Below are 41,544 nucleotides of genomic sequence, written 5' to 3'. Positions count from 1 at the left end.
GATCAACAAGGATGGCTTGATCTTATAACCAACATAGAATACTATAATTAAAATAAAAAACAAATAATATGGCTACATTAAAAGGTGGAGAATTCCTGATCAAAGAAATTCCTGCAAACGAAATTTTCAGTCTTGAAGAACTTTCAGAAGAACAAAAAATGCTTCGTGATTCTGCGAAAGAATTTATCGATAGAGAGGTGATCCCGCATCATGATCGTTTTGAGAAAAAAGATTATGCATTGACAGAAGAAACAATGCGTAAATTAGGTGAAATGGGACTTTTAGGAATTACTGTTCCTGAAGAATACGGAGGTCTGGGAATGGGATTTGTGAGCACAATGTTGGCTTGTGATTATGTTTCTGGTGGAAATGGCTCATTAGCAACAGCTTATGGAGCACACACCGGAATTGGAACTTTGCCAACTCTTCTTTACGGAAGTGAAGAATTGAAAAAGAAATATCTTCCGGATCTAGCTACAGGAACAAAATTCGGAGCGTACTGTTTGACTGAACCGGATGCAGGTTCTGATGCAAATTCAGGAAAAACAAGAGCAAAATTGTCTGAAGACGGAAAGCATTATATCATCAACGGACAAAAAATGTGGATTTCTAATGCAGGTTTTGCAGATACTTTCACTTTATTCGCTAAAATTGATGATGATAAGAACATCACTGGTTTTGTGATCAACCGTTCAGAATTAGAGAACACAGAAAGCTTAACTTTCGGTGAAGAAGAGCATAAACTAGGTATTCGTTCGTCTTCAACTCGTCAGGTTTTCTTTAATGATATGAAAGTTCCTGTTGAGAATATGTTGGGTGAAAGAAACAACGGTTTCAAGATTGCTTTGAATGCATTGAATGTTGGTAGAATTAAATTAGCTGCTGCAAACCTTGACGGGCAAAGACGAATCTTAAATCACTCTATTCAATATTCAAACGAAAGAAAACAATTTGGTGTTTCTATCTCGACTTTCGGAGCGATCAGAAAGAAGATCGCTGAAATGTCAACAGGAGTTTTCGTAAGTGAAGCGGGATCTTACCGTTTAGCGAAAAATGTTGAAGATAAAATTGAAGAATTGGTTGCTGGCGGAATGGATCATCAACAAGCAGAACTAAAAGGAGTTGAAGAATTCGCTGTAGAGGCTTCAATTCTTAAAGTTTTCGTTTCAGATCTTACTCAAAATACAGCTGACGAAGGTATTCAGATCTATGGTGGAATGGGGTTCTCTGAAGATACTCCGATGGAGTCTGCTTGGAGAGACGCCAGAATTGGTAGAATTTATGAAGGAACGAACGAGATCAACAGACTTCTTGCGGTTGGAATGTTGATCAAAAGAGCAATGAAAGGTGAGTTAGATCTACTTTCTCCTGCAATGGCAATCAGCAAAGAATTAATGGGAATTCCGTCATTTGAAGTTCCTGATTATTCTGCATTGATGAGCGAAGAAAAAGCAATTATTGCTAATCTTAAGAAAGTTTTCTTAATGGTCTCTGGTGCGGCTCTTCAAAAATACATGATGGATATTGAAAAACAGCAACATTTATTATTAAATGCTTCTGAAATTCTTAACCAGATCTATATGGCAGAATCTGCAGTTTTAAGAGCTGAAAAACACTTCTCTGCTGATTCTGTGGAAGCTGCAATGGCTCAGTTAAATCTTTACAAAGCGATTGATAAGATCATTGCTGCAGCTAAAGAAGGAATTGCTTCTTTTGCAGAAGGTGATGAACAGAGAATGATGCTTTCAGGATTAAGAAGATTTACAAAATATACAAACAGTCCGAATGTAGTGGCATTAACTGAAAAAGTAGCTGCTCATTTTATTGAAAAAGGACATTATTAATAACTTCCTTTATTTATATTCAAAAAAATCCCGAAAATTATTTTCGGGATTTTTTATTAAATTTCTTTTTGTCCTATTTCGTTAATCTCGTTAAAGTTTTCTTTTGGGTTTACACCATATTGATTGGCTCCAGGAGTTCCTTCTGTTGCACAAAGTACAATTAGCCAAATTGCTCCAACGATTGGTATGAAAGCAATAAAAAACCACCATCCGCTTTTATCAATATCGTGCATTCTTCGAACAAATACGGCTAAACCAGGGATAAAAACCGCTAATGAATAAATTAAATAAATAAATCCATATGGACTTTCCGAATTAAATTTTAATCCCAAAATATTGTCCAAAATTGTTGCTATAAGTAAGAAAATCATATTGAATAAAAGATACATCCAATATTCTTTTCTTCTTGCTCTTCCGCTAAAATCAGCGTACTGGTTTAATACTTTTAAGTACCATTTCATAGTTCTAGTTTTTTATTGTTAAACTCAAAAATAGAATATTTTTTTGATTTAACTAAAAATTATTTTCCAAAAAGAAGTAATAAATAAACGTTTTCAATTGTCTTATACTAATACTTGTAGCTTTAAACCAATTTAAATTATTTAATTTAATCTGATCAAAATTTAAAACAATGAAAAAATTATTAATAATTCCGATATTAAGTTCTGTCTCATTTTCAGCACAGGTTTCTTCCAGAATACCCTTGAAAATTGATTCTATAAAATTTCCAAAAATTGAAAAATCACTCATTGTAACACCTTCAGAGATTACAAAATTTGATAGCTCTATCGCTAAATTATACAAAATGCCTGTTGCAAAGCCGAAAAATCATGAAATGTATTCCAGTTTAAAAGCGTCCAAAAAAGATACAACATTACATAAGATGCCCAATCTGCTGGATGTAGCCAAACCACCCAAATTAAGCGCTAAATAAATTTGGTGTCGATTAAAATTGTTGAAAAGATTTCTTAAATTTTAATCAAAAATTATCGAGTTTTTCTAAGCTGTTTTATATTTTTGTATTCTATTTTTTCAAAAGAATGACAAAAGAAGAACTTTTAAATAAAGCTATAAAAATTGCCGACAAGGCACATAAAGGACAAAAAGATAAATATCATGCGCCTTACATTGCTCATGTAATGCGTGTGATGGAATATGGTAAAACAATGGACGAGAAAATCGTTGGCGTTTTACACGATGTGGTAGAAGATCATCCCGAGGAATTCAGTTTCGAATATTTACGATCTGAAGGCTTTCCTGAATATATACTTTTCGCAATAAGCTGTCTTACAAAATTTGATCCTGAAGAAAATTATGACGAATTTGTAAGAAGAACTGAAAGATCTCCTCTTGCGGTCGCTGTAAAACTGAATGACCTTCGAGATAATATGGATCTAAAAAGAGTGAATAGAGAATTAACTCATAAAGATATTCACCGTTTTAATAAATATTTGAAAGCTTATAGATATTTATCCGAAAAATATTAGATTAATCTGCTCCCGGGAAATGGTAGGTTTTGTTGTTATTGCCCGTATCATCAATATTGATATTTAAAGCTAAGTAAACAAAATGTACGTTTTTATTTCCCTTTGCTTCAAATTCTCTCTGCCATAAATAACCGCCAAGGATTCCGAAATTTTCATCGATTTGGTATCCTAAACCACCATATACTCTATTTCTTGCAAATGAAGGTTTCATTGGAGTAACCACAAAAATTTCATCATAAGCGTTTGCAAAAAGGGTTCCCGGTCCAATTTTTTTAGCATTTAGAGGTACAGAGACATTCAAACGATAACGATATCGCATTCTTTCAGAATTTTTATCGGTTTGCGGCTCGTAAAACCATGATTTTTCTGCACGAAATCTGTTTTCAAATTTTACAACTCCACTTTTGAAATCTATCACATCCTGCAACCAAACACGGAATTCTTCTTTGTTAATTGCATGATCTTTGTAAGTCGCATATCGTCCTAAACCAATGAAAGGTTTGTGATTTTTGGTAAGATTGTATCCTAAACCTCCTTTTATTTCGTAATAATCAGGATAAGTGTAGTCTTCAATGCCTCTCAACTGTCCTTCAGCATAAAGGAAAAATTTTGGATGGAACTTATAGGTTACTGTCAAAGCATTGAAAGAAGAAATGTGTTCCTGTGCTTTAAAAATACTTAAACTAAAAAGTAGGCTTATGCTTAAAATAAGTTTCATCCAAAAAATTTTTGCAAAATTATATCATTTAACTATTCGGTAATATTAAGTTTACTTAATATTAATATTGTAAGAAAAACCAATGTGAAACCACCTTTTAGGCATAGGTACACCAAACGTTTCGGTGTATTCCGAATCAGTTACGTTGTTGATCAATGCATACACCGAGAAGTCTTTTTTATTAAAGCTTAATTTTTCATCCAACAAATGATAGCTTCCTAAATTCATTCTGTCGTTGTATCTGTAAACCAATTCGTTGGTGAAGTATTTCAAAAACTTTGTTTGAAGCTTTGCGACAAATTGATGCTTCAGATTATCTAATGCATAACGGGAGTTTAAGTCATTTAAATCTTTCAGCTTATTATCAATATAAGTGTAACCTAAAGTATATTTCATCCAATCGAAAACTTTATGGTCAATTTCTACTTCAATCCCTTTTATTTCTTTATTTCCTATATTTCGTGAATACCAAACTGGGTCTTGCAGAGAATTTTTAATCCAGTCAATAGCATCATTAGAATCTCTGTAGAAACCACTGAATTTCGCTAAAATACTTTGGTTCTGATATTGATATCCAATTTCTGCATACACAGCATTTTCAGGTAAAAGATTTGGGTTTCCCTGCTCTGTTTTGCTTGTGTAAAACAAGTCGGTAAAGGTAGGAACTCGGTGAACTTTTGAGATATTTCCAAATACTTTATTGTTCTGATAGAAGGTATAACCAATGTCTAAACCAGGATAAAAGAAGTTGCCGTCTGTAGAATAATTTGCCCAAGAAGCTCCCGGACTAATGTTTAGTTTCTTATCAAAAAAAGAAAAATGATGCTCAAAGAAAACTTGTGTTACAAAACGTTCTCTGTCACCTAGATTATTGCTTGCTAAGAATTCTTTTCTTAATTCTACACCCAAACCTGTAGTTCCTAAGCTTGATTGGTAGCTTGAATTAACTTCTCCGCCTACGTTATTTCCGATGTGCATATTTCTGTAGATTTCGGGTTTTTCTCTGTTAAACAGATACATATCCTGTCCTCTTCTCCAATAAACATTAGAATTAAGTTTTAATTTTCCGAAAGTTTGCTGATGGGCAACACTTAAAATAGAAGCCTGAAGTTCTTCGTATTGTTCAGTTGCTTGTGGCGAAGAATAAAATCCGTTGGCACCAAATTTCTTTTCAGAAAAACCAGCTTGTAATCTGATGTCCCCATTTTTTATTTTTAACTGATTTTGATAAAAAACATTTCTGATTTCAAAATCGGTATTATGCCTGTAACCTTGTGATGAATTGGAATTTGCCTGTAATGAATTTGAAAATTTTTCATTCCCAATATTAGCATTAAATCCGAAACCGTATGTTTCATAATCTCCTGCATTGGCGCTGATTTTTACACTTTTACCAATGTGACTTTTGGTAATAATATTGATGGCTCCGGCATAAGCGTTTTGTCCGAATCTTCTGGCTGAAGGACCTTTAATAATTTCTATCCTTTCAACATTATCCAAATCAACAGGAACGTTTAAAGAATTGTGACCGGTTTGCGAGTCGTTCATCCTGATTCCATTGATTAGAATTAAAATCTGCTCAAACGAACTTCCCCTAAAACCGACATCACTCTGTACACCGTTTGCTCCTCTCCTTCTGATGTCCATGCCGGGAATCTGCTGAAGAATTTCATCAATACTTGCAGCCGGAGAATTGAGAATTTCATCTCTTGTAATTATAGAAATATTCTGATTGGCATTTTTATAGGTAGTTGCAATAAATTTTCCCTGAATTTCAACAGAATCAATATCTGAAGTTTTCACCTGTGCGTTTAGTGCGCAAAATGTGGCAAGAAAAAATACAGTTCCGAACTTCTTATTCATAATATTTCTTTGTTTATATTGAAGTTTCCAAAAATAGGAGTCTTTAACAAGACCAAAAAATGATAGATATCATAAAAAAAGATGCATAAATTATGCATCTTTTTAGGTCTGGGAACCCTGTTTTCTATCTTTTTTTCATTAAATGCGTAATAAAATGTCTAAAAAGCTGTCTCATGTTTATTACTATTTTGTGGTGCAATTTTACATGAAAAATATTTACAAAACAAGATCTATCGTTAAAAAAAAGAAATGTTTTTATGTTAATTTATTATAAAAAATATTACGTATTGATTTATAGTAATTTAAATTATTCTTATTCAAATCAATAAAATAGTAAAATATAATTCTTTTGAAAAAATCCATTGAAAATTCGTATTTTTGTTAGTCTTAATTTTACTATGGCTTCAACAACAGAAATAGATATAAAAAAACAGGTTTTCGTTAAGAATGCACATCTTAACAACCTGAAACACATTGATGTTTTAATCCCAAAGAATAAACTCATTGTCATAACAGGAGTTTCAGGAAGCGGAAAATCTTCCTTGGCTTTTGATACAATTTATGCTGAAGGACAGAGGAGATATGTAGAAAGTCTGAGTTCTTATGCACGTCAGTTTCTAGGTAAATTAGAGAAACCAAAAGTTGATGACATCAAAGGTTTGGCTCCTTCAATCGCTATTCAGCAAAAAGTAATTTCTTCAAATCCACGATCTACGGTAGGAACTTCTACTGAGATCTATGATTACATGAAGCTTCTTTTTGCAAGAATCGGAAAAACATATTCTCCGGTTTCAGGTGAAGAAGTGAAAAAAGATTCGGTGACCGATGTTATAGACTACATCAAGAATTCTGAAAATAATGTTCCGTTTTTATTGACTGCACCATTGAATTTTGATATTGAAAGCTTTACAGATACTTTAAATGTTTTAAAACTGGCTGGTTTCACAAGATTAGAAGTTAGCGGGAATCTTGCCGGAATAGAAGATTTGGAAAGTTTTGGTTTCACTCCTGAAAAGGGCATGGAAATCAATTTGGTGATCGACCGTTTTTCATATGAAGAAGATGAAAGTTTTCTTCAGCGTTTGGCTGATTCTATTCAGATGGCGTTTTATGAAGGTCACGGTTATTGTGCTTTAAAAAATACAGAAACCGGAGCTGTAAAAAACTTTTCAAATAAATTTGAGCTCGACGGAATAGAATTTCTTGAGCCCAATGTTCATTTTTTCAGTTTTAATAATCCTTTTGGAGCTTGCCCAACGTGTGAAGGTTACGGAAAAGTGATCGGAATTGATGAAGATTTGGTTATTCCAAACAAAGCTTTATCGATTTTTGAAGATGCTGTTGCTTCCTGGAAAGGTGAAACAATGAGCGAGTGGAAAAAAGATTTCATTAAAAAAGCGAAAGACTTCCCTATTCATAAGCCTTATCATCAATTAACCAAAGAGCAGAAAAACTATCTTTGGAAAGGTGATGGTAAAAGTACCTTCCCCTCTTTGAATAATTTCTTCAAAATGCTTGAAGAAAATTTATATAAAATTCAGTATCGTGTCATGTTATCTCGTTATCGTGGTAAAACGCTTTGCCCGACTTGTGAAGGTTTGCGTTTACGTGAAGAGACAAGCTGGGTAAAAATCGACGGAAACAATATTCAGGCGATGATAGAGCTTCCTTTGGATGAGCTTTTACCTTTGATACAAGCTTTAAAACTTTCAGAACATGATAAAGAAGTTGCAAAAAGATTGTTGTACGAAATCACAACCCGTTTAGAGTTTTTACTCAAAGTAGGTTTAGGTTATTTAACCATTAACCGTACTTCAAATACGCTTTCCGGTGGTGAAAGTCAGAGAATTAATCTGGCGACAAGTTTGGGAAGTTCTTTGGTAGGATCTATTTATATTCTAGATGAGCCATCGATCGGATTGCATTCTAGGGATACAGAAAATTTAATTGGGGTTTTAAAAAACCTTCGTGACATTGGAAACACGGTAATCGTTGTGGAGCATGATGAAGATGTGATGAAAGCCGCGGATTATATTATTGATATTGGTCCTGAAGCTGGATATTTAGGTGGTGAATTGGTTTTTGCAGGCGATTATGCAGCGCTTAAAGATGCTGATACGTTGACTTCAAAATACCTTACCGGAAGATTAGAAATAAAAGTTCCTGAAAAGCGCAGAAAAGCAAAAGAATTCATTCATATAAAAGGAGCAAGATCCAATAATCTGAAAAATATTGATGTAGATATTCCTTTGGAAAGTTTAGTTGTTATTTCAGGAGTTTCGGGAAGTGGAAAATCTACTTTAATGAAAGAGATCCTTACAAACGACATTCAGATCCAGTTAGGAATGGGCGGAAAAAAAGGAGATTATGATTCTGTAGAGTTTCCAAAGAAATTGATCAAGCATATTGAATTGATCGACCAAAACCCTATTGGAAAATCATCCCGTTCAAATCCTGTGACGTATCTGAAAGCTTACGATGATATTCGTGATCTCTTCTCTAAGCAGAAAAGTGCCAAAATGATGGGGTACAAGCCTAAACATTTTTCTTTCAACGTTGATGGCGGAAGATGTGACGAATGTAAAGGCGAAGGTATTATCAGCGTTTCGATGCAGTTTATGGCAGACATCGAGCTTGAATGCGAAACGTGTAAAGGAACCCGTTTTAAAAATGAAGTTCTGGAAGTAAAATTCGACGAAAAAAACATTTCAGATATCCTTCACATGACAGTAGATGAAGCATTAGAATTTTTCAGAGAAAATAAAGAAGATAAGATTGTTACAAAACTGACCCCCCTTCAAGATGTCGGTTTGGGATATTTACAACTCGGACAAAGTTCTTCTACCCTTTCAGGAGGTGAAGCGCAGCGTGTGAAATTGGCTTCGTTCCTAGTAAAAGGTGTTACAACCGATAAAACATTATTTGTTTTTGATGAACCTTCTACCGGATTGCATTTCCATGATATTCAGAAATTATTAAAATCTTTGCAAGCTTTGATCGATCTTGGGCATTCTGTGATCGTTATTGAGCATCAACCCGATATTATGAAATGCGCCGATCACATCATCGACATCGGTCCTGAAGCTGGAAAATACGGCGGAGAAGTCGTTTTTGCAGGTACTCCGGAAGATCTGGCAAAGAATAAGAAATCGCATACAGCGAAGTATATTGCTGAGAAATTGTAATAAAAATTTTCGATACAAATAAGAAAGGAAGCAAATTATGCTTCCTTTTCGTTTACTTAATAGTCATTTTAAAAACTTTGAACTGTTCTTCTTTTTTCAAATAAGCCCTGAAGCATATGATTTTCTGCTAAAAATTTTCTTTCATAAAAATTTTTATGAAGTTTTTCTGCGATTAATCTACCGTTCAGATCTATAATTTTGATGAAAGTTTTATGTTTTCCGAGAATATCATTTGAGGTAAAAATTCCTGTTACAATTTAAATTGATCTTTCACTAATTTTTTCTTATCCCTAGACATTGGAATTTCATCTTTATTTGTTAGCAAAAGTATATTTCCTTCAGATTTTTTAATACTTTTAATAAAGTTCTTATTAACTAAATGAGATTGATGACAGCGGATGAAACCATATTTTTCCAAAAGACTTTGATATTCAAACAAAGAAGTTGTTGAAACGATTTGTTCCCGATTTTCTAGAATAATAGTGGTATAACTATTAGAACTTTCACATCGAATAATTTCATTGACTGCAACAAAATGTATTTCCTTCAACGAAGAGATTGCTATTTTATGGCTAGATTTATCGTTTTCGTACTTTAAGTAGTCTACAAGATTTTCCAAAGATTTATTTACTTTTTTCTCTGAAATTCTTTTTTTTGCTTTTTGAATTGATAAATTCAGCTCATTAAAATCAATTGGTTTTAATACATAATCTAAAGCAGAAAATTTCACTGCATCTATTCCATACTGCGAAAATGCGGTCACAAAAACAACTTCAAAATCATAGTTATTTAGTATTTTTAAAAGTTCAAAACCATTTTTTGTGGGCATTTCAATATCAAGAAAAATAAGTTCGGGAAAAAATTTTAGAAATAAATCGTAAGCTTGATCTACACCATTGGCAGTAGCAACTATATCAATCTCATTTGGAAATTTCTTCTCCAGGATAAGCTTTAAGTTTTCCACTGCATTTTTTTCATCATCTACAATGATTGCTTTAATCATTCTCTAATAAATTTTTATAAATTATTAATGTCTTAGTTCCATCATTATTGCACTCTACAAGATACTCAATTTTCACTTTATCTGATGATGAATTAAACAATGCAATCCGATCTTTTGTAAGATTGATTCCTTTTCCTGAAATTTTTTTATCGGTCTCAAAACCTTTTCCATTATCTTTTATTTCGAAAATTAAATTTTGATTATTTCTCAGGACTTTAAATGAAAGCTTTCCGTCTTCGTTTAAAATAGAAATACCATGTCTTATTGAGTTTTCTAAAATAGGTTGTACAAGCATGGGTAAAACTTCAGTTGTAGTTTCGGGAATTCCTGCTTCAATGAAAAAGTCAAAACTAAAAGAAAACCGAAGCTGTTCTAAAGAAATATAATGTTTTAATGCTTTAATTTCTAAAGAAAGAGGAATCAAGTCTTTATCACTAAAATCCAAAACGGATCGCATCAGTTTTGAAAAATCAGTAAGATAAGTATTAGATTTATCTATATTTCCAGAGTTTATAAGACCTTGTATAGAATTTAAAGCGTTAAATAAAAAATGAGGATTAAGCTGAGCAGACATAAATTGAAGTTTTGCTTTCTGCTCTTTTTGTAACCTGCTCATTTTTTTGCTTTTCAGAAGTAAGAAAATAAGACCCAATAAAGCGGTAATAAAAATGATAACGGCAACTTTTAGCCAAATATTTTGAAACCATTTGGGTTCAGAAAAAAACTCTTTTGTAATAAACTGTTTTTCATCTCGATATTTTACTTGAAGAATATATTTTTTTCCTGGCTTGAAATCATGTAGAATGATAAAGTCATCCGCTTTTTTCCATTTTTCAGAAGTGGGTACACTATTTTCTAAAAGTCTATATTCAAGCATATCTTTGGTGCTGACAGACCTTTTTGGACGGTAGAAAATAGCAATTTTCGTTTTCTCATTCACTCTCACAATTGGTTCTTGATATTTTGCAAAATACGAACTTGGCCAATCTTCGTAAAAACTATACCTTAGTTGTTTCTTCTGAACAAGTGCATTTCCTACAAAAGTCTCTAAAGATATATCATTGTCGTCGTGAATGTTTGAACAGACAAATGGAACTTTATCATCGCTGATCTTGTTTAAGATACAATTTAAGAATGGTTGCCCTCCTTTTGTTCTGAATGAGATTTTTACAATATCATTTTCATCAAGAATTTGATCTAAAATTTTATAAGCTTTTAAATTTTTGCCATTATGCAACCTTGTTGTTTTGTCATCAAGTGTAAAACCGGATTCGACATTTCTCCATGAATGTAAAATCTTATTATTTTTGAAAATCTGAAATTCCAAATTTTCAAAATTATACTGCGAAAGTTTTGTAGAATCTGCTATCCACTCAGTAAAAGCTATATTTTGTGGTATATAATTATAAATATTAATGGATAACTGATTACCATAAACATTTAATATCTGATCTTTCCAGGGGACTTTTATAAGTTGTACGCTTTTGTCAGAGCTTGGTTTTTTGGGCAAAATAAAATTATTAGAAAGAACAATTTGTGTCTCTCCAAGGCCAATTTGATAATTATTTTTTTCTTGAGAAAATACAAACGTACTTTCTAAGAATAAAAATGTTAATAAAAATAGTTTTTTCATTACTGCAAATTTAAAATGATGAGCAAACTTATCAATCATTTTAAAGCTATTTCTTCACTTTTTGAATTGGGTTACTTTTGTTCTATAATCTGTCTCTAAATCATAATATTGATCTAATCATTATACATTTAGTATGCTTCAATTCTTTAGCTGAGATTTCATTTCTCAATTTTATCCACAATAAAATGTGGATAACTTGTGAATTTTAACATTAAATTCATATTTTGTATTAAAAATATTCCTACATTTACTATGTAATAAAAATGACATGAATCTTTTTCTTGCCTTTTTCGACTTCGAAATCGCAATTAAATTTGAAATAAAAATTTAAGCACAGCATCGTCGGCTGTGCTTTTTTGTTGTTGTCTAATTAAAAAAATGAGATGTATTTATCTACTGAATCCGCTTCTAAAGAGCGGGTTCTTTTAGTCTTTAGACTTTACAAAGGCTTTCTCCTTAGAAATCCAGATTCCATTGATGACGTTTTGATCACGATAAATCCACACATTGATGTATTTCAGATCTTTAGATTTTTCAAAATCAGCATCGAAAACAATTAATTCTATTGGATCACTATTTTTCGTGTAATCTTTTATATAAGCTGAATTAAACTTGATGGAATTGATTTTTCCTGATTGATTGACTTCCTCGCACTTCTTCTCATAATCACCAAAAAGTTTTCGCTCTAACCTTTTGTCTAAAATAAAATTTGTGAACTGAGAATAATCTTTGTTCTCACATTTTTTGTAATATTCTTTGATGAAATTTTCACTCACATTTATTCTTTCAGTACTTATTTTAGAACTGTTTATTTTTGTGTAATTTTTTTGTGATAATGCAAACAACGAACTTGTTATCGCAAGTAGAATTATAATTTTTTTCATGGCTATGTGTTTAATGATGTTCAAATTTAAAAATTTAAATCAGTAAATCCAAAATGTTTAAAAAATAAAAAACCGACAAGCAAGGCTTATCGGTTCTTGAAAAATGAAAAATTAATATGGATATGAACTGTGTAATGTTTTTAGAATCGTTTTAATTCTGAAGCAAATTTATATTTATTTAGACTAAATATAAATAATATTCAACTGACTTTTGTCAGTTTCTCACATTTAGTTCATCTTTCTCTCTTGTTAGTTGATCTAATTTTTTCAATAATGTAGGGATTCTATACGCTCCATACATATTTTCGACCTTGATTTTAGTATCATCTGTATCAATTCCTACAGCAGTAAGGAATAAAGGTGTTTTACTTTCACCTCGAAAAATAGTTTTCCTTAAATTGTCTTCACTTGCAAATCCATTTTTGGCAATACCGATTACAGGATATTTCTTGTTTAAAGATTCATAAAGATAGCCACCCAACCCTATTTTTCCACTGTTATCTAGAGTAACATAACCATCGACAATAATGAGATCACCCTCTTTTAAATCAATTTTCTTTAACAAACTCAAAATGCACGGTAATTCTCTTTTGTAAAAAGCACCGCTTTCATAATCAGCACTGATTTCGGTATTTTCGGAATAGATAAAGCTTTCAGTTTCAGAATTCCAGTCTTCAAATGCAATACAAACTGTTTTTGCAAAATCTTCGTAATAAAAAGTGTCGAATGCGTAAATCATCTTTTAAGAAGTAAAAAATTCACCAAAATGCCACAAAACTCCGGCTGGATCAAGAAGAAAACATTCTTTTCCCCAAACCTCGGTCTTTGTAGGAACTAATCGAATTGAATCATATTTTTCTTTTAAATTTAACGATACAAGTTCTTCCCAATAAAGATCTACATTTTCTATTTCGAGGAAGATCATGGTATTTTCAATCCATTCTTTTGCATAATAATCTTGTAAATAAAAGGCAAAATCTCCTTTTTTAAACACTGAAAATTTAGGATCAATTTCCATTTCTTCAAATCCTAAATCTCTGTAAAATGCTCTGCTTTCGGCAAAATCTTTTGAGCCGATAAAAGGTCTTATTGATTTTATTTTTTGATTCATATCGTTTTATTATTAATCCAATTTTCGAAAGTCATTTCAAATTTAATTTCATTTTTACTGTGCATTCCTATTTCCTTCCAGTTAGATTTTCGGTAAAAAAGTTCTGCCCGTGTATTTGGAGAGGTTCCAAGCCAAACTTTTTCTTTGGTTTGGGTAAAATACCAATCCAACATAATGTCGTGTAATTTTTTGCCAATTCCTTTCTTTTCAAAATCGGGATCAACAAACAATGCCCAAATGTTATGGTCTTTTAAGTCTACAATCGAAAAACCTGTAATTTTCCCATCAATTTCGCAAACCCAGCCTTTTCCTCTTTCTGTAATAAACTTTTCACAATCTTTATCGGTGACAAGGTCAGGATTCGATAACGTATTTTCATTAACAGAGTTTCTTACCATCTGAATTTGTGGAATATCTTCTACTCTAGCTTCACGAATAATCATATGGAAATTTAAAAATTGAAATATTATTTTTTATCTACAACAATTCTTGCTTCACGATTGGCCAGTTCCCAAGCCGTAGCAAAAACAAGTTGCGTTCTTTTCTGTAGCAATGGAAAATCGATTTTCTCAACATCATCTGTCGATTTGTGATAATCTTCATGAATTCCATCAAAGAAAAATGCTACAGGAATACCATGTTTAGCAAAATTATAATGATCAGAACGGTAATATAATCTGTCCGGATCTTTTGGATCATCATATTTATAATTCAATTCTAGGTTATTGGTCTTTTTGTTGGCTGCTTCATTAATTATTTTCAGTTCTGAACTCAACATTTCAGAACCAATCACGTACACATAATTTTTACCTCTGTTTGCAATATCATCTCTTCCGATCATGTCAATATTTAAATCAGCAACGGTATTTGCCAAAGGAAAAACAGGATTGTCAGAGTAATAAGAAGATCCGAAAAGACCGTGTTCTTCACCCGTTACATGTAAAAATAGGATTGATCTTTTGGGACCGTTTCCTTTCTTTTTAACATTTTGAAAAGCTTTGGCAATCTGCATCACTGCGACAGTTCCGCTTCCATCGTCATCTGCACCGTTATAAACCTCTCCGTTTTTTGTTCCTACATGATCGTAATGAGCAGAAATTACAATAATTTCTTCAGGTTTTTCGCTCCCTTCAATAAAGGCAAGGATATTTTCGGAATCCGGTAAATTTCCACCACCTCTTTTATTCATATAAGAAGACGGAACTTTCTGATAATATGAACCTAAATTTTTAGGAAACGAAATCCCTAAGTCTTTGTAAAATTTAATAATATACTCTCCAGCTTTCTTCTGACCCGGACTTCCTGTGTCTCTTCCCTCCATTTCGTCAGATGCAATTACGTATAGATTTTTCTTTAAGTCTTTGAGCTTAATTTGTTGATATGCTTTGTTAAAAGCTTTTTCATTGTTTGAATTACTTGAACTTATATTTTGATTTTGATTCTGTCGATCACCAGAAATATTTGCTGTTCCGCAACTGATAAGAAGAGTTGCCGAAAATATAGGGAGAAGTAATTTCTTCATAATTTAAAATATTTGTTTAAAAATAACAAAAATATTCCAACTGTTTGTCGCTTGCATTTTTTTTATATATTTGATAAACACTATGGAAAAAAATTACGGATTTAATGATTATAAATTTTTCACAGACATGTCGGAGCTTTCTTCCAGGCATAAAAGTTATGATTTGTCATTAGGTCTCCCCGATTTTGAAATTGATCCTCGCCTTCGGTATTTTCTTAAAGAATCTGCCGATATGATCAGTCACAGCTACGAATCGCTGGCGGGAAATTCTTTATTGATTGAAAAAATTATTCAATTTAATTTAAACAGAAAAAACAGCATACAATTAAAATATGAAGAAGTGAATATTGTTCCTTGTTCTACATTTGGCTTGTACACTTCCTTAAAATCGATATTAAATAGCGGTGATGAAGTGATTGTTATTCAGCCTTCTTATTATACGTACGCTCCCTCAATAGTTATGAATGGCGGTGTTCCTGTTTACTACGATTTGGAGAATGATTTTAAAATTGATTGGGAAAAGCTAAAGCAATGTATTTCTGTAAAAACAAAAGCAATCATTGTCAATTCTCCCCAAAATCCCACCGGAAAAACTTGGGGTAAAGAAGATTGGAATCAGTTGTATGAGCTTATAAAACATCAGGAAATTTATCTTATTTCAGAAGAAGTTTATGATATTTACCATTATGATAATGCGGAACATTACAGTTCGTTTTTGCATCCTGAGTTAAGGAAAAAGACATTCTGTATTTTTTCTTTTGGTAAAATGTTTCACGCAACAGGCTGGAAAGTAAGTTATATTTTAGCTTCAGAAGGTCTACTTGAAAATTTCAGAAATTATCAGCAATATATTTCGTACAGTTCCAATTCACCCTGTCAATATGCCATTGCAAGGTACCTTGATGTTTTTGACCCTTCTGAAAATCAAAAAATCATGGAGAATAAGCGTAATATTTTTAATGAATTGATACAATCTACCCCTTTAGTTGTTGAAGAAATATCTCAAGGTGGATTTTTTCAGATTGTAAATTTTAGAAATGTTTCTAAAACGATGACCGATATTGAATTTTCTAAATGGTTAACTGTAGAAAAAAAAGTTTCTTGTTTACCGCTTTCAGCATTTTATAATTCTAAAACAGATTCAGATTATATCAGATTCAGTTTTGCTAAAAAAGATGAAGTGATTATTCAGGCGTTAGAGCATTTGAAGAAAGAATTGTAACTATTAGCAGAAATTCTTAATCCATAAAATTTACATTTTTCAATTTCCTTTATCATTTAGTTTTAAATGATAAAGGAAACTTCCATAGAAAATAAAACTTAATAAAAATAACTTCAATGAAGATCTCAAAAAAAATCTTGATGTATTTATGTATCATCATCTTATTTTATTCGTGTACCAAAAAAGATCCTTTGGTTGGAACATGGAAATTTACTTATAGTAATGCAAGTAATGAAGCAGATAGGTATAAAGAAGATGATTATTCATCATACACATCATATATAACTCTTTCTGGTGATAATTCTTTTTTGTTCGTAGATCACGGAGAATTAAGCCCTATAACTTTACCGAGTATTCCTAAAGATTCGCTGAGTGAAAATGATAATAACACCGAAGTTTATTTCGGAACGTGGTCAGTAAAAGACTCAATAATTTATTTTGAAACTCAAAATCATAAGAACAGTCCAGAATTCACATCTAAAATAATTTCTAAAAACGACAGAAATATGAAACTGATTTTTCCTGAACAAAAGCAAGTTAAGGGAATGGAATTTAAATATAAAAAAGATGATTATAATGATGTAAGCCTCTCGAAATATAACTTTACGGCTAATGAATTAAATAAATGGCGGATAAAAAATAAGAGTAAACAAACAAAAGAAAAAATAAGATCTAGAATAGAAAATGCTTTGCAGTTTTCTATTGCTTTTTTGGAATATCACGAATCTGAAAAGAAAGTTGCGATGACTCTTTATTTAGAACCTTTACCTTTTAAATTTTATGGAAATGGAATTGCATTAAAAAATCATTACAAAAACGAAAAGTGGAATGATTTGTTTTATGATGAAGAAGATGCTTCTATTGCGTATGATATGCTTAAGAAAAGTTTCAACAGTGTAGCAAGTATTCCTGACGAAATATCGACAAATCCTATAAAAATTAATATTTTCATTCTGAAAGAAACATTAAAAAACTTGAAATAATATAATTTTAAACTTTGAATATTTATTTCTAACAAATAAAAAAGCACTGCGTTTTGCAGTGCTTCTGTTTATTAATTTTAATTAAAGGGAAAGAACCCTTAGATCAATTCTTCTGTTTTTTGCGCGACATTCATCGGTGTCATTAGCTTCACACACAGGATACATTGAGCCATAGCCTTCTGTTTCTATACGATGTCCTGCAATTCCCAATTCCAATAGTTTCAGTTTTGTGGTCTGCGCTCTTAAATTTGAAAGCTTCACATTGGTTTCCTGATTTCCGGTGTTATCCGTGTATCCGGCGAGCTTTATTCTCATATTCGGATAAGTATTCATGATTTCAACCAAATTCAACAATTGGGCTTCCGCCTTTTCCTTAATTTCACTTGAACCGCTTTCAAAATAAAAGTTTTCTAGTGTGTACCAATTATTTGGATCTAAAACAGTTTTATCATTACTTTTTATAGCGTTATACATCTGAAGCAACTGACTGCCTTCACCGATGGTCAATTTTTTTCCGTCTTCCAGTTCTACTTCCTGAATTTTTCCGGTATCATAAACAAAATCTCCTTCTTCATTCAGATATCCTTTAATGACTTTCGGAGCCAAAATAACTGTATTGTGTACAGAATTTACAACAACAGGAGTTATTCCCGAAACCCTGGTTAAAGCTTCAATTTTTGCTTTTCTGTTGGCTTCAATTTTATCTTTATGTAACACAGCTAAAGTAGGTGCAATGACTAAAGAAACAATCGACATTAATTTAATTAAGATATTCATCGAAGGTCCAGAAGTATCTTTAAACGGATCTCCCACTGTATCTCCTGTTATAGACGCTTTATGTGGTTCTGAACCTTTGTAATACGTTTGCCCGTTGATTTCAACACCTTTTTCAAAAGATTTTTTAGCATTATCCCAAGCTCCACCTGCATTATTTTGGAAAATTCCCATTAAAACTCCACAAACCGTTGCTCCAGCAAGAAAACCTCCCAAAACTTCAGGCCCGAAAATAAAACCTACCAATAAAGGTGATATAATTGCAATTGCACCAGGAAGCATCATTTTACGGATGGAAGCATCGGTAGAAATCGCTACGCATTTTTGATATTCAGGTTCGGCTGTTCCTTCAAGGATCCCAGGAATTTCTCTAAACTGTCTTCTCACTTCTTCTACCATCGCCATTGCAGCCTGTCCAACTGCAGTAATCGCCAAAGATGAAAATATAAACGGAATCATTCCGCCGACAAATAATCCGGCCAAAACATCAGCTCTATAAATATCAATCCCATCAATTCCTGCAATTCCAACAAATGCTGCAAATAAAGCTAATGCTGTTAATGCTGCAGAAGCGATTGCAAAACCTTTTCCGCTTGCGGCTGTCGTGTTTCCTACGGCATCTAGAATATCTGTTTTTTCACGAACTTCTTTAGGCAGTTCACTCATTTCAGCGATTCCTCCTGCGTTATCTGCAATGGGTCCGAAAGCATCGATTGCCAACTGCATTGCTGTAGTTGCCATCATTCCTGCTGCTGCAATTGCAACACCGTATAATCCGGCACATAAATAGGAACCATAAATTCCTCCTGCCAGAACGAGAATTGGTAAAAGTGTTGATTCCATTCCCACGGCAAGCCCGCCAATGATATTGGTTGCGTGACCGGTAGAAGACTGTCTCACAATACTTAAAACAGGTCTTTTTCCCATTGCGGTATAAAATTCTGTGATAATACTCATTAAAGTTCCTACAACCAAACCAACAATGATGGCTCCAAAAACGCCCATTTTGGTAAATTCATGACCTCTTAAAACCATTTTTTCAGGTAAAAGATAAGTGACCAAAAAGTACGAAGCTATTGCTGTGATGATGATACTTCCCCAGTTTCCTAAATTTAAAGCGTTTTGTACATTGGATGTGGATGCTCCTTCGTTATCATTAATTTTAACGAATAAAGTACCGATCATTGAAAAAATAATTCCTGTTCCGGCAATAAGCATAGGTAATAAGATCGGAGCAAAACCTCCAAAATTATCGATTGAAATAGTTTCTCGACCCAAAACCATTGTTGCTAAAACTGTCGCTACATACGAACCAAATAAATCTGCACCCATTCCTGCAACATCACCTACATTATCACCTACATTATCAGCAATTGTAGCTGGATTTCGAGGGTCGTCTTCAGGAATTCCCGCTTCTACTTTTCCTACTAAATCTGCTCCAACATCGGCTGCTTTGGTATAAATTCCGCCTCCTACTCTTGCAAATAATGCAATAGATTCAGCACCAAGAGAAAATCCTGTCAGGATTTCAATAGTTCTTTCCATTTCGTGGGAATCTACTGTCGAATCTGGAGCAAAGATTTGTTTGATAATTAAATACACAGATCCCAAACCTAAAACCGCTAATCCTGCAACTCCCATTCCCATCACAGAACCTCCGGTAAAAGATACTTTAAGGGCTTTTGATAAAGAAGTTTTTGCAGCTTCGGCAGTTCTTACGTTGGCTTTTGTTGCGATTTTCATTCCTATAAAACCTGCCAAAGCAGATAAGATAGCTCCGATTACAAATGCAATTCCAATACTCCAGTGTGAATTCGAATTGGTCATTCCCATCACGGCTAATAAAATGGCAACAATAATTACGAAATACATCATGATTTTGTACTCGGCCTTTAGAAAAGCCATTGCACCGTCAGCGATATGTCCGCTGATTACTTTCATTTTTTCATTTCCAGCATTTTGCTTACTTACCCAGTTACTTTGAATGAAAGTATAGATCAGGGCAATAACACCAAAAATAGGTACTAAAACAAATAAGTCCATAGTTTATTATTTTTATATTAAAACTTCGTGATTATCTTTATAAATATAATAAATTTTACAAATACTTTGTAAACATGAGTGTGAATATTATATTTTGTTGTAATTTTATAGAACACCCTATTACCATAATTATCATGAAAGTTTTACTTTATCTATCAATTTCAGCACTACTCATTAGTAGTTGTCAAAGCAGAAAATCCGCAGAGTCACTTTATTTTGGTGGAACTATTTTGACCATGGAAGACACCTCTCCTCAAGTAGAAGCCGTTGTTGTAAAAAATGGAAAAATATTTTTTGCAGGATCAAGGACTGATGCTGACCTTCATGTCAACAGCAAAACAAAAAAGATTGATCTTAAAGGCAGAACTTTGTTACCCGGTTTTATAGATGTACATAGCCATTTTACCTCAAGAGCGGGATTAATACAGGCGATAGACTTATTTCCGGAACCTTACGGAACTGTGAATTCTATTAAAGATCTGCAAAATACGATTAGAGATTTTATCAAAAAAAATAAAATTCCAGCAGGTCAACCTATTATCGGAAATGGATACGATGATGCCATTATGGTAGAACACCGACATCCAACAAAAGAAGAGCTTGATGCAATCAGCACGACCAATCCCATTATTGTCATTCATACTTCCGGTCATGCCAGTGTGGTGAATTCTGCGATGCTCAAGTTGCTCAATTTATCAGATTCATCAAAAGATCCTAGCGGAGGGCATTTAGGCAGAGATAAAAATGGAAAATTAAATGGAAAATTAGAAGAGAATGCTAGCTTTACGGCCTTGCTTACGATTACTGAAAAAATGAAAACCGGTGATTCTAAAGCTCAGGCAATGGAGAATCTTATGAAAGCTCAAGAAGAATGGTTGAGCTACGGGCAAACCACAATTTGTGATGGCAGAACGATGGGTGAAACTGTCGATCTTTTGGAACAAGCCGCTGCTGAACATTTATTTAAAGCCGACGTTGTTTATTTTCCGGATTATGAATATTTTAAAAAAGATTTAGATGTTTTTAAACCTAAATACATGAAATATAAAAATCATTTAAAGCTTGCAGGATTTAAATTTTCGGATGATGGGTCTCCGCAAGGTAAAACAGCCTGGCTTACACAGCCTTATCTTGTTCCACCTGACGGGCAGTCTAAAGATTATAAAGGATTTCCAATATTTACTGACGAAGTTTTGTATGAAGATTTGAAAACTTTATTTCAAAATCATATTACGGCTCAGCTTCATGTAAATGGTGATGCTGCAATCGATCAGGCGATACGTGTTATTAAAAGATTAAAAGACGAAAATATTTATACTCCCGAATTACGCGCAACGCTCATTCATGTACAAAATAGCCGTCCTGATCATATTCAAAAAATAAAAGATTTAGGTGTTATTCCGTCTTATTTTTCTACTCACACTTATTTATGGGGTGATTGGCATTATTCGAGTGTTTTTGGTCCCGAAAGAGCTTCTTTTATCAGCCCGGCAAACTCTGCATTAAAGGCAGGAATTATCTTCACCATTCATCATGATGCGCCGGTTACTCCACCCGATCTTATTACTGCTGTTTATGCTGCAGTTAACCGAAAAACCCGTTCTGGAAGAATTTTAGGACCTAATGAAAGGATTACTGCCCTTGAAGCATTTAAAGCCATTACCATTAATGCTGCTTATCAACTTCAGGAAGAAAATACAAAAGGTTCTATTAAAGAAGGAAAATTGGCAGATTTTGTCATACTTGATCAAAATCCTTTAACCATAGATCCTGAAAAAATTAGAAGTCTTAATGTTTTAGAGACCATAAAAGAGGGTATCCCTGTGTACATTAGAAAGTAAATGATCACAGAAATATAATTTCATTAAAAACATCATGATTATGAAAAAAATTATCTCATGCATTGTTTTCCTGTTTTCAGGAACACTCATATTTGGGCAAGGTCATTACAATGGATCTTCCTTTAACCCTAATGATTATTTTGCACCTCATGCCGGATGGATTATTCCTGTATGGTATGGGTATGCAAATATGGACTACCATAATGCTGCAGGAAAAAAATCTGATGAGCTAATAAATCCCGCACCGGGAAACCCTACAGATCTTAAAATCAAACAAAATGTAGTCACCAATTCTTTTATTCTAATGGCTATTTATGGAGGAAAAGGTAAAATTTTGGGGGCTAATTGGGGAATGATGATCATTCCTACATTGAATAGTCCAACGGCCAATATTGCTTTAGATTATTATTCCAGCCAAACAGGTTCAGGAACTTACGTTTTCACAAATAAGAGCATTGGAATTGGCGATATGTATATTCAACCCGTTTGGTTATCCTGGACAAAAGGAAAATTCAGTTATGCTTTAAATTACGGAGTTTGGGCTCCTACTGGGAAATATAAACCACACGATTTGGATAACGGAGGGCATGGCTATTGGTCGCATAACATTCGTGTAGCCGGGAAAATGAAACCTACTTCTAAAACCAATATTAGTTTGGCAACTACTTTAGAGGTAAATCAATGGCAAAAAGATACAGATTTTAAAGAAGGAACTCATTTTACAATTGATGCTGGTGGATCACATGTTTTAAACTCAAGAGGAGATGAAATGGGTGTTTTTGCTCATTACGCCACTCAAGTAGGTGATGATAAAGGTACTAACGGTGGTTTTGCGTCTGATCAAATTGCGGGAGTTGGCGCTTTTGGCTCATACTGGATTGTTCCGATGAAAATTGGAGTTATGGCAAGGGTTACCCAAAATTTTGCAGCCGAGAATCGGTTTGGAGGAACTGCCATACAGGCCGGAGTCAATATTTTAATTCCTTCTTCTTCTCATTAAATATGTAAGCTGTAAATAAAAAAAGGGTAAATGAATTGTTCATCTACCCTTTTTTTATTTAAATTAAGAAGAATTTTATCCTCCAAATTTGCTTGCGTAATCTTCCTGAGAAGCTACAATTACTTTTCTTGCATGTTCTGCTCCGTAAACCTCCTGAATTCTACATTTTGCAGGCTCATCAGGTAAGTTTTTGTACGTTAAGAAATAGTGCATCAATCTTTTTACTTCAGCTTCAGGCAATTCTGAAATATCTCTGAAATGACCGAATGCGTGATCACTTACCATTACGGCAACAATTTTATCATCAGCTTCACCTCCGTCGATCATTTTGAAACCTCCGATTGGAATAGCTTCCATCAAAAGTCCTCCTGAGTGAATGTTGTGAGAGCTTAATACACAGATATCCAAAGGATCATGATCTCCCATTGTAACGTCTGTTGCACCGCTTGCTACTGCCAATTTCATTACTTCCTCATTACAGTAAGTTCTAGGAACAAAACCGTATAATGCAGGAATAATGTTAGAAAACTTCTGAGGTCTGTCTACTTTAAGGTAACCAGTTTCTTTATCTATTTCGTATTTAATTGTGTCTGAAGGAACTATTTCCACGAATACGTTGACCACGTTTGGCGCATCTTCTCCTGCAGAAATCCCATGCCACGGATGTGCTTTAAAATTTGGAATCATTATTTATATTTATTATTTAATTAAGCTATTATTAAAATTTCTCTCCTCAAATCTTCTATCGTTGCACCGATGTAATCATTATCATTCATATAATTCATGATAAAAACGGTTTTATATTCATTAAGATTCGGGTTATTATTAAGACTTTCGTAGGTTTTGTGTAGCAAATCTATGATTGCATTTTTAGAATCTACGATATTTTGCCATGAATTTTTTGTTAAATAAAGTTGCTGTGAAGCATTGTAATCAAATTCTTCGTTGATGGTTTTCTCGGTAAGAAATACAAACTCATGAGCTGCAAGGTCTTTATCAAACTTAAGAATAAGGTTTGAAGGTTTTATTCTTTCCAAAAAAAGGGTCATTCTTTCATAAGAATGGGTTTTGTTTTCAGAATTAGACTTTACAGAAAGTAGTTTGATCTCCTGATTTTTTAAGTTTATGTAAGAATACACAAATTGTCTCAGCAAGACCAAAAACGGAATTGCTATAACTAATGCAGCTGCATAGGGTAAATAGTCTGAAAAATCTGTCATAATTTGAGGTAGCAAAATTACTAATAAATTGGCTCTTAGGAAAGTTTTTTAAATAAATCTTCTTTTGAACTTTGAATGTAAATTAAACCCAGTATAATGATGAGATAATAACCGATCATCATTCTGTTGGCCATCGTTGGAAAAATCAAAAACCTAAGGAAAATAGAGAGATAAATAACTCCAAAAAATAGATATGGCACATAGTTTTTCTTCTGAAAAGAAAATTTATTGTAAACAATTACTGTAATAAAAATCAACAGTAATAAGAAATATGATGAATTAAATTCAAATAATATTTTGGATGTAATAAAGTGTAAATAATCCTGAAAATTAAATGTATCCGGGTTTGAAATCGGATATAGCTGAACTTTCGTAAACTGATTCATAAATAATGTAGACCAGGAAATCTGATTAAAATACTGCACTACTCCAAAAGACAGAAATAAGTACACAAAAGAAATAGTAAATTCATGATTCTTAATTTCTAATTTTCTTCTTTGGATAAAGGTCAAAATATAAATGAATGAATAGAAGATGAAATATTCTGGTCTGGTTAAAATGCAGAGCATTGCAAAAATGGTTGCAATGAGAAGATCTCGTTTAATGATAAAAACATAAAAACTTAAAAGTAAAAGCAAACAGGATAAGCTATCAGGGGAAGCATGCCTACTCGATTCTAAAAGCGGTTTAAAAAGCGATAATAATAAAGTTAACAAAAATGCTAACTGATGGTTGTTAAGGATCTTTGATAAAAATAGAAAAACAAACCAAAGTATTAAAGCATAAGATAATATCGAGATCAAAAATGTAGAGGTCGATGCCGCAAAATCAGCTTTGAAAAATACTAAATTAACAAAATTATAAAATGGTTTTACCGAAAACAGCTGCAATTCTTCTTCAAAAACTTTTGGATCTTCTGAGATGGTTTTGTAATAAGTATTTTCTCCCTTGGCGGTCTCTTCATGTGAAAGATCAGACTCAAACATTCCTGGTCTTTTTTCATCTAACTCTGCAAAAACTTTTTTATGAATTTCTTCGATATTCATTTCAGGATATTCAGCTTTATACAGCAATCCCATATATGCCTCAATATCTACATTATAATATTGATGTGTATAAAGATAATACGACATACAGCATAAATAGAGTGAAAGTAAAACCTTCAAGATCAGATTCGTTTTTTTAGACATCTTTACAATTCAAATAATGCAGGTCTTTGCGTAACCTCATGATAACACACGCTTTTTTCGTCAAAATAATGATAAACTAAGCTTTTTCTTGTTTTTGTTTTGTCTAAATGTGGTTCGCCACCGTGAAGAATATTAGCATGCCAAATCAAAAGATCTCCTTTTTTAGCTCTGAAAACTTCTTTTTTTAAGCCTAATTCTTTCACTTTATTTTCAAGAAATTCTTCGTAAGCCAAATAGCTCTTTTTACCGATTTTGAAAGCTGTTCCTTCATTATCATAGTCAGAGTTTAAGAAATATGGAAGCTTATGGCTTCCCGGAATATAATGTAAAGCGCCATTTGTTTCATCCACATCTTCCAAAGCAATCCAAACTCCTAGAAGACCGCCCAAAGGGTAAGTCGTCATGTGAATACTATCTGAATGTGTTTTTTGCTGACTTCCATTGATAAAATTAATACTCTGAAACAATTTAGCATCACCATCGATTAAAACAGATAAAAATTCTAGTAAGTTTTTGTCATTTCCAATATTTTTTATGATTTCAGAATGATGAATAACGAACATTAATTTACCGCCATAACGGAACTTGATGGTTCCATCTTTCATGAGTTTCTCAATTTCATCGTTGATCTGATCGGCAGTTTCGGGTTTAAGATAATTTCGTAGAACCAAAAAACCGTTATCATCAAAACCTTTTGCACTGATTTTATTTTCTTCGGAAAGACTTTTGTAAAATTCGGTATTGAAAAGTTTTTGCTCATCAAATTTTCTTTCATTTTCAGGCAAATACGCAAAGTCTTTGCTTGAGATACTCGAAAAATAGCTTTTATCAAGACCGTATTTTTTATAAAGCGGAATATTATGCTGTAATTTTTTTTTGTTGAAAAAATTATAAATCATGTAAGGCAACTTATAATGGCGAATCTTCTTTAGCATTGTGTGCAGTTTGTAAATACTTTTATAAATTTAAGAATAATATATAGAACTATTCTAAAGAACGTGATTAAATTAAAGTTTCATGATAAATTTCAAGCTTAGTAATTTTTTAATGATTTTTTTTTTAGAATATTCAATCAGATGATAAGGACGAAGTTCGGGTCTGAAACCTCTGAAAAACTCTTCAACATTCGGTAGTTCACTGCCTTCAAAATCAAATATTTTGGTTGAGATGTTTTCTTTTATACAATTGTCTATCAATGTAGAAGCACCCGACACTTTAACTAATTCTTTATCATTAAATGTTCCCAAAAGAGCGACTGTAAGATCATCAAAATAAGTAACAACAATATTGATGATCTTTTTATGGAGATAAAAGGCTGAAAAATTCAGACAGTTGGCTTCAAACATATTTTTGAAAATTGAAATGAACAAATCGATATCTTCTTCTTTATCTGCTCCCAGGAAATTTTCTTTGATAAAGCTTTCAGCCTGAGAAAAACTGATATTTTTTATCTCAGAATTTTTTACAACATCCTCATCCAGTCTAAGCTTTCTCTTTCTTTTTGGAGAATATTTACCATAAACCGTTTCATGATCATTCGGAGGTATAAGATAATTTTTTTTAGACTTTAAAGACGTTTTGAAATGATTAAATTCATTAAAACTATAAATTCGGATAAGATAATTTTTCTCTAAAAAGTTTAAAAATCGTTCATTAATTTCTACATTATCCTCTTTTGAAAATATGCCTAATTGCTGACAAAGCATAGGATTATGAACAATCTTGATTTTAGATTTAAATACATAAGGAACAGGCATTACGGCTTCATAATCTCCATACACCAAAAGTTCCCATTTTTTGTCAGAAGAAATATCCAAAAACTGTCTAGTTGCAGAATATTTTCGCTGTGCAGAACTTTCCAGGCATTGAGTATATTTTTCAAAATCAATTTCATTGTATTTTAATCTTCTAATCATAATAATCCTTCGTCTGCAAAACTTGTATATGCGTTTTGGGTAATAATTAAATGGTCCAAAAGCTGAATGCTCATCACATTTCCTGCTTCTTTCACTCTTTTGGTTATATTGATATCTTCTGCACTGGATTTTAAATTTCCTGATGGATGGTTGTGAGAAATAATAATTCCTGTCGAAAAATGTTCTAATGCTGTTTTGAAAAGTATTCTGATGTCTACAATCGACTGATTAATTCCACCTTGCGTCAGTTGAGCAATATGAATCACTTTATTGCTTTGGTTTAGAAAGAGAGCCCAAAACTCTTCGGTTCTGAGATCTGATAAATGAATTTTCAGGATGTTGTAAGCGTCTTTACTGCTTGAAATCGTAGGCTTTTCGGGAATTTCCTGACTCGCTCTTCTTTTTCCAATTTCTAAAGCAGTGGCAATTGAAATGGCTTTTACTTCACCAATCCCCTTGAACTTCATTAAATCTTTAACTGTTAATAAGCTTAGCTGATGCCAATTATTATCAACTGATGCCAGAATTTTTCTTGCCAGTTCTACCGCAGTTTCGTCCCTATTTCCACTGCCCATAATAATTGCCAAAAGTTCAGAGTCAGAAAGTGCGTTTTTACCTTTCAATAAAAACTTTTCTCTCGGTCTGTCGTCTTCTGCCAAAAATTTTATAGACATAATTTTAGGGTTTAGGTTATGGGGTTTAGTTATTAGTTATTGAAAACATTTATTAATATATTTTTTTATTATATCGAATATCGATCCAACAACCATCAACTAAAAACTATCAACTATAAATTATTTAGTTAATAAAAAGCATACAAAATAATGCTCTTTTTCGATTGGTCTACATGTTTTGCGGTTTCTTTAAAAGCTTTTGCTGAAAGCATCGGACAACCTAAGCTTAAACAGGCCAGATTCTGAGATTCCTGATCCGGAACACATCCAAAAGAGTGTAACACAATTGCACGCTGCATTGCGTTGCTGTTGGTAGGATCTAAACCTTTTAAACGATATGCTTTTCCGAATTGACCGGAATAACTTTCTCTAATTTCATATTTTCCCAAAGAAGATTGGTAAGAACCTTCAACATTAGAAAATGTAAGTCGATTAGAATTCTTGATTACCGACCCTGAACCGTGAGAAACAATTGCTTTCTGTACTATTTTATCATTTTTCAAGTCGTAAACAAAATACCGAAACTTTCCTGAATGAATTTTAAAATTAACAAAAACAGCCAGATTTTGGTTGTAATTTTTATCTTTAATATAATTTTTAAGCTCTGAAATTCTCTCTTTTGGTAAAATATCTATACTTTCCTGAGCTCGTGATTGATTACAAGAAATTAAAAATAAGAATGCAAATAGTAAAGATTTCATATTTTTAAAAATTACTCAACGATCAATCCGTCCTTCATCACCAGTTTGCGATCGGTAATTTCTGCTAATTGCGGATTATGCGTTACAATTACAAAAGTTTGGTTGTATTTATCTCTCAAATCAAAAAATAACCTGTGAAGATCATCGGCGTTTTTCGAGTCTAAGTTTCCTGTCGGCTCATCTGCATAAATAATCTTTGGTGAGTTAATCAAAGCTCTTGCAACGGCAACTCTCTGTGCTTCACCACCCGATAATTGATTGGGTTTATGATGAATTCTCTCTACTATTTTTAGATCTTCAAATAATTGATAAGCCTTATCTAAAGCTTCTTTTTCGCTGGTTCCTGCAATTTTGGTAGGCAGCAAAACATTTTCTAAAGCAGTAAACTCAGGAAGTAACTGATGAAACTGAAAAACAAAACCAATATTCTGATTTCTGAATTTTGAAATCTGCTTATCACTCATATAAATGAAAGATTGGTCATTCAGCAAAATCTCAGTGTCATAATTTTTAGGAGTGGAAGGAGTATCTAGAGTTCCTAAAATCTGTAGCAATGTAGATTTTCCGGCTCCTGATTCTCCAACAATAGAGACCACTTCCCCAGTTTTGATGTGAATATCAACTCCTTTCAATACTTCCAGACTTCCATAAGATTTATGGATATTACTCGCTTTAATCATGCTTCAAAAATAGTGAAATTTTTGCTTCTGGCTTTTAGCAATTAGCTTTTGGCATTAATTTCTTTTATTATTTTTCTTTTTTAATTACAATTCTAAAAGTAGTTCCTTTTCCTACTTCTGTTTGAGAGATCTTAATATCCCCATTATGATATTCCTGTACGACTCTTTTGGCTAAGCTTAAACCTAATCCCCAACCACGTTTTTTTGTAGAATACCCTGGTTTAAAAGCGTTTTGAGCCTGGTATTTTGTCATTCCGCTTCCGCTATCTTTTACTTCAACCAGAATATTTTTGTTGCGTTCGAAAACCGACATTTGTAAAGTGCCTTCCCCTTTCATAGCATCAACTGCATTTTTTACCAAATTTTCAATCACCCAACTCATCAGAATTTTGTTGTGCGGAACCAAAATATTATAGGTAGGAAGCAAAAGCGAAAAATCTATTTTCCTTGAAATTCTTGTTTTCAGATAATCGTAATTCTCTTTGATAGTTTCATTAAAATTCACATCATTCAGTTCGGGAACTGAACCTATTTTAGAAAATCTTTCGGAAATTGTTCTGAGTCTTTCAATATCTTTTTCTATTTCGACAACACCGTCTGAATCTGGGTTTTCAAGCTTCATAATTTCCATCCAACCCATCATTGATGATAGCGGAGTTCCAATTTGATGAGCCGTTTCTTTTGCTAAACCTGCCCAAAGGTAACCTTCGTCGGTCTTTTTCACTGTTCTTAAAAACCAGAATGAAAATAGGAAATAACACAGCACAAAAAATCCTAAAAGAAAAGGGAAATATTGTAGATTATTCAACATTTTTGAGTTGTCATAATACACAAACTGATCATTTCCACCCTGAACTTTTATTTCTATGGCAGGATATTTTTTCTCCATTTTCTTTGCTTCAGCAATGATAGCCTGAGAATCATCGCCAATTTCTTTTGGCAAATGTTTATACTCTATAATCTGATCATTTTTATCTAAAATAATCACAGGAATTGTTGTGTTTGAGCTATAAATAGCAAGAAGTAATTCCTGTACTTCAAGACTGGGGGTAACATCCTGTTGAAATTTTATAGCTTTTACCAAAATGTCAACTCTCTTTACTTCATCTTTCTTTAAGTAATTTACGACCATCGTTGAAGCAATTACAATTGCTACAACCACCAATGTCATTAGAGAAAAAATAAACCAGTTGTTGAATCTGGCGAAAATGGATCTTTTTTTCAACTCTATTTATTTTAAAATATTCAAAATCTTCTGCAGTTCTGTACTTGCGCTTCCTGAATAATTGTTAATAATAATTGAATATACATACTTTTTTCCGTCTTTGGATGTCTGGTAACCTGCGAAAGATTTGGTGTCGCGCATGGTTCCGCTTTTCATTTTCATCCCATTATCCTGGGTAGGAAATCCATCATAGTAAGATTCAAACCAAGTTTGTTTTTTAGCATAAATTAAAGCCTGCACCTGTGCTTTTGCAGAAACATAGTTTTGTGGTGAAAGTCCACTTCCGTCTGCAAAATTGATCATATTAGAATTGATTCCTTTAGATTTCCAGAATTCTTTCAAATAAGAAATCCCACTTTTGAAACTTGGGTTTCCTTTTTTCTCTTTACCCAAGGTTTTAATTAAATTTTCACCGTATAAATTCACCGATTTTCTCAAAAACCAATACACAATTTTATCTAAAGTTGGCGATTCGTAAGTAAGAATGATATTGTTTTTGGGAGTTTCCAAAGTTTTTTTTCCTTCTATTTCCAATTGAGAATTGGTCACCACTTTTCCTGAAAAGTCAATTCCTGATTCTTTTAGCCATTTCTGAACTTCCACACCCAATTGCAAAGGTGGATTCGGAACAGAACCTGAAACAGTTGATACTTTGCCTACCGGTAAACTTCCATTAATTAAAGCAACATCAGAATAGGGTGCCGTAAAAATTAAACTTTGATCTGAACTTCCGGCTGCTTTTAAATCATTCAGCCATTTTACATTTTCTAAAGGGTAAGAAAAACTTTTAAAATCATTTCCATTGATGTTGATATCAAATTGGTTTTCGCGCCAGTTTACGCCCCAAACGCCTGCTCCGTAATAATTTCCTAAATCGTCCCACGGCCAACCTCCTGGAATGGTTTGATGGTCAAAATAAGAATCATCAATCACTAAATCACCCGAGATTTTTGTAATTCCTGATTTTTTAACTGCTTCAATCAGTTTTTGCTTGAAATTTTCAGGTTTGTAATCTTCATATCTCCAGCTTCCCAAAGTAGGGTCACCGTTTGAAGTAATGAAAAGGTTTCCGTTTAAATTTCCATTAGAGATTGTTCCTGAATAGGATGATGTTGTTTTGTACGTGTAATTTTTGCCTAAAGTCTCCAAAGCTGCTGCTGCAGTGAAAATTTTCTGAGTTGAAGCTGTTGAAAGTCCTTTGTTTCCTTGAAATTCATACACTAAATTTCCGCTTTCGTCGGTAACATAAAAAGATAGATTGGATGAAATTGCCAATGAAGAATTCATCAGGTTTTTTGTAGCATCATCTAGTTTCTGAGCAACATTTTGAGCAAAAATAATTTGTGTTGAAAATATGATTAAGGCAAACGATTTTTTCATGAAAGAAATGTTTATTCAAATATAATTTTAAATTATTGCATTTTTATTTATAAATCCATTTCTTGCAATTCTTTTTTATATTTTTTGAGTTCTTCATCATTAAAGATAAATTTATGATCAGGAAGTTTTTCAAATGATCTGTCAAACTGACGAACTTTTTCGTCGTCATCTTCATCGATAAAAAGATCCATCTGGATTTCTTTTATGTATTCTAATTTATTGTCATAATATTCTAAAAGAGAATTATTCCATGATTCTTTAAGGCATCTTACGCAACGATTTTCAAAAACTGATTTATATCCGCAAATTTCACAATCTTTAAGATTTTGAAACATTGACTTGATATATGTCTTATCTTCATTTGAAAAAAGATGCTGAGGAATTGAATTTAATAACAAATAAAAATTAGGTTCCCAACGGGCAAAGTGGAAAGTTTTTTCTTTATCCGTAAACGAAGATGAAATATATAATGTTATTTGCCTGTAGGAATTCCGAATCTCAATTCTACTAATTTCATTCGTATTAAAAACATATTTACCATTGATTTTCACATCATCATCATTATCAATTTCAAGAATATTAATCGTTTCAAAATAATGATCAAAGCATAGAGTTGTTTCCCAAGAATTTACAAATCTACCTTTTCCTTCCTTTCCGCATTTTTCACAAGTTTTTCCTGAGAGTCTTATGTATTTACTTTTAATTTCCTGAATCTTTTTATTTAAAGCTTCATCCGGAGAAGAAACATAACAGCGTAATCCTCCAAATTTTTCTTTTCCAAATACTTTTTCATCTAAATTCCAGCCAGCAATACAAAATTCATATAGCATGTCTCGAATTAACGAATGCCACCCTGAACCGTTTATCGAAAAGTTTGATAAATTGCTTTCAACAAATTGATTTATTGCGTCTTTAGAGAATTCCATAATGATTAAAGTTCTGCTCCTGATTTAATTTCGTATGGCTCTTTTCCTTTTTCGAAAATCCTTGTCAGTTCGTTTCCTTCAACAGTAATTTTATCACCAATTTTTCTGATCCAGTTTCCTTCACGAAGTCCAACAACTTTAATGTCATTTTGCGTTAAAAATTCTTTGATTCTGGTTTCTCTCGTTTCTCCGTTATGTTTTAAATCAGGATTCGGATCTAAATAATGTGGATTGAGATTGAAAGGCACCAATCCCATACATTCAAAACTTGGTGGATAAACAATCGGCATATCATTCGTAGTTTTCATATTTTGTCCGCCAATATTACTTCCTGCGCTACAGCCTAAATAGGCTTTACCATTTTCTATATTTTGTTTTAAAACAGACATCAAGTTTTCTTCATGCAAAGTCTTAACCAGTAAAAAAGTGTTTCCACCACCTGTAAAATATCCTTTTGCTGAATGTAATGCTTCGGTTTTATCTTCGAATTCATGTAGGCCTTTGACACTAATATTGATATTTTCAAAAAAGGATTTTGCCTTTGAAGTGTAGTCATCGTGTGAAATTCCGCCTGGTCTTGCGAACGGAATGAAGATGATTTCATCAATTCCTTTATATAGATTAATAAGTTCTTCTTTTAAATATTCAAGATATTCTCCGCCAAAAAGTGTAGAAGTTGAGGCTAATAATACATTCATTGTATGAAATATAATGGGTTTGTAATGAAACAAAGATAAACTCAAACAACGTAAGAATCAAAAAATACGCTAAAAAAAGTCTGATAACTGTTAATACCATCAAAAAAAACTTAAGAGTTCTAAAACTTTCTTTTTAATGGAATTATTCTTGAACATCATTATTTACAATTTTAAATATGTAAAATAATATGAAAACGATTAAAATTAATACAAAACAACTGTTTGTCGCTTTAATGATGATAGGAAGTACGGGTGCTGCTGTAGCGCAAACATCTCCAAAAACCGACAGTGTGAAAGTTACTGCTTCTGCAACTCAGGTACAAACCAATCCTCTAATCGAGGGGTTGAAAAAACAAGTTGAAGCTAATCCTAAAGATGCTGAATCTCTTGCTAAATTAGCGACAGCTTATCAGGATGCTACAGATTGGCAAAACGCAATCATCACCTGGAAAAAAATCTCTGTGTTGTTACCAGATTGGGCTCCATCGTATTACAGTCAAGCCTATTCTTATCAATCGGCTAAAGATGATTTGAATGCTAAACTTTCTTACGAAAAATATATTGCGACTGTAAAAAAACCGGAAGAGATTGAAGCAAGTAAGAAAAATCTGGCTTATGCTTATTATTATATCGCATTTAGCGAACAAAAAGATGACCCAAATAAAGCAAAAGAGCATATTGCCAAATCAATTCAATATGATCCCAGTAATCAAGATGCTATAAAATTAAGTCAAGCCCTTAACTCATAAATATAAAATGCCCGAAAAATATATATTCTTCGGGCATTTTATTTGATTTTTTTGGAAAAAAAATCTGTTTTACCAGTTAAATACAAAATAATTTTATCGATATTTCTTTGGATGCTTGCTTCAGTCTTTAAATTATTAATGTAACGAATCAACTCCAATCTTCTTGAAGGAATGAGGTTTTCAAAGTTTTGTAAAGCAATAAGATTTTTTTTTATTGCTTTTTCTAAATCCGGATGAATTGAAATCGTTCGGTCAGAATGATCAAATTCAACAAAAATTTCAAGTATCTCACCAATTCTTTTAGGAGAATCTTTTAGCATTGTTAAATTGATGTACAACCGCCATTCTCCTAAATATTTCATTAAATTTTGCCTGAATTCGTTACCATTTACAGTTCCTTTCACAGGAATCGGGCTTTTATCTTTTCCTGAAGCTTCAAATATTTCATTTAAAATTTCATTCGGAAGAAAAACAAAAGGATTGATTCCTATGATTTCGAGCTTTGCAATGAATTGGTTTTTCATATTTTCAAAGTTATAAATTTGATTCGAGCTACGGGATTCGTGTCGAACGATACAAGAATCAACCCTCGAAACTCAAATCTCGTAACTAATAATTCAAAATGGAATGTTTATCTTTGCGGAAATAAATCAATTTAAACAAAATGAAATTTTTTATTGACACTGCTAATTTAGAGCAAATTAAAGAAGCGAAAGACCTTGGAATTTTGGATGGTGTAACAACCAACCCGTCATTGATGGCTAAAGAAGGAATTAAAGGTGATGAAGCAATCAAGAATCATTATAAAGCGATCTGTGAGATCGTAGATGGAGATATTTCTGCTGAAGTACTTTCTACAACGTACGAAGAAATGATCAAAGAAGGTGACGAATTGGCTGCAATTCACCCAAATATTGTGGTGAAGATTCCAATGATTAAAGACGGTATCAAAGCGTTGAAATATTTTTCTGATAAAGGAATTAAAACAAACTGTACTTTGATTTTCTCTCCAGGGCAAGCTCTTTTAGCGGCTAAAGCGGGTGCAACTTATGTGTCTCCGTTCTTGGGAAGATTAGATGATATTACTACAGACGGTTTAAATTTGATTCAAGAAATCAGATTGATTTTTGATAACTATATGTATGATACTGAGATTTTAGCGGCTTCAATCCGTCATTCTATGCATATTATTGACTGTGCAAAAATTGGTGCAGACGTTATCACTTCACCACTTCCTCCAATCTTGAGCTTATTGAAACATCCTTTAACAGACAGCGGTTTGGCTCAGTTTGTTGCAGATTCTCAAAAATTGGCGTAAGAATTTGAAGTTTGAGATTTGATATTCCTTCGTTGAATAAAATATTTCAAATTCACATAAAAAAATCCCGGAACAAAATGTTTCGGGATTTTTTATTTTATGAAGATTGATTACCAATCTGAAGCTCTTCTTCGTTTTTCAATCATTCCATCAATTGAAAATCTTCCGGCTCCAAATGTAATAATTATCAAGTAAATTGAAAGATACAATAAGCTTAATTCTCGTTTGTCAAAACCATCTGCTCCATGAACTACAAACGCTGCAATAGCCATTGTAAAGATTAAAAATCCTGCTGCAACTCTAGTAAATAATCCTAAAATTAAGAAGATTGAACAAACAAATTCAGCAAAAACAGTTAATCCTAAAGATATTTTCGGGCCTAAACCTAAAAAGTCATAAAACTGAATCTCACCGCCGTCAATTAATGTTTGAAGTTTCGGAAAACCGTGCGAAATCATCGCAAAACCTATAAACAATCTTACAAGAAATAGTACAATATCAAAAATTATAGGATTCGCCTTTGTGTTTGAATAGCTCATTGACTGAAAATTTTAACTAAAGTTAATAAAAATATCCGTTAATACAACGATGAATAGAGACGTTTTAGTCTATCTATATCCAAAATTCTTCAAATCGCGGTCATTTTTTCGCCAGTCTTTTTTTACTTTTACGAAAAGGTTTAAGTGAATTTTTTTAGAGAAAAATTTCTCAAGATCAATTCTTGCTTCAGTTCCTACTTTTTTGATGGCTTCACCTTTATGACCGATGATAATCCCTTTTTGGGTATCTCTTTCTACATAAATAATAGAATCGATAAAGATAATGCCTTCTTTTTCTTTAAACATTTCAGTTACCACTTCTACAGAATATGGAATTTCTTTTTCATAATTTAAAAGAATTTTCTCTCTGATAGCCTCGTTTACAAAGAAACGCTCAGGTTTGTCGGTGTACATATCTTTATCGTAGTACGCCGGACTTTCGGGTAACATTGATTTTAATTTCGGGAGAATAATATCTATGTTGAAAGCATTTAACGCAGAAATAGGAAGAATTTCAGCTTTTGGGATTCTTTCATGCCATTCGGTCGCTATTTTTTCTAGACCTTCTTGATTGGTTTGGTCAATTTTATTCAGTAACAATAAAACCGGTACCGGAATTTTATTCAATTTATCAATCAAAAATTCTGATGGTTCAGCTTTATCAGTAACATCTACAATGAAAAGGAAAACGTCTGCATCCTGTAAAGAGTCTTTTACAAAATCCATCATTTTTTCCTGCAAACCGTATTTTGGGTCTAAAACTCCGGGAGTATCAGAAAATACAATCTGTAAGTCTTCTTCATTATAAATTCCAAAAATTCTATGTCGTGTTGTCTGAGCCTTTTGCGTTACAATTGCCAACTTCTCTCCCATCAACTGATTCAGAAGGGTAGATTTTCCGGCATTTGGCTTTCCAACGATGTTTACAAATCCTGCTTTGTGCATATAAAAGTATTAATTCGTTTTGTTACGATTTGCAAAGTTAGTAAAACAAAACTGGTCTTTCGGCCAATATTGAAAATTAGATGCTTAAAAAAGATTATTTTTGAACTAAATTTAATGAATACAGCCTGTAGAGTTTTTGTTAAACTAAATACTTTTAAGACTGTAAAGACGTTTGACTTCATTATATTTTCATTTTTAATTCAACTATTTAATAATGATTATAAAATTGGAAACTTTCGCTGTTAATTCCAAACAATTATTCTAATGAATATTAAAGAGATTATAGATACTATTTACTCACTTCCTCAAGCTTCAAAAGAAAGTTTGGTACAACATATTTCAAAAGTTAATTATCCTAAAGGATTTTGCCTGATGGAAGCCAATAAAGTGATTCCTTACCTCTATTTTTTAAAAAAAGGAATTGTTCGTGCCTATGCTTCTACAGAAAACAACGACATCACTTTTTGGTTTGGAACTGAAGGCGAAACTGTAGTTTCCATGAAAAGTTATGTAGATGAAAAACCTGGCTATGAAAATATAGAACTTCTGGAAGACTGCGAATTTTACAGATTGGAAACCAGTAAACTCAAAATGCTTTATAATGAAGACATTCACATTGCAAATTGGGGACGAAAATTTGCAGAACGGGAACTGGTAAAAACCGAAGAATTAATCATATCCCGACAATACAAAACGGCAACGGAAAGGTATAAAGACTTGCTGAAAGAAAAACCTTATTTATTGCAACGAGTTCAGCTTGGTTATATCGCTTCTTATTTAGGAATTACTCAGGTGAGTCTTAGCAGAATTCGAGCAGAAATTAAATAATTAAAATTGAATTTCTAGTATTGTTTCGCTCCTTAGGGGAGCTCATAATTTTTTTATAAATTTTCTACAAAGGTTTTATTCCTACAGAGCAAATCATACTTATTCCCATCTTAAATAAATTTCATACTTAAATTTCATTTTTTAACATTTGTAAAATTTTATTTCACTTTAAAACCTCAATTTTGTGGTATAAAATTAAATAGTAATGAACTGGATTATTTTAATCATCGCAGGAATTTTTGAGGTTGCTTTTGCATCATGCCTCGGAAAAGTAAAGGAAACCACTGGAAACGAGATGTATTGGTGGTTTGGAGGATTTTTGGTTTGTCTCACCATCAGTATGCTTTTGCTCATCAAAGCAACAGAAACTTTACCTATCGGAACTGCTTATGCAGTCTGGACCGGAATTGGAGCTGTAGGAACAGCTTTGGTAGGAATTTTAGTGTTTAAAGACCCTGCAAGTTTCTGGAGAATATTCTTCATTTCAACATTGATTGGTTCTGTAATTGGATTGAAAGCAGTTTCTCATTAAAAGTAAATGGTTTATTTCTTATATTTGGGAAAAACTTTTCTATGAGAACAAAACTATTTTTTCTGTTTATCAGTTGTTCATTATTTGGACAAAATGCTGAACTTTTTAATAATGATTGGTATATTTCAAAAATTGTATTAAGTAATCAGACGTCTGATACTCCTGTAATGCAAGTTTCTACGGGTACGTCTTTGTTCGCTAATAATGGAGGTAATTATAATTTTAATTCTTCATATTACAATTCAGCAAATTCAACGATTACTTTTAATACGGTGACAGACAGCTTTACAAGACAAGGTGGTGGATGTACGTTGGCAGTTTATAATGGTACAAATGCTGCTGCAGCTCAAGCTTATGACCAGAAAAACTGCGATTTTTATTTGAATACAACTTCAGGAGCAATTTTTAATTATGAAATTGTAAATAATAGCAATTCGAAAACGCTTATTATAACAAAAGTAACAACCGGAGATAAAATTTATTATAATAATTCATTTTTAGGTACAAAGGAAAACGCTATTAAGAAAGCTTTCAAATTATACCCAAATCCTTCTACAGATTTTGTAATCATAGAGAATGTCGAAAAGAACTTAAAGTTGAAGATCAATGATCTCTCAGGAAAGATTTTATTTGAAACTTTAACATCGGATAAAATTCAAAAAATAGATATAAGCAGTTTTGCAACCGGACAATATATTTTAAGTATAGAAAACTTTAAATCAGAAATTTTTATTAAAAAATAAATTTTCCGCTTATAATAAAAAATCGGCTTCAAGATTTGAAGCCGATTTTTTTATTTCTTTAAAACGATTGGCAAAATTTCGTTAAGTCTTAAACCATATTTTTTAATTTCTGCATCAGAAAACTGCTGCGAATAAAAATTAGCTTCCACTTCAAAACCCGCGTTTATCAAACGATCGAAATAATCCATCCCGTACCAACGCACATGATCATACTGTCCGAAATGTTTTTGTCTTTCTTTCGGGTCGGTAATTGAGAAATCTTCGTAGGTTTTTTCCAAAGAATTTTTCATAGGAACCTGCAGGATTCCCCAACCTCCTGGTTTCATTACTCTATACAGCTCGCTCATCGCTTTAGCATCGTCCTGAATATGCTCTAAAACGTGATTACAAAAGATAATATCGAAACTTTCATTTTCAAAAGGCAAATCTAAAATATCAGCTTTTACATCTACAATCGGCGAATACAGATCGGCAGAAATATAGTTGAGATTACTCATTCTTTTAAACTTTCTCAGAAATTCCTGTTCAGGAGCAATATGCAAAACTTTATAATTTTTAATAAAAAAATCAGTTTCATTCTGTAAGTAAAGATACATTTGGCGGTGTCTTTCAAGACTTAAGGTTCCTGGAGATAAAGCATTTTCTCTTTGCTTTCCGTAGCCATAAGGAAGAAATTTACGATAAGATTTGCCATCAATAGGGTCATAAAATTTATCACCCTTGAAAAACTGATAGATCAACGGACGCGCCCAAATACTCATCTTAATAAGCATCGGACGAGGAATTTTATTTAATAAAAACTTAGTCAGCTTTTTCATTAAAAATCCAGTTGAAATGGCTTTTCTTCATCACTTACAATACCCAAGGCATCATAAATATATTGGAAAGTTGATAATAAAACAGGTCTACCATTAATCACACAAACATCATGTTCAAAATGGGCCGAAGGTTGATTATCTAGTGTTGTAACCGTCCAACCATCATTATGGAATTTTACTTTTTCGGTTCCTAGATTGATCATCGGTTCGATAGCAATAGCTAAACCGTCTTTAATTACTTTTCCACTTCCCTGTTTTCCGTAATTCGGAACTTGAGGGTCTTCGTGCATTTTCTTACCTAAACCATGGCCAACAAGCTCTTTTACTACTCCATATCCTTCTTTTTCGCAATGACTTTGGATAGCGTGAGAAATATCACCAATTCTTTTTCCTCTGATGCACTGCTCAATTCCTTTGTAAAGTGATTCTTTGGCAACTTTCAATAATTTTTTGGTTTCAGGTTTTACTTCACCAATTTCGAAAGTATAAGCATGATCACCAACATAACCGTTAAGAATTGCACCACAATCTACGGAAAGTATATCGCCTTCCTTGATTTCGTCCTTATTAGGAAAACCGTGTACAACTTGCTCGTTTGGTGAGATACACAGAGAATTCGGAAAACCTCCGTATCCTAAAAATGCTGGTTCAGCACCGTGATCTTTAATAAAATCGTGTGCTAATTTATCTAAATATAAAGTAGTAATTCCCGGTTTAATTTCTTTTGCCAACATTCCTAATGTTCTAGAAACCAACTGAGCACTTTCTTTCATAAGACGAAGTTCGTCTATTGTTTTTAATTGAATCATTTTTTAATATAGATGTTAGATATTAGATGTTAGATATTAGATTTTCAACTTCCTGAATAGATCTTTTAATCATAAACATCTTTACTTTCTTGATAAAATTATTAAAAGTGATATTAAAACTAATTTCTAACATCTAACTTCTAATTTCTCAAATCTTACCAGAATAATCCTTTTTTCTTTTCTTTTTTTAGTTTTGAATATGCTAAAACCTCTTTTCCTTCTACTCGGAACTCTATTCTTTCGTTGATGATGTTATAAATCTCTCCCCAACCCGGAAAACCTCCTAAATTCCTGTCGTCAATAAACCAATCTGCATCTAATTTTCTAGACTGAGTTTCAGCATCAAAAACTTCTCCTTCAAAGCTTGAGTTAACAGCATAGAACTCAATACCATTCTTTTGGCAAAACTCTACAGCCTCATCTAAAGCCTTTCCGTGTCTATACGTCCAAAGTATCAGTCTAAAACCTTGAGCCTGAAGTTTTTTGAGTGTTTCGAAGGCGAAAATTTTAGTCTTCCCAATTGCAGGATATGCGTCATCT

Annotated in this window: 42 protein-coding genes (1 of these 42 cut by a window edge); 13 read left to right on the top strand and 29 right to left on the bottom strand. The window is 32.7% G+C overall.

What is annotated here, in order from left to right; translation table 11 throughout:
- Nucleotides 1-68: 68 nt before the first annotated feature.
- Nucleotides 69-1,844, top strand: a complete 1,776-nt coding sequence (locus AB671_RS17310) for an acyl-CoA dehydrogenase family protein (RefSeq protein WP_066675642.1) — start codon at nt 69-71, stop codon at nt 1,842-1,844.
- Between the two features lie 56 nt (nt 1,845-1,900).
- On the opposite strand, the gene AB671_RS17305 is transcribed toward AB671_RS17310, so the two are convergent.
- Nucleotides 1,901-2,305 carry a DUF805 domain-containing protein gene (locus AB671_RS17305; RefSeq protein WP_066675643.1) on the bottom strand — a complete coding sequence of 135 codons (405 nt, stop codon included), beginning with the start codon at nt 2,303-2,305 and terminating at the stop codon, nt 1,901-1,903.
- A gap of 170 nt (nt 2,306-2,475) precedes the next feature.
- Between AB671_RS17305 and AB671_RS17295 the strand changes: the two genes are divergently transcribed.
- Together AB671_RS17295 and AB671_RS17290 are read left to right on the top strand one after the other, a co-directional pair.
- Nucleotides 2,476-2,778, top strand: a complete 303-nt coding sequence (locus tag AB671_RS17295; protein WP_157444239.1) for a hypothetical protein — start codon at nt 2,476-2,478, stop codon at nt 2,776-2,778.
- Nucleotides 2,779-2,884: 106 nt separating this feature from the next.
- Nucleotides 2,885-3,331, top strand: a complete 447-nt coding sequence (locus AB671_RS17290) for a phosphohydrolase (RefSeq protein ID WP_066675648.1) — start codon at nt 2,885-2,887, stop codon at nt 3,329-3,331.
- A gap of 1 nt (nt 3,332) precedes the next feature.
- Here AB671_RS17290 and AB671_RS17285 read toward each other — a convergent pair whose 3' ends face one another.
- Together AB671_RS17285 and AB671_RS17280 are read right to left on the bottom strand one after the other, a co-directional pair.
- On the bottom strand, nt 3,333-4,049 hold the full coding sequence (locus AB671_RS17285) for a DUF2490 domain-containing protein (protein WP_066675650.1): 717 nt from the start codon (nt 4,047-4,049) through the stop codon (nt 3,333-3,335).
- 51 nt (nt 4,050-4,100) lie between these two features.
- Complete coding sequence (locus AB671_RS17280) at nt 4,101-5,912, bottom strand: TonB-dependent receptor plug domain-containing protein (protein ID WP_066675651.1); 1,812 nt, start codon at nt 5,910-5,912, stop codon at nt 4,101-4,103.
- A 398-nt stretch (nt 5,913-6,310) separates the two neighbouring features.
- On the opposite strand from AB671_RS17280, the gene uvrA reads away from it, so the two are divergent.
- On the top strand, nt 6,311-9,097 hold the full coding sequence (gene uvrA / locus AB671_RS17275; protein ID WP_066675653.1) for an excinuclease ABC subunit UvrA: 2,787 nt from the start codon (nt 6,311-6,313) through the stop codon (nt 9,095-9,097).
- Nucleotides 9,098-9,347: 250 nt separating this feature from the next.
- Here the strand turns inward: uvrA and AB671_RS17270 are convergent, their stop codons facing one another.
- The 7 genes from AB671_RS17270 to AB671_RS17240 all read right to left on the bottom strand — a co-directional run bounded on the left by AB671_RS17270 (nt 9,348) and on the right by AB671_RS17240 (nt 15,250).
- On the bottom strand, nt 9,348-10,100 hold the full coding sequence (locus AB671_RS17270; RefSeq protein ID WP_066675655.1) for a LytR/AlgR family response regulator transcription factor: 753 nt from the start codon (nt 10,098-10,100) through the stop codon (nt 9,348-9,350).
- Nucleotides 10,093-11,733, bottom strand: coding sequence for a sensor histidine kinase (locus tag AB671_RS17265; RefSeq protein WP_066675657.1), 1,641 nt, complete (start codon nt 11,731-11,733; stop codon nt 10,093-10,095). Before AB671_RS17265 ends, AB671_RS17270 begins: the two co-directional genes overlap by 8 nt.
- Nucleotides 11,734-12,158: 425 nt before the next feature.
- A complete protein-coding gene (locus AB671_RS17260; RefSeq protein WP_066675659.1) occupies nt 12,159-12,617 on the bottom strand; it encodes a hypothetical protein in 459 nt (152 codons plus the stop codon).
- A 214-nt stretch (nt 12,618-12,831) separates the two neighbouring features.
- A complete protein-coding gene (locus AB671_RS17255) occupies nt 12,832-13,356 on the bottom strand; it encodes an endonuclease V (protein WP_066675662.1) in 525 nt (174 codons plus the stop codon).
- Nucleotides 13,357-13,359: 3 nt separating this feature from the next.
- A complete protein-coding gene (locus AB671_RS17250) occupies nt 13,360-13,728 on the bottom strand; it encodes a VOC family protein (protein WP_066675663.1) in 369 nt (122 codons plus the stop codon).
- Nucleotides 13,725-14,171, bottom strand: coding sequence for a GNAT family N-acetyltransferase (locus tag AB671_RS17245; protein WP_066675666.1), 447 nt, complete (start codon nt 14,169-14,171; stop codon nt 13,725-13,727). Before AB671_RS17245 ends, AB671_RS17250 begins: the two co-directional genes overlap by 4 nt.
- 23 nt (nt 14,172-14,194) lie before the next feature.
- Nucleotides 14,195-15,250 carry a M28 family metallopeptidase gene (locus AB671_RS17240; protein ID WP_066675668.1) on the bottom strand — a complete coding sequence of 352 codons (1,056 nt, stop codon included), beginning with the start codon at nt 15,248-15,250 and terminating at the stop codon, nt 14,195-14,197.
- Between the two features lie 82 nt (nt 15,251-15,332).
- On the opposite strand from AB671_RS17240, the gene AB671_RS17235 reads away from it, so the two are divergent.
- Both AB671_RS17235 and AB671_RS17230 read left to right on the top strand, forming a co-directional pair.
- Nucleotides 15,333-16,472, top strand: coding sequence for an aminotransferase class I/II-fold pyridoxal phosphate-dependent enzyme (locus tag AB671_RS17235; protein ID WP_066675670.1), 1,140 nt, complete (start codon nt 15,333-15,335; stop codon nt 16,470-16,472).
- A 116-nt stretch (nt 16,473-16,588) separates the two neighbouring features.
- Entirely contained in the window at nt 16,589-17,455 is an 867-nt protein-coding gene (locus AB671_RS17230; RefSeq protein ID WP_066675671.1) for a hypothetical protein, read from the top strand.
- A gap of 81 nt (nt 17,456-17,536) precedes the next feature.
- Here AB671_RS17230 and AB671_RS17225 read toward each other — a convergent pair whose 3' ends face one another.
- Entirely contained in the window at nt 17,537-20,272 is a 2,736-nt protein-coding gene (locus AB671_RS17225; RefSeq protein ID WP_066675673.1) for a sodium-translocating pyrophosphatase, read from the bottom strand.
- A 134-nt stretch (nt 20,273-20,406) separates the two neighbouring features.
- Here AB671_RS17225 and AB671_RS17220 point away from each other — a divergent pair, with 134 nt between their 5' ends.
- Both AB671_RS17220 and AB671_RS17215 read left to right on the top strand, forming a co-directional pair.
- Nucleotides 20,407-22,113, top strand: coding sequence for an amidohydrolase (locus AB671_RS17220; RefSeq protein ID WP_066675674.1), 1,707 nt, complete (start codon nt 20,407-20,409; stop codon nt 22,111-22,113).
- A gap of 40 nt (nt 22,114-22,153) precedes the next feature.
- Nucleotides 22,154-23,113 (top strand): transporter, encoded by a 960-nt coding sequence (locus AB671_RS17215; RefSeq protein WP_066675675.1) that lies wholly within the window; start codon nt 22,154-22,156, stop codon nt 23,111-23,113.
- Between the two features lie 75 nt (nt 23,114-23,188).
- On the opposite strand, the gene AB671_RS17210 is transcribed toward AB671_RS17215, so the two are convergent.
- The 12 genes from AB671_RS17210 to pepE all read right to left on the bottom strand — a co-directional run bounded on the left by AB671_RS17210 (nt 23,189) and on the right by pepE (nt 33,723).
- On the bottom strand, nt 23,189-23,800 hold the full coding sequence (locus AB671_RS17210; RefSeq protein ID WP_066675676.1) for an inorganic pyrophosphatase: 612 nt from the start codon (nt 23,798-23,800) through the stop codon (nt 23,189-23,191).
- 20 nt (nt 23,801-23,820) lie between these two features.
- Nucleotides 23,821-24,333 carry a hypothetical protein gene (locus AB671_RS17205; protein ID WP_066675677.1) on the bottom strand — a complete coding sequence of 171 codons (513 nt, stop codon included), beginning with the start codon at nt 24,331-24,333 and terminating at the stop codon, nt 23,821-23,823.
- 35 nt (nt 24,334-24,368) lie between these two features.
- Nucleotides 24,369-25,523 carry a glycosyltransferase family 39 protein gene (locus AB671_RS17200; protein WP_157444238.1) on the bottom strand — a complete coding sequence of 385 codons (1,155 nt, stop codon included), beginning with the start codon at nt 25,521-25,523 and terminating at the stop codon, nt 24,369-24,371.
- Between the two features lie 2 nt (nt 25,524-25,525).
- Nucleotides 25,526-26,458 (bottom strand): phytanoyl-CoA dioxygenase family protein, encoded by a 933-nt coding sequence (locus AB671_RS17195; protein ID WP_066675683.1) that lies wholly within the window; start codon nt 26,456-26,458, stop codon nt 25,526-25,528.
- Between the two features lie 72 nt (nt 26,459-26,530).
- Nucleotides 26,531-27,439, bottom strand: a complete 909-nt coding sequence (locus tag AB671_RS17190) for a hypothetical protein (RefSeq protein WP_082987344.1) — start codon at nt 27,437-27,439, stop codon at nt 26,531-26,533.
- A complete protein-coding gene (gene radC / locus AB671_RS17185) occupies nt 27,436-28,113 on the bottom strand; it encodes a RadC family protein (RefSeq protein ID WP_066675689.1) in 678 nt (225 codons plus the stop codon). The genes AB671_RS17190 and radC overlap by 4 nt, the downstream gene beginning before the upstream one ends.
- Nucleotides 28,114-28,241: 128 nt before the next feature.
- Entirely contained in the window at nt 28,242-28,814 is a 573-nt protein-coding gene (locus AB671_RS17180) for a murein L,D-transpeptidase catalytic domain-containing protein (RefSeq protein WP_082987343.1), read from the bottom strand.
- A gap of 11 nt (nt 28,815-28,825) precedes the next feature.
- On the bottom strand, nt 28,826-29,494 hold the full coding sequence (locus AB671_RS17175) for an ABC transporter ATP-binding protein (RefSeq protein WP_066675691.1): 669 nt from the start codon (nt 29,492-29,494) through the stop codon (nt 28,826-28,828).
- Nucleotides 29,495-29,561: 67 nt separating this feature from the next.
- Nucleotides 29,562-30,719: a sensor histidine kinase gene (locus tag AB671_RS17170; RefSeq protein ID WP_228390886.1), complete on the bottom strand. Its 1,158-nt coding sequence runs from the start codon at nt 30,717-30,719 to the stop codon at nt 29,562-29,564.
- Between the two features lie 6 nt (nt 30,720-30,725).
- Nucleotides 30,726-32,099: a D-alanyl-D-alanine carboxypeptidase/D-alanyl-D-alanine-endopeptidase gene (gene dacB / locus AB671_RS17165; protein WP_066675695.1), complete on the bottom strand. Its 1,374-nt coding sequence runs from the start codon at nt 32,097-32,099 to the stop codon at nt 30,726-30,728.
- 47 nt (nt 32,100-32,146) lie between these two features.
- Nucleotides 32,147-33,025 carry a hypothetical protein gene (locus AB671_RS17160; RefSeq protein ID WP_066675697.1) on the bottom strand — a complete coding sequence of 293 codons (879 nt, stop codon included), beginning with the start codon at nt 33,023-33,025 and terminating at the stop codon, nt 32,147-32,149.
- A 5-nt stretch (nt 33,026-33,030) separates the two neighbouring features.
- Nucleotides 33,031-33,723: a dipeptidase PepE gene (gene pepE, locus AB671_RS17155; protein WP_066675701.1), complete on the bottom strand. Its 693-nt coding sequence runs from the start codon at nt 33,721-33,723 to the stop codon at nt 33,031-33,033.
- Nucleotides 33,724-33,911: 188 nt separating this feature from the next.
- Here pepE and AB671_RS17150 point away from each other — a divergent pair, with 188 nt between their 5' ends.
- Nucleotides 33,912-34,472, top strand: a complete 561-nt coding sequence (locus AB671_RS17150; RefSeq protein WP_066675703.1) for a tetratricopeptide repeat protein — start codon at nt 33,912-33,914, stop codon at nt 34,470-34,472.
- 38 nt (nt 34,473-34,510) lie between these two features.
- Here AB671_RS17150 and AB671_RS17145 read toward each other — a convergent pair whose 3' ends face one another.
- Entirely contained in the window at nt 34,511-34,996 is a 486-nt protein-coding gene (locus AB671_RS17145) for a YdeI/OmpD-associated family protein (protein ID WP_066675705.1), read from the bottom strand.
- Between the two features lie 140 nt (nt 34,997-35,136).
- Here AB671_RS17145 and fsa point away from each other — a divergent pair, with 140 nt between their 5' ends.
- The gene (gene fsa / locus AB671_RS17140) at nt 35,137-35,790 is read left to right on the top strand and encodes a fructose-6-phosphate aldolase (protein ID WP_066675707.1); all 654 of its coding nucleotides are present in this window, start codon (nt 35,137-35,139) and stop codon (nt 35,788-35,790) included.
- A gap of 110 nt (nt 35,791-35,900) precedes the next feature.
- Here fsa and AB671_RS17135 read toward each other — a convergent pair whose 3' ends face one another.
- A complete protein-coding gene (locus AB671_RS17135) occupies nt 35,901-36,329 on the bottom strand; it encodes a DoxX family protein (RefSeq protein WP_066675710.1) in 429 nt (142 codons plus the stop codon).
- Between the two features lie 69 nt (nt 36,330-36,398).
- A complete protein-coding gene (era, locus tag AB671_RS17130) occupies nt 36,399-37,274 on the bottom strand; it encodes a GTPase Era (RefSeq protein WP_066675711.1) in 876 nt (291 codons plus the stop codon).
- A gap of 264 nt (nt 37,275-37,538) precedes the next feature.
- Between era and AB671_RS17125 the strand changes: the two genes are divergently transcribed.
- The 3 genes from AB671_RS17125 (at nt 37,539) to AB671_RS17115 (ending at nt 39,377) form a co-directional block, all read left to right on the top strand.
- A complete protein-coding gene (locus AB671_RS17125) occupies nt 37,539-38,102 on the top strand; it encodes a Crp/Fnr family transcriptional regulator (protein ID WP_066675713.1) in 564 nt (187 codons plus the stop codon).
- 205 nt (nt 38,103-38,307) lie between these two features.
- Nucleotides 38,308-38,634 (top strand): DMT family transporter, encoded by a 327-nt coding sequence (locus AB671_RS17120; RefSeq protein WP_066675715.1) that lies wholly within the window; start codon nt 38,308-38,310, stop codon nt 38,632-38,634.
- A gap of 41 nt (nt 38,635-38,675) precedes the next feature.
- Nucleotides 38,676-39,377, top strand: a complete 702-nt coding sequence (locus AB671_RS17115) for a T9SS type A sorting domain-containing protein (protein ID WP_066764845.1) — start codon at nt 38,676-38,678, stop codon at nt 39,375-39,377.
- A gap of 50 nt (nt 39,378-39,427) precedes the next feature.
- On the opposite strand, the gene AB671_RS17110 is transcribed toward AB671_RS17115, so the two are convergent.
- From AB671_RS17110 to AB671_RS17100, 3 genes are all read right to left on the bottom strand, one after another.
- Nucleotides 39,428-40,195: a class I SAM-dependent methyltransferase gene (locus AB671_RS17110; protein ID WP_066679012.1), complete on the bottom strand. Its 768-nt coding sequence runs from the start codon at nt 40,193-40,195 to the stop codon at nt 39,428-39,430.
- Nucleotides 40,195-41,004 (bottom strand): type I methionyl aminopeptidase, encoded by an 810-nt coding sequence (map, locus tag AB671_RS17105; RefSeq protein WP_066679013.1) that lies wholly within the window; start codon nt 41,002-41,004, stop codon nt 40,195-40,197. Before map ends, AB671_RS17110 begins: the two co-directional genes overlap by 1 nt.
- Before the next feature lie 155 nt (nt 41,005-41,159).
- A protein-coding gene (locus AB671_RS17100) for a BT0820 family HAD-type phosphatase (protein WP_066679014.1) crosses the window boundary here: on the bottom strand, nt 41,160-41,544 show its 3' portion. It continues 47 nt past the right edge of the window; 385 of the gene's 432 nt are visible here — the last part of the coding sequence; its start codon lies beyond the right edge, outside the window; its stop codon occupies nt 41,160-41,162.

The sequence above is a fragment of the Chryseobacterium sp. BGARF1 genome (assembly GCF_001677955.1).
Classification (GTDB): Bacteria; Bacteroidota; Bacteroidia; order Flavobacteriales; family Weeksellaceae; genus Chryseobacterium.
This window is presented reverse-complemented; position numbering and strand designations above follow the sequence as displayed.

Bases quoted from the DNA above. Each gene is read 5' to 3' on its own strand.
- AB671_RS17310 (WP_066675642.1), top strand. From the start codon at position 69: ATGGCTACATTAAAAGGTGGAGAATTCCTGATCAAAGAAATTCCTGCA.
- AB671_RS17305 (WP_066675643.1), bottom strand. From the start codon at position 2,305: ATGAAATGGTACTTAAAAGTATTAAACCAGTACGCTGATTTTAGCGGA.
- AB671_RS17295 (WP_157444239.1), top strand. From the start codon at position 2,476: ATGAAAAAATTATTAATAATTCCGATATTAAGTTCTGTCTCATTTTCA.
- AB671_RS17290 (WP_066675648.1), top strand. From the start codon at position 2,885: ATGACAAAAGAAGAACTTTTAAATAAAGCTATAAAAATTGCCGACAAG.
- AB671_RS17285 (WP_066675650.1), bottom strand. From the start codon at position 4,049: ATGAAACTTATTTTAAGCATAAGCCTACTTTTTAGTTTAAGTATTTTT.
- AB671_RS17280 (WP_066675651.1), bottom strand. From the start codon at position 5,912: ATGAATAAGAAGTTCGGAACTGTATTTTTTCTTGCCACATTTTGCGCA.
- uvrA (WP_066675653.1), top strand. From the start codon at position 6,311: ATGGCTTCAACAACAGAAATAGATATAAAAAAACAGGTTTTCGTTAAG.
- AB671_RS17270 (WP_066675655.1), bottom strand. From the start codon at position 10,100: ATGATTAAAGCAATCATTGTAGATGATGAAAAAAATGCAGTGGAAAAC.
- AB671_RS17265 (WP_066675657.1), bottom strand. From the start codon at position 11,733: ATGAAAAAACTATTTTTATTAACATTTTTATTCTTAGAAAGTACGTTT.
- AB671_RS17260 (WP_066675659.1), bottom strand. From the start codon at position 12,617: ATGAAAAAAATTATAATTCTACTTGCGATAACAAGTTCGTTGTTTGCA.
- AB671_RS17255 (WP_066675662.1), bottom strand. From the start codon at position 13,356: ATGATTTACGCATTCGACACTTTTTATTACGAAGATTTTGCAAAAACA.
- AB671_RS17250 (WP_066675663.1), bottom strand. From the start codon at position 13,728: ATGAATCAAAAAATAAAATCAATAAGACCTTTTATCGGCTCAAAAGAT.
- AB671_RS17245 (WP_066675666.1), bottom strand. From the start codon at position 14,171: ATGATTATTCGTGAAGCTAGAGTAGAAGATATTCCACAAATTCAGATG.
- AB671_RS17240 (WP_066675668.1), bottom strand. From the start codon at position 15,250: ATGAAGAAATTACTTCTCCCTATATTTTCGGCAACTCTTCTTATCAGT.
- AB671_RS17235 (WP_066675670.1), top strand. From the start codon at position 15,333: ATGGAAAAAAATTACGGATTTAATGATTATAAATTTTTCACAGACATG.
- AB671_RS17230 (WP_066675671.1), top strand. From the start codon at position 16,589: ATGAAGATCTCAAAAAAAATCTTGATGTATTTATGTATCATCATCTTA.
- AB671_RS17225 (WP_066675673.1), bottom strand. From the start codon at position 20,272: ATGGACTTATTTGTTTTAGTACCTATTTTTGGTGTTATTGCCCTGATC.
- AB671_RS17220 (WP_066675674.1), top strand. From the start codon at position 20,407: ATGAAAGTTTTACTTTATCTATCAATTTCAGCACTACTCATTAGTAGT.
- AB671_RS17215 (WP_066675675.1), top strand. From the start codon at position 22,154: ATGAAAAAAATTATCTCATGCATTGTTTTCCTGTTTTCAGGAACACTC.
- AB671_RS17210 (WP_066675676.1), bottom strand. From the start codon at position 23,800: ATGATTCCAAATTTTAAAGCACATCCGTGGCATGGGATTTCTGCAGGA.
- AB671_RS17205 (WP_066675677.1), bottom strand. From the start codon at position 24,333: ATGACAGATTTTTCAGACTATTTACCCTATGCAGCTGCATTAGTTATA.
- AB671_RS17200 (WP_157444238.1), bottom strand. From the start codon at position 25,523: ATGTCTAAAAAAACGAATCTGATCTTGAAGGTTTTACTTTCACTCTAT.
- AB671_RS17195 (WP_066675683.1), bottom strand. From the start codon at position 26,458: ATGCTAAAGAAGATTCGCCATTATAAGTTGCCTTACATGATTTATAAT.
- AB671_RS17190 (WP_082987344.1), bottom strand. From the start codon at position 27,439: ATGATTAGAAGATTAAAATACAATGAAATTGATTTTGAAAAATATACT.
- radC (WP_066675689.1), bottom strand. From the start codon at position 28,113: ATGTCTATAAAATTTTTGGCAGAAGACGACAGACCGAGAGAAAAGTTT.
- AB671_RS17180 (WP_082987343.1), bottom strand. From the start codon at position 28,814: ATGAAATCTTTACTATTTGCATTCTTATTTTTAATTTCTTGTAATCAA.
- AB671_RS17175 (WP_066675691.1), bottom strand. From the start codon at position 29,494: ATGATTAAAGCGAGTAATATCCATAAATCTTATGGAAGTCTGGAAGTA.
- dacB (WP_066675695.1), bottom strand. From the start codon at position 32,099: ATGAAAAAATCGTTTGCCTTAATCATATTTTCAACACAAATTATTTTT.
- AB671_RS17160 (WP_066675697.1), bottom strand. From the start codon at position 33,025: ATGGAATTCTCTAAAGACGCAATAAATCAATTTGTTGAAAGCAATTTA.
- pepE (WP_066675701.1), bottom strand. From the start codon at position 33,723: ATGAATGTATTATTAGCCTCAACTTCTACACTTTTTGGCGGAGAATAT.
- AB671_RS17150 (WP_066675703.1), top strand. From the start codon at position 33,912: ATGAAAACGATTAAAATTAATACAAAACAACTGTTTGTCGCTTTAATG.
- AB671_RS17145 (WP_066675705.1), bottom strand. From the start codon at position 34,996: ATGAAAAACCAATTCATTGCAAAGCTCGAAATCATAGGAATCAATCCT.
- fsa (WP_066675707.1), top strand. From the start codon at position 35,137: ATGAAATTTTTTATTGACACTGCTAATTTAGAGCAAATTAAAGAAGCG.
- AB671_RS17135 (WP_066675710.1), bottom strand. From the start codon at position 36,329: ATGAGCTATTCAAACACAAAGGCGAATCCTATAATTTTTGATATTGTA.
- era (WP_066675711.1), bottom strand. From the start codon at position 37,274: ATGCACAAAGCAGGATTTGTAAACATCGTTGGAAAGCCAAATGCCGGA.
- AB671_RS17125 (WP_066675713.1), top strand. From the start codon at position 37,539: ATGAATATTAAAGAGATTATAGATACTATTTACTCACTTCCTCAAGCT.
- AB671_RS17120 (WP_066675715.1), top strand. From the start codon at position 38,308: ATGAACTGGATTATTTTAATCATCGCAGGAATTTTTGAGGTTGCTTTT.
- AB671_RS17115 (WP_066764845.1), top strand. From the start codon at position 38,676: ATGAGAACAAAACTATTTTTTCTGTTTATCAGTTGTTCATTATTTGGA.
- AB671_RS17110 (WP_066679012.1), bottom strand. From the start codon at position 40,195: ATGAAAAAGCTGACTAAGTTTTTATTAAATAAAATTCCTCGTCCGATG.
- map (WP_066679013.1), bottom strand. From the start codon at position 41,004: ATGATTCAATTAAAAACAATAGACGAACTTCGTCTTATGAAAGAAAGT.